This window comes from Stenotrophomonas sp. AN71 (assembly GCF_050435725.1).
Lineage (GTDB): Bacteria > Pseudomonadota > Gammaproteobacteria > Xanthomonadales > Xanthomonadaceae > Stenotrophomonas.
Genome location: NZ_JBNDKU010000001.1, coordinates 284706 through 341753, shown reverse-complemented (window position 1 = coordinate 341753; position 57048 = coordinate 284706). Strand labels below are relative to the sequence as shown.

Here is a 57048-nt window from a genome sequence, read left to right as displayed (position 1 = left end):
AACCGGTGCTGGGCATGGGGAGGCTGGCATGAAGCGGCTTCACCCTGCACTGATGACGCTGGCCCTGTTGCTGCCCGCAAGCGGCACCGTCGCCGCTGCCGATGACCTGCCCTCATCCGGGATCGTGCGTTTGGCCGTGCAAGGTCATCCACAGCTTCTGGCGGCGCGTGCCGAGCATGAGGCCAGCGGTCATGGCGCCGAGGCCGTGCAGCGTGGACCGTATGAGTTCCAGGCCAGCGTCACGCCGCAGCAGAGGCGCACCGAAGCCGATGGAAACTTCAACGAATGGGAGGCCCAGCTTGGCCGCAGCGTGCGGCTGCCGGGCAAGGCCCGTCTGGACCAGCAGATCGCCACGCAGATGCGCGACGTCGCCGACCGCACGCAGCGTGGCGTGCAGCTGGCCGTGGGGGAATCACTGCTGGACAGCTGGATGCGATGGTTGGACGCGGAACAAGTGCTGCGATTGACCGAGGCCCAGCAGCAGCTGCTGGCGCGCGAGCGCGATGCAGCGCGGCAGATGCATGACAAGGGTGCATTGTCCACGCTGGATCTGGACCTGATTGACGCCGATCTGGCCTCGGCCGCCGCGCGCCTGATCGGCGCGCAGGCGGATGCGGCACAGGCGCGCCAACGGCTGCGCCGTCAGTTTCCGCAGCTGCCGCTGCCCGAGCGTGCGCCGCAGGTGGCGGAGCCACAACCACTGCCGGCCGACCACACGGCACTGTCCGCGCATCTGATCGACACCAGCGCAGCGCTGGCGGTGGCCCGTGGCAAGGCCACCGAACAGTCGCTGCTGGCGGACCGGGCACGCGCCGAACGCCGCCCCGATCCGACCGTGGGCGTGCGTTGGCTGCGTGAAGGCCGCGACCCCGAGAACGCCTTGGGCCTGGTGATCAGCGTGCCGTTCAGTGGTGGCTACCGGCGCGCCCAGGCCCAGCAGGCAGCAGCGCAGGAAGCGGCCTCGCACGCACACGCTCAGGGCATCGAGCGCGAGGTACAGCTGGAGGTGTGGAATGCGCTGCACCAGGGGCAGGCGTTACAGGACCGCTGGCGCGCTGAGCGCAATGCGTTGACGGCGCACCGCTCCGCGGCCGAACGCAGCCGCCGTGCCTGGGAGCTGGGCGAGCTGGGCATGAGCCAGTACCTGCTGGCCGAACGGGCGTTGCTCGATCGCCAGCTGGCCGAGCAGCAGGCACGCACGCAGGCCGCCACGGCCGTGCGGATGCTGCAGCTGCGGGCCGGCCAGCTCTGGAGCGACGCGCTGCTGCCATGACCGGCAAGCCAGTCCCGGCGATAATGGGCAGGCCTGTTGCTCCCAAGGAGTTGTTGATGCCCCCGTTTCCCTTCGATGCCGTGCTGTTCGACTGCGACGGCGTACTGGTTGATTCCGAGCCGCTGGTGGCCCGCGTGCTCTCGGAAATGCTGACCGAGCGCGGCTGGCCGCTGACACCGGCGCAGGCCGGCGAGGTTTTCCTCGGCCAGTCGGTAGCCCATCTGGCCGGATTGATCGAGGAACGCACCGGGAAGCCGTTCACCGAAGCGTGGCTGGAGGCGTTCCGCCAGCAGCGCAACATCGCACTGGAGCGCGACCTGGAGGCAATCCAGGGCGCGCCGGAGGCGGTGCGTGCGATCGCGGTGGCCACCGGCGGCCGTATCGCCTGTGCGTCCGGTGCCGACCTGCACAAGGTCCAGCTGCAGCTGGGCAAGGTCGGCATTCTCGATGCCTTCAGCGGGCACGTGTACAGCGGCCAGGATCAGCCGAACACCAAGCCACATCCGGATGTATACCTGGCCGCGGCCGCGGCGCTGGGCGTTGATCCGAAGCGCTGCGCCGTGATTGAAGACACCGTGACCGGTGCCACAGCCGGTGTGGCTGCCGGTGCCACGGTATTTGGTTTCAGCGAGGGCGGCCCGCACCACAGCACCCCGGAGGCACTGCGCGCTGCCGGTGCCCACGTCATTTTCCAACGCATGGAGCAGCTGCCTGAGCTGCTGGCCGCCTATGCGGCCGACGCTGTGGCGTGATGCGGCATCGTCCCGCAGCGCGCTGGGGGACGCCCCGCCTTTGCTCAGGAGCGCGCCTGGATCATCTTCCAGCCATTGCCGGACGGGTCACGGAATCCCGCATCCACCGCGCCATACCGCTCGACCGGCTCCTGGGTGAACTCCACACCCTGGGCCTGCCATTGCACGTAACAGGCCTGGCAGTCATCCACCGCCAGCACCAGCGGCGGCATCGCGCCCTTGGCCACCAGTTGCTGCAGCGCCTGTGCCGTCGCGGCGTCGTGGCTTGGGGGGCCGGGTACGAACAGGCCCAGCTGGATGCCGTCCGGGCCGGGGCTGCGCACCGTCAACCAGCGATAGCTGCCATTGCGAACGTCGGTGTGCACTTCAAAGCCCAGCGTGCCAACGTAGAAGTCGAGTGCTTCGTCCTGGTCGCGTACATACAGGCCGACCGTAGTCACGGTATTCGTCATGGGACCTCCCTCAGGTGGAGCCCACGTTAGCGCCTGCCTGACGCCGCCGCTTCTCCAAAACTGCGATGTTCAGATCGGGGCGCTGCGCAGCGCGGGCGTGGCATTCGGGTACGGGGCCGGCGCTTGCCGGGCCGGCCCGCTCCCGCAGTCGCACGTTGCCCGGGGTGTCACCGGTGATGTCACGGAAGATCCGCCCGAAGGTACCCAGGCTGGCCCAGCCTGTCTGCGCGGCAATCTCGGTAACTGGCAGGTCGGTCTCGCGCAGCAGCGCCACCGCCCGCTCGATGCGACGGCTGAGCAGGTATCGATGTGGCGGAAGGCCGAACGCCTGCTTGAACGAGCGCGCGAAATGCGCAGGTGACACCGCGCTGACCTCGGCCAGACGAGTGACCGGCCAGTCTTCATGGCTGGCGCGGTCCATCCGGTCCTTGGCACGCAGCAGGCGCCGCAGCAGTTCAGGGCTCTGGTTCATCGCATGTGCGGTGCTGGCAGGTTCGGGGCCCCAGCCTGGACGCGGGGCTGCTGCCGCGTCAAGCCGCTACGGCTCATCGCTGCGCGGGCAGCTCCAACCGGTGCTTGCGGCACAGCCGGTACACCGTCACCCGCGAGATCTGCATCTGCCGTGCGCACTCGGATACGTTGTAGCCGGTCTGGCGCAGGGTCTGCAACAGCACATCGCGCTCGGCCTGGCCGCGCGCATCGTGCAGCATCGCGCTGGGCAGCGTATGCACCGGCTCGCCCAGCTCCAGATCGCGTTCGTTGATCAGTTCGCCCTCAGCCATGATCGCGGCACGCTGCACCCGGTTGAGCAGCTCACGCACATTGCCGGGCCAGCTGAAACGTCGCATCGCCTGTAGTGCGGCCGGCGCGAAACCGCGCGCGCGCACTGTATGGCGCAAGCGGAAACAGCGCAGGAAGTGCTCGGCCAACAACTGCACATCGGCACCGCGCTCGCGCAGTGGCGGCATCGGCAGCCGCAGCACGTTGAGGCGATAGTACAGGTCGCTGCGGAACCGCCCCTGTGCCACGGCGTGTTCCAGTTCCACGTGGGTCGCCGCCAACACCCGCACATCGGCACGCAGCGCCTGGCTGCTGCCGACGCGTTCGAAGGTGCCTTCCTGCAGCACGCGCAGCAGGCTGGTCTGCGCCTCCGCCGGCAGGTCGCCCACTTCATCGAGGAAGACGGTGCCGCCATGGGCGGACTCGAACACACCGATCTGGCGCCTGTCAGCGCCGGTGAACGAGCCGCGCTCGTGCCCGAACAACTCCGATTGCACCAGGTTGGCCGGAATCGCACCACAGTTCACCGCGATGAACGGCTTGCCCGCCCGTCCGGAAAGTGCATGCAGTGCATGCGCGGCCAGCTCCTTGCCGGTCCCGGTCTCACCGGTGACCAGCACCGGCAACTCCACTGGCGCGAACTTGTGCAGCACGGTACGTACAGCGTGCAACGCCGGGCTTTCGCCAATCAACGCACGTGGTCCCTGCCCCGCACAGCTGTCGTTGGCAGGGGCCTCCTCCGGATCGAACTGCTGACGCATGGCGCTGACCAGATCCTGCAGACCGAACGGCAATGTGAATCGCCCAAGGCAGCGCTGAAGCAATGGCAGCCATGCCACCGGCGTACCTGCCGCGCCCGGTGGCAGCACGGCCAGCCATGGCAGATGCTGGTGCTGCTCCACCCACGGGGCGAGCAGCTGCAACGCTGCCGCATCCAGGTGACGAAGATCGAGCACGGCCAGCAGTCGATCGCGCCCGCGCAGGCCGATGGCCATGGCGGGATCGGGATGGATGCTGCGCACGTACCAACCTGCGGCCGCAAGCGCACTGCGCTCGCCCGCCGACGGCTGGCCAAACCAGAGTACGCAACGCGACGTAGAAGCTTCCGGGACCGCTGCCATGCTTCCCCCAGCATCCGGACACCGTCGGCGGACTGTCAGGCAATCACCGGCGTGCCGCCCCCCGCCGGGACCTCTACGGCCACCCGAGCGGCCTTTGTTGGGCGGATCCTAGCGCTTCGCTAAACGGCGACGCAATGAGCGCCGCGTCAAGGAAATTCCCGACTGAAGCGGCACCGTTGCAGTTCTCGTCTCCCCCTGTAACAGCCGTGCGACAGTCCCCCGGCTGCCTTGCCCTGCGCTGCCTGCGGCTGCGCAATCCCAACATTTCCGCGATGCGGCTGTAACATCCCGGCGCCATCCCGTCCCGGGCGGCATCGGCAAGGCGTTGGCCAGCGGGCGGTTTCCGGTTGGCACGGTTGATGCGTGGTTCCGCCGCACCCATCGCGGGAGTTCGGCATGGACAGCACCACCCTGTATCGCGGACTGGCCCCAGCACTGGCCCTGGCCCTGCTGTCGACGTCCCTGCCCGCGGCCGCATCCGGCGCCCGCCAGGGCGTGAAGGCACAACCGGGCGAGATCGTCCTGTTGCGGGATGTCTCCGCGCGGCCGGCCTATCGCATGGCACCGCCGGGAATGGCGCTGATCGCCGACCCGAAGCCGCAGCGCGAGGTGGCTGCCGCACTGGGTAGTGGAGGTGGGCCGTCCGGCATGGACGAGCTCAGCGAAGAAGACTACGCCGGCATGGGCGCCGGTCGGGCGGGCGCTATCACTGCACCGGGTGGCACCACGGTTGAACGCGTGACCCAGCAGGCACTGGGCGGCACGCTGGGCCGCGATGGCAATGGATCGATGGGCAGCAGCCTGGGAACGACCCTGGGCGGCCCGCTCGGCGCAGTCGGCAACACCACCCGTGGCATCGGCGATACCGTGCGCGGCGCGCTGGCCCAGTTCCCCCTGCAGGGCCCGGCCCCGGCAGGTGGCAAGTGAGGCGCCTGTGCTGGCTGTTGCTGTTGCCTGGCATGGCGCCGATGGCGGTAATGGCCGATGACTACAGCGGCATGCTCGCCTACCTGGACGTGACCCGCATCGAGGGGCGCGCACTGGCGGGTGCCAACGGCGCCATCGCGGTGAACCAGGCCGCCGGTGATCTCAATCTGCAGGGCAATCTGCGCGGCATCGCGCATGGCGAGCACGCAGATGTGTCGATCAATGCCCAGCAGCTGCAGCGTGGCAATCGGGTGCTGTCGGCTCCCCTGCAGGCATCGGCACTCATCGGCGGCGACGCGCTGGCCGGTGCCAGCGGCATCGCTTCCATCAACCAGGCCAGCGGTATCGCCAACACGACGCTCAACGTCGTCAGCGCGACGCTGGCCCGACAGGGCATACGCGAAACCGACGACTCGGCCTTGGCCGCCGAAGGTTCCGCGTTGGCAGGGGGGCGGGACGACGCCAGTCGCGGCGTTGCGACGGGTACCCGCAGCGCCGGTGTAGCCAGCACCGCACTGCGGGGATTCGACGGGGTCCTGCAACTCAATCAGATCGCGGGCAGCGGCAACGACACGGCCAATGTGCTGGGCCTGGCCGTGCAGGACCGCCCGTGACAACCACCCAACCGATGCACCACCTGATGAGAGAGAGGGCACCATGAAAGCGACCGTCAAACGGACCATGCTCGCCATGGCGATTGCCACTGCCTCGACCGCCGCTGCGGCCAATGGCTGGGACAACCAGAACGCCAACGCGAACATCAACCACAACCATACCGTCAGCGAAACCCGCAACGACACCCACAACCACACCGACAACGACGTACGCAACCGCACCGTCAACGTCAATGTGCAGAAGCACAGCACCATCCAGGCCGACGAGCGCAAGGAAAAGAACAACCACGGCGTCGACGTGAACCTTGAAAAGGATCTGCGGCTGAGCACCGACGTCAACTTTTCGGGTGATCCCAGCATCAGCGGCGACATCAACCTGGATTCGGCCGCCATTGCAGTGATCGACAACCGCCAGTCGATCAGCAACAACGCCACCAGCAACAGCCTGGTCACCAACAGCGCTTCCATCGGCGACAACGTCGGTGCCGGCGCTTCGGGCAACCTCGGCTTCAACGTGGTCTCCGGTGACAACAACGCGCAGGACAACGCCGCCTCGCTGTCCGCGGCCGACGCCTCCTTCAGCTTCGGCATGGCCGACGCGGAGGTGTTCGTCAACCAGGCCGGATTCGGCAATGCCACCATGAATTCCGGCGTCACCAACGCCGCTGGCCTTGGCGGCAACGCGTTCGGCGGCGCGTCGGGCAACATCGGCGTGAACATCGCCTCGGGCAACAACAACGAGCAGAAGAACGCGCTCGCCGCCTCGGTTGCGACCACGGCAGTGGCACAGTCGAGCATCAGCTCCAACCAGGTCTCCACCGGCAACACGGTCAGCAACGCCGGCTTCGTACAGTCCTACACCGACACCGTGCAGGTGGGCATGCACGGCGGCGTCAGCGGCCTGACCCTGGGCTATGGTGCCGGCACCTATCGCGGCACCGGCAACGCCTACCAGATGGCGAACTACTACCTGGATACCTGGAACGGCGCACTGCCGCATCCGGGTGGCAACAGCACCGGCCACATCGATCTGGACAACGAGATCCAGAACGCAACGATGAATCCCAACCGGCCGGGGGTAGGCGGCCTGGGCTTCGACACGCGTGAGAGTGGCACCAGCCAGTTCGTCGAACTGGGTGTGGCCGACCTGTACGCCAGCCTCAGCGGCACCGTCAGCACCACGCGCTGGGTGAACGTCAACGCCACCAACACCGCAGCGTTGTCCGGCAGTGCCTTCTCCGGCGCCTCCGGCAACATCGGCGTGAACGTGGCGGCCGGCACCGGCAACCTGCAGGCCAACAGCCTGGCCCTGGCCGTCGCGCAGCCACGTACCGGCGGTGGTGGCAGCGGCGAGTAAGCGCAACACCCCGGCCGTCCGCCAACGGCCGGGTCCCCGGGAGCTCCTGTTCCTCCTCCCCCTTGGAACAGGGGCTCCCCCCTGCTGTGGGAGACCGTGATGAGCCGCTGCCCCCTTTGGATGCGCCTGATGCCCTGCCTATGGTTGGCGGGCCTGGCACCGGCATGGGCCGGTGATGTGCGCTTCAGCGGCGTGCTGCCCAACGGCGCCCTGCTGCAGCAGAAGGTGGAGAGCATGCAGGAGCGGCGCTATCGCAACGTGGTACGCCAGCACACCGACTACAGCTGCGGTGCCGCCGCGCTGGCGACCATCCTGCGCCACGCCTACCACCTGGATACCGACGAGACCACGGTGATCGCGGGAATGATGGGGGTCTCCGATCCGGCACTGGTGGCCGAGCGCGGCTTCTCGCTGCTGGACATCAAGCGCTATGTGGAATCGCTGGGCATGCGCGGCCGTGGCTATCGTATCGACGAGACCCGCCTGCGCACGCTGCGGGTGCCCGGGCTAGTGCTGATGGACGTGCGCGGCTTTCGCCACTTCGTGGTGCTCAAACAGGTCCGCGACGGCTTCGTCGAGGTGGCCGACCCGATTCTCGGCAACCGCAGCCTGGCGTTGCCCGAGTTCCTCGCGGCCTGGCCATCACGCGCGGTATTCGTGGTGATCGGCAGTGATTTCGATCGCAATACGGTCCTGCTGCAACCCAGCGAACGGCCCAGTGCACGCGCGCTCTACGCGCGGCAGGGGCCGATCACCGATGCGGAACTGGTCGACTTCGGCTTCAGCCACGCCGATCTGTTCTGAAGGAGGTACTGACATGCTTCGCCAACGATGGTGGATGCTCCTGCTGCTGGTCACCCCTGCCCTGCCTCTGCTGGCGGCGGAGGCGGCGCCGGGTCGCGGCCTGAAGGAGATCCCGGACCCGGAACTGAGCCTGATGCGCGGCCGCTACACCGTGGGCGGCAACAACGTCGCCTGGTTCGGAGTGACGATGCTCTCGCAGTGGCAGGCCGGCAATGGCGCCACCCTGCAGGGTGCGCTGAGTCTGGGCATGGACTTTCGCAGCGGTGGCGCGCCGAAATTGACTTTCCAGCCGAGCGTGCACGTCACCCCCGCCGATGCACCGCTGCCCGATACCAGCGGACGCCGCATCGACAGCTCGGGCCTGGCCAATGCCAGCGGGCTGGTGCAGAGCGTGCAGATTGCCGGTGATGGCAATGCCGCCCGCAATGCCACCACCCTGACCGTACGCAATGGTGATGTGCCTGCGTTGACCGCAGACGGCGCGCACTCCGCTACGGCACAGCAATCGGGGGCCAGCGCAAGCGCTGTGCTCGATGGCAACCAGGCACGACTGACGCTGCAGGTGGATGGGCAGGGCCTGGTACAGCAATGGATCCGCAATGGCAGCGTCGGCCAGGGCATCGCCTTGGCCGGTGACGGCCAGATCGCCAGCAACCAGCTGCGGCTGGAGCTGGTACGCAGCGCCATGGGCGGCAACCTGCCATTGAGCCAGAACGTGGCACAGGCGATTGCGCTGAACCGCGGCATGGGGCCGGGCCAGTAGCACGGCACGGCATTGGGGGACGCGCTCCACAACGCAGGACACGACCATGCACACCCTTCTGAGGATCACCCCGCTGGCGCTGGCGGCGCTGGCGGGCACCGCACTTGCCGCCCCGCCGGCAGACGATGGCGCCGACGTACAGGCGCTGGCCAGCCAGCTGGAACAACTGAAGTCGAACTACGCGCAGGAGGTGCGGCGGCTGCGCGAACTGGACATGCAGGTGCAGGCGATGCAGGCGCGATTGAGTGGCCGCATCGGCACAGTGGCATCATCCGCCGCCGTCGAGCAGGGTTTGACATCACAGACGCCGGCTGGATCCGCCCCACCGACCGGCGACGGCTATGCCAGCAGTGCCGCCGAAGCACAGCAGGCCAAGCAGGAATCACGTCGCAGCGTGGATGACGTGAAGCAACAGCAGTCGGCACTGTTCTCGCGCCGCTTCACTGTCGAGAGCAGCCTGACGTACGCACGCTATGACCGCAAGCAGCTCACCCTCAACGGGTTCCTCGCACTGGATGCGATCTTCCTCGGCAATATCGCCATCGAAAACGTCGAGTCCGATTCGCTGACCTACAACCTGGCCGCCCGCTGGGGGGTGAGCCCCAACTTGACCCTGAACCTGGATGTGCCCTACCTGGCCCGGCGCACGGTGTACCAGAAGGGCGGCGCAGGCGGCGCGGCCGCCGCCATCGCGCAGGAACAGACCAACGGCAATGGCCTGGGCGATATCGGCCTGAGTGCGAACTACCGCATCTTCAGCGAACGGGGCTGGCGACCGGAGACCGTACTCACGGCAGGCGTGACCGCACCCACCGGGCGTGCGCCCTACGGTCTGGACTGGAAGGTGATCGAGCGCGACAACGATGACTACATCCGCTTCGCCGTGCCCAGCGAGCAGCCCACCGGCAACGGCGTGTGGCAGGCCAACCTGGGTGTGTCGGTGGTGAAGACCGCCGACCCGGCCATCCTGTTCGCCAACCTCGGCTACGTGCACTCGTTCCCGCGCAGCTTCGGCGACATCGGCAGCAACCCGGACACGGTCAACCCGGGCGAGGTGAAACTCGGCGGTTCGGTCTACTTCGGTGCGGGCGTGGCGTTCGCCTTCAACGAGCGCACCAGCCTGAGCCTGTCCTTCAGCGACCGCATCAGCGCCCGCGCCTCCACCCGCTTCCAGGGTGGACAGTGGATGAAGGTGATCGGCAGCGACGCCAACGCAGCGTCACTGAATCTGGGCGTGACCTATGCCCTGAACCAGCACACCACCCTTGTGACCCTGCTGGGCATCGGGCTGACCCCGGATGCGCCGGACTTCACCCTGGCGTTCAAGATTCCGTACATGCTCTAGCGCCGCTGGCACGGCGACGGCGCGGCCGCGGCCCGTCGTCGTCGATTCCGCCGCATCGGCGCAGATCCGCGCGATCACACCGCATTGCGCGTCGATTTGGCCGATTCCCGCAGTCTCCCCGTTTCTAGCATGCCCCTGAGCCGGCCATTCCCGGTCGTGCACTCATGCAGGGGCTTTCGCATGGCAATCATCACAGACGACAAGCGGCTTGGCTGGATCGTCAGCACGCGCCCGAAGGTTCAGGGCATCGACATCGGCAAGGGCGGTGAAGCGCTCACCGACAATACGTATGGCATCGAAGTCGAGTTCTGCACGCATGACAGCGTCATTTTTGCATTCACCCATGTGGTCGCTGGCGGCTTCGACATCATCGGCACCGATCCGTGGAAGCTCGAATCCGATTCCGGGAACGTCTTCGAACTTGTCACGCCGCCGCTGCGTTTCGGGGCAATCGACGAAGCCTACGCGTTCAAGGACCAGCTTGTGGCGATGCTGCGCGCGTCAATACAGTCTGCGCAGACGCAGGGCGTCAACGCCATCACGCTCGACGACTGGACAAAGCAGTTCGCACCCAAGCTGGTCGAGCTGCTCAACGCCCACATCAACATGGGTCAACTGAAGCTTGAGCCGGTGGCACTCAAGGCCGTCGACTACTCCAGCTGGAAGGAGGTCGGCGAGGCGTTGAATGTTGGCAATGTTGACGATGGAATCAACATTCCCGCAGCGCTGCTGCGCCACAAGCTGTGCAGGACCGACTGGGACAGCTATACGCCGGGAATCATCCTCGCCCGCTGCAGCAAGTTCTGGTCAGAGGGATACGCCTCGCAGATGAATCTTCCGATGACGCTCAGCGGCTACTTCCTGTACATGATGTACAAGACCCATGACAAGACCTACTCACAGCATGTCCGCGAGCAGAATGAGCTGCACGGCGAGAAGGACGGACAGAAGATCACGGCCTGGTACTGGCGGCATGTACTGCTGCAAGCGTGGTGCCGGTACCAGCGTGCGCTGAAGCAGGAGCCGCCTGCGAGGAAGCTGTTCTCGCCTGACACCGTCGCCCGGTCCGCCCTGCTCTACCTGGTCGTCGGAAAACTGCTGACCGGCGCGCTGGCAGAGCTGGGAGAAGCGCCGCAACTGGCGCTGCAGCAGATGGCCTGGGACGCCGGCTCCACCCGCGCGATCGACGCCGACGAGCCGGAGGTGATCCACGGTGACTGGGCGTCCTACCACAGCGCGCTGAAGGACCTCACCGGCATCTGGCTGAAGGCCTCGCTGCTGGATGTGATGCGCACCCAGAACCTGCAGACCTACACCTGGGCCGTAACCGAACTGCCAGGCGTGCTGGGCAGGCCCGAAGTGTGGGAAGACGCGCTGCTGAACTGGAAAGGGATGGATCGCATCAAGGCGATGGGATCAACCCTCGAGTGGACCGACCTCGAAGACTTCGCCGAGCCCGCACGCAGGCGGGTGCTCTGCGAAAAGATCACCCAGGTTGCTGGCAGCCTGGCCGCGCGCCTGGAGCAGCTGGATCCGGACAAGCCGGGGCCACCGGATCTGCCTGACGAGAAAGAACGGCCGTTCCTCGACCGCCGCAACACACCGCCCTGGGAAGCCCGCTACGACACCCTGCTCCCTCCAATTCCGCCACGAGAGAACACGCGGAATGAGTTCACCTATCTGATCGAGCATCGCAATCACTGATCCGTCGCCTCGACCGTCCTGCGGCCGTCGCATCCGCCGCAGAAGGGACGACGCTGTTCCCAACAGGAGAAACGAAATGACCCAGGTCTACGCAACCCTTCGTTCGGACGATCAGTATCTGATCGCACGCAAGCAACTCACCAATGCCTGGTGGGGCGGCTATGCTGCGCCGGTGCTGGTGGCCGAAGCGGCATCCGCCCTGACTACGGTGGCAAACGTTGCGGCTGGCAGCGCCGTCAGCGCTGCGGCTGTCGCCGCCATCAACGCTTCGCTGGTCAACGCCTCGCTTGCAGCGACGTCTGCGTGGCCAGCGGCGGCTCCAGCAGATGGGGCCGCCACGCGGGCAGCCATTGACCTGGCGGTGGCTGCGGTCAACAACGCCGGCGTAGTCCTGGCACAGCTGCAGGGAGCGTTGCCGTCGGTGCTGGCCGCTGTGGACCGGGCCGCACGCATGGGTGCCAACCAGTGGGTCGCCGCTGGCGGAGTGATGACGCCCTGGGTCGCGCTTGCAGACGTGAACATCGCTGCCTGGCCGGACCCGGACCTGCAAGCGCTCGTGAACGCGGCACGGGACCGCATCGTGGGCTGGGCAGGCTCGCAGAATTCCCGCCTGGTCAACCAGGCCGGACAATGGGCATTGCCCGGGGGCCGCATGTCGGACTTGGAAACCGCTGAGAACGCGGCCCGGAGGGAGTTCCTGGAAGAAACCGGCGTCGCACTGGGGGCGGGCTACGTGATGGCGTTCCACACGCTCTTTCTGACCGCGCCGGGAGGTCTCGATTTCTACCTGGTCTGCTTTGACATGCCCGCCGGGCAGGACATCGCAGACCTGGTAGCAGGCATCAACGCCAATCTGATGGCCCGACCCGCCTGGCTCAATCGGCCGACTGCCGGCTCAGTTGTCGACTGGGAGCTGGACGCGGTCTGCACCGTGGCGCAGAACGAGCTGAGCAGCTACCTGGGCGCTTACCAGCCGGTCCGGATTCCAGACAATTTCCTTCCGGTCCCCGTGCCACCGCCGGTGACACAGGCGGCGATTGGGGCCTGGGAGCGCAGGCAGCGACGCTTTGCCGATTCCCAATCCATCGACTGGTACCTGCGGATGGCCCGCTATATCGAAGAACTGTAAGCGCGGGCGGTGCGATGCGGAAAAATCGATGGTCCGACAACGGCATCAGCCGCTTCGCAGCATCCTTCTTCACACCAGTTTCCCCGCATTCTCCGTCGATTCCACCAATCCGCCAACGGCGCTTCTTTCTACTCTGCATCCACGGTGAAGCACACGCAGTTCGGCACCACGCACCGTGACACTGGATACCACGCACTTCCACCTTTTCGCAGGAGCAGGACATGGCATTTCCAACCGCGGTAAACGACCAGATCACCGATTCAGTCACCCAGGCCAACACCAAGGTGCTCGGTGATGCCCCCGCAGTGGCCGTGGGCAACCTCTACCAGGCCACCGCGCAGGCGCTGGCCAATGCCGCCCACAACGCCACCAACGCCCAGCAGCAGTCCTACGTGACCGCGCAGTCGGCCACCACCATGGGCGTGGCCACGCTGTACTCGATCGATACCGCGACCACCGCCGTGGCGAGCAAGGAAATCCTCAGCACCCGCGTGCGCGGGCTGGGTTCCTGATCCGTCGTTCCGTAGTTGACCCGCCAACCCCAAGGAGCACCACATGGCATTTCCGACCGCTGTAAACGACCAGATCACCGATTCGGTCACCCAGGCCAACACCAAAGTGCTGGGCGACGCCCCGGCCGTGGCGATGGGCAACCTCTACCAGGCAACCGCGCAGGCGCTGGCCAATGCCGCCCACAACGCCACCAACGCCCAACAGCAGTCCTATGTGACGGCGCAGGCGGCCACCACGATGGGCGTGGCCACCCTGTACGCAATCGATACCGCCACCACCGGCGTGGCCACCAAGCAGATCCTCGGCGCGTGATGCGCCGGCAGGCAAGGAGCTGAGCCATGGCATTTCCAACGGCCGTCAACGACCAGATCACCGATTCGGTCACCCAGGCCAACCTGCAGGTGCTGGGCGTGGCGCCGGCCACGGCGATGGGCACGCTGTACCAGGCCACCGCGCAGGCGCTGGCCAATGCCGCCCACAACGCGACGCTCGCCCAGCAGCAGATGTATGTCACCGCCCAGGCGGCAACCACCATGGGCGTCGCCCTGCTCTATGCCGTCGATACCGGCGCCACCGGCGCCGCCACCCGGAAGATTCTCGGCTGAACCCACTAAGTGCCGGCAATCTCCGTTCCTGTAGTGCTGTCCATCCAAGGAGCATCCACCATGGCATTTCCCACCGCCGTCAACAGTCAGATCACCGACTCGGTTTCGCAGGTCAACACCAAGGTCCTCGGTGATGCGCCGGCGATCGCAATGGGCAACCTGTTCGTGGCCACCAGCCAGGCGCTGTCCAACGCCGCGCACAACGCCACCAACAACCAGCAGCAGTCCTACGTGACCATGCAGGCGTCGACCACCCAGGGGGTGTCCACGCTGTATGCGATCGACACCGCCTCCAATGGCGTGGCCACCCGCGAAATCCTGGGCCTGCGCTGACGTGTCGGCCCGGCGTGACGTCCACAACCGCGCCCCCGCTTATTGTGGCGTCACGTCGGGCCCCTGATCGATGCCCGCCTCGCCCGCCATCGGCTACCTGCTTGAGGCCGCCAGCGCCGGGTCGGGACTGGCGATCGCCCTTGCACCATCGTTCGCGATGTCGGCCACCTATCTGGCAATGGCCGACAGCCTCGGCCTGGCCATGCAGAACGCGGTCGCCAACCAGCAACGTGGCCAGGTCACCGCCGGCGCAAGCCTGGCCCAGGTCCTGGCCTTGATCATCCAGAAGGGAGCCGTTCCGTCATGAGCAGTGATAACACCGTCAACAGCCAGATCGTCGACAGCGTCAGCGCCGCCTCCACCCTGTTGGTAGGCCAGGCGCCCGCGCAGGCCTTCGGCATGCTGGACATGGTGATGCTGGAGACCCTGGGCACGGCCATGCACAACGCGGTCGCCCGCCAACAGGGCGCCGGCATGGTCAGCAACGCAGCAGTCACAGCGGCCTGCGCGAAGATGATCAACGCGCCGTGGCCGGTACCGCCGCCTGCTCCGGAACCCCCTCCGCCGCCACCGCCGCAGGTCATACCCCTGCCTGGCCCGGTGCCGGCGCCCCCTTCGCCGGCGGCGGTGATCGCCGCGGCCACCGCAGAAGGAAAGACCGCCATCAGCGTCCTGCAGGCACAGACCCATGGTGCCACTGCCGATGCTGCGGCCGCCAACGCCAGCCTGCACACGCTCGAGCAGCTTGCAGGCAATGGCGCGGCGCCCGCGCCCGGTCCTGCGCCCGACTCCACGCCCGGTCCGGAACCGGCAGCGGGTCCCGTCCAGGATCCCGCGCCAGACTCCCCTTCCCCCCCGACCGCCGGTACTGACGCCACGGCGTGACACCGCGTCGGCCACATCCGGCCGCACCCGCCCATCAAGGAGCCCGTATGGACCCGAGCAACGTCAACGCCCAGGTCATCGATGTGATCAACCAGGTGCAGACAGCCACCATGGCCACGACCGTGGTGAAGACCAGCGGGGCCGGCAAGGCCTACCAGTCGGTGGCGCAGTCTGCGGCGATCGCCGTGCAGGACGCCGCCGACGCGCTGCGCAACGTCTCCACCATCGCCACCACGGCCGCCGGTGTGGCCATGGCCCAATACCTGGCGACCGGGGACGAAAAGTATGCGAGGGTACTGACCCAGGCGCAGACCATGATGCAGGGGGCCACCGACGACTTCACCCGCGTCGGCAGTGCGGCTGCGACCGTCCTCAAGGATTTTCCGGCCACGTGAGGCCACCAGGAGAACCACGCATGAGCGTTTTCATCAACGGTCGTTCCATCCCCCACCGGGATCAGCTCAGTTCACAGTGCAGGCGTGCCCTTCAGTTCATCGACGGCGGCCGTGATTGGCTGCACTGGGCCTTTGATTCGCATGAGCACCTCTACGCCTTCAGCGACGAAGGCGCGATGCTGGATGGGGTGCAGCAGGGCCTGCACGGTTCACGCATGACCTGGTTGCCACGCATCGGGCTGCAGATCGGCCCGGTCAAGCTGCTCAGCCTCAGCAACAACGACCTCGATGCCCTGCACCAGGTGGAACTTGGAGAGGGCGGCCACCTGGCGAGCAGCGAAGCGCACGGCGTGCTGGCCAAGCACCGGCTGCTGACCAATGCCGAACTGGGTGCATTCCGCCCGTTCCTGGCCTCGGTCGGTGCGGCTGACGCTCCGCTGCTGCAGCAACTGGACTTCCGCGAATCGCTGGCGCTCCACCAGTTGGCCGTTGAGCAGGGAGCGTCTGCCGCAGACAGCGGCGAGCGGGCCGAGGCTGCCAGCTTCGCACTGCTGCACGCCCGCAGGCCCATCGAATTTGCTGATTACTTCCGTTTCTACCAGCGAATGAGTACGGCCGGTGGCAGCAGCGAACAACGCCTGAAGCGCGCAACCGGCGTCCTGCAGACGCTGCTGCCGAAACTGTTCGGCTTCCTGGACGGTCCGCAGCTGCCACAGCTGCCGTCGCCGGCACAGGTGCGCGAGGCGATTGCCGCAAGCCTGGCCGCAAACCGGCAGGTCGGCTACGCCCGGATCTCGCTGGCCGCCCAGCAGGTCGCGCTGTGCTTCGACAACGAATCCGGCCTGCCACTGGAAGATGACCGGCTGCGCGAGGCCGTGCGGCGGCAACTGCGCGGCGCACAGGCATTCCTCAACGACCATCCGGTCTCCCGTGGCGAGCTGGGCCAGGATGGCGCCAGTATTCTGTTCGCCATTGACGGTTCCCGGGAACAGGCCCGGATACAGGTGGAGGACAACGTCATCACGCTGCAGGACTACCGTCGCGTCCGCCGCTACCTGGACGATGAAGCGCAGGTGGGCTACCCGGCGGATGCGGTGTGAGCCCGCCCGCGGTGCCTGCCGGCGATGGCGTACTGGCCGCGACGGAGGCCCTTGCTTCGGCGGCCGGCGCAGCCGTGGCCGCCGGGCGCCTGGCAGCACGGCAACAGGCGCAGACGATCCTGGCCGATGCCCAGGCGGCATTGCGCCACATCCTGGACGGGCGCAGCCAGCGCCCCCCATCCCCAGCCCCAGAAGGAGTTCCTGAAATGACCTTCCCGACCCCGCTCCCCACGCCCGGCCGACCCGGCGGCAAGACCCCGATGGAAATCGCCCAGGAGCTGGCCGAAGCCGCGATGGCCGCCAGCGAAGAAGGCATCCGTGCGGCGATGGCGGTTTCGCAACAGGCGATGGAAGCCGCCAATGAAGCCGCTAGACGGGCCGAGCTGGCCGCCGAAGAGGCGGTGCGCCAGGCAGCCGAAGCGAACGCCAGATAGCGCCCGCCGCGGCGATGACACCCCCGGCCAGGCGTGTGCCTGCGCCGGGGTTTTTTATTGCTCCGGTACGCGGCGATAGCTACGCGGGCTGACCCCGACCACGCGGCGGAAACTCTTCTCGAAGTGGCTCAGGTCACCGAAGCCGACCTGCAGCGCAACATCGGTGATGCGCAGGCGCTGCCCGCCGCGCAGCAGCTGCTTGGCATGCTCGATGCGCAGCTGCTGCAGCAACAGTTTGAAGGTGGTGCCCAGCTCGCTGCGGAACAGGAAACCCAGGTGCGACTGGCTGACATGCGCCTGGCGGGCCAGGTCGCCCAACGTCACCGGTTCGGCGGCATGGTCCTTCAGGTAGGCCAGTGCGCGCTTGAGTCCATCGTGCAGGCCCTCATGTGCGACCACCGGTGCCATTACGACCGTTTCACCGTCGTTTGCTGGCGGCGCGTCGGCAACAGCGTCGCGGCCTGCATCGACACCTGCCTCCGCATCGGCGGGAGCACCGACGATCATCAGTCCCGGCGCATGTCGCAGCACATCCTCACGACGGATGCTGTGGCCGCCGGTCATCACCGCCAGCCGCACCACCACGCGCTCCATTTCCAGCAGGTTGCCCGGCCAGTCATGGCTGCGCAGCGCCTCCAGCACATCCTCGCTGATCACCTGGGGATTGAAGCCGTGCATCTGCAGCGAGCGCGCCACCAGTGCGCCGATGTCCTCGGTGCGCTCGCGCAGGGGTGGGATATCCACGGTCAGAAATTCGAGACCGGCCAGCAGCGCCCGCGAGAACAAGCGGTCACGTACCCGTTGCTCCAGGTCGGCGCTGGTGGAGGCCACGACCCGGATGGCCTGTGCCCCGCCCGTCTCGAGCGGGGCGGCCTGCAGGCCGCGGATGCAATGCGAGAGCTGTCCCTGCAGCGCCACCGGCAGCTCATCGACTTCATGGAAGTACAGGGTGCCGCCACGGGCACGGTGGAACCAGGCGGAAGGTTCTTCCTGCGGATGGGCACAGTTCACCTCGATGAAGGGGCCCCGCCGCAACGGGCCGCAGCTGTGCAGCGCGGCGGCCAGTTCCATCTTCTCGGTACCGAATTCACCACGCAACAGCACCGGCAGCGAACTGGCGGCAGCGCGCTCGACGAACTCTTCCAGGCGCTTCAGTGCATCGCAGGCGCCGACCAGCAGCAGTGGTCGGCTCAGCGCCTGCTCAGCCCAGGCCTGCGCCTCGTAGCGCTTGATCAGGTGCGCGCAACGGTGCGCGAACACCTCACCCAGAGCCAGCGCGCTGCTGTCCAGCCGCCCGGCCTGGCCTTCCAGCTGCAGCTCGCCCAGCACTTCGCCGCCATAGCGGATCGGCAGGCGCTGGCGTGTGCCTGCCCGTTGCTCTGATGCCGCCAGGGGCTGCTCCGGCTGGCCAGCTCCGGGCCCGCGCAGCTCGACGCGCCCCCCGCGCAATGCGTGGTGTTGCGAGAACTCCTTCACGAACGCGCCCAGCAGGTCGGGCAAGGACTGGTGGGGCAGATAGGCGCGCTGCAACATCTCACTGACTTGCCTGTGCATTGAAACTCCCCTTTCGAATGGCAACCCGGTGCCGTTGCACCAGGCGATCGCGCAATGGGTACCGTGCGGCTTCATTGCGTGATGCTGCGACGCCCTCGCCGCGCTTCGCGCCAGCCGCAGGACACGCAGATGAACGTGCACGCTGTCCGCCCCCATGCCCCCAGGGGGTTGCCGTCGGTAGGTCGACGATGCGGACGTCGGACGGATCCTGGGCCGTCGAATGCAGACACGCTCGTTCGGCCCGGGATTATCGAAAGTGAGTTTCATGAAAATCGTGATGATAATCACGTGAATATCGTGGATTATCTTTGCCGGTGGCGTAATCCAGGGCGGCGCCGGCGCGCACGCCCTGCCCGCCCCTTGCCGGCCGCCGATCTACGGCATGATGGCTGCCTTGCCACGATCGGGAGCCTGACATGCGCTTGGGATTCATCGGCCTGGGCGTGATGGGAACGCCGATGGCCGGCCATCTGGCGCAGGCCGGACACAGCGTGCTGGGCTGGTCCCGCTCCGGTCGCAATCATGCCGCAGCACGAACCTCCGGGGTGCAGACCTGCGCGCAACTGCAGGACGTATTCGCTGCGTGCGAAACGGTGGTCCTGATGTTGGCCAATGACGAGGCGATCGACAGCGTACTGGAACGCAACACCACAGCCTTCGCCGACCGTGTCCGTAGCCACCTGGTGATCAACATGGGCACCAGCTCGGCCGGGTATTCGCAGGCCCTCGGCGAGCAGATCCGCGCGGCCGGCGGGCGTTATGTGGAGGCGCCGGTCTCCGGCTCGCGGGTCCAGGCAGAATCCGCGCAACTGGTCATCCTGCTGGCCGGCGACGATGCCGATGTCGCACAGGCGTCACGCCTGCTTGCACCACTGGGCCGGCAGTGCGTGGCGTGCGGCCAGGTGCCATCGGCGCTGCGCATGAAACTGGCGGTGAACCTGTACCTGATCACACTGGTGACCGCACTGGGCGAAGCGGTGCACTTCGCCGAGAGCCACGGCATTGCTCTGGAGCGCTTCGCCGAAGTACTCAATGCCGGACCGATGGCCAGCGAGGTGTCACGGATCAAGCTGGACAAGATGATCCGGCAGGACTTCGCCGTGCAGGCATCGATCACCGATGTACTGAAGAACAGCGGGCTGGTGGCCGCTGCCGCGCGGGGTGCAGGCATGCCGGCACCCATGATCGACGCCAGCGACACACTGTTCGCGCAGGCACAGCAGATGGGGCTGGGCGGGCTGGACATGGCAGCCGTGCTGCTGGCGATCCGCGCCGGGCCGGCGGCTACCGGCGACGTCTGATCCGGATTCATCTTCCGGCACCACAGCGGTCCCCGCCCACTGCTATATTCAGTCCCGCTTGGCAGGCATGGTGCCTGCCCTCGAATCACAGGGAGTTGGTCATGGGTCTGGTACAGGCGGTGAAGGGTGCGGTGGGCGGTGTGCTGGCCGACCAGTGGAAGGACTTCTACACCGTGCCAACGGGTCTGCCGTCAACCGCTGCCCTGTTCGCGGCAGTGCCGCGCGGCACCAATGCCGGCCGCGGGTCCAACACCAGCGGCTCGTCCAACATCATCACCAACGGCTCGAAGATCGTGGTGCCGGAAGGCTACGGCCTGCTGCTGTTCCAGGACGGCGCGATCACCGCGTTCGTCGCTGAAGCCGGCGGCTACGAGTGGCGTTCGGATGATCTGAACTCGCAGTCGATCTTCGCCGGCGACGGTCTGGTCAGCACCTTCATCAAGCAGAGCTGGGAACGCTTCAAGTTCGGCGGCCAGCCGGGCTCGCAGCAGGCGGCCTACTTCGTGTCGCTGAAGGAACTGCCGGACAACCGCTTCGGTACCCAGTCGGAAATCTACTGGGACGACGGCTTCCTCAATACCCAGGTGGGCGCGGTCACCCGCGGTTCCTACACGCTGAAGATCGTCGACCCGATCCTGTTCGTGAAGAACTTCGTTCCGGCCAGCTACCTGCAGCCGGGCCAGGTGTTCGACTTCACCGATCTGGACAACGCAGCCGCCAGCCAGCTGTTCAATGAAGTGGTCGGCTCGCTGGCCCCGGCCTTCAGCCTGTATACGAACGACCCAGGCAAGGGCAACCGCATCACCAAGCTGCAGCAGGATTCGATCGGCTTCGCGCAGAGCCTGTCGGCCGCGGTCGAGCAGGCCTACCAGTGGCAGAGCGACCGCGGCCTGGCCATCGTCAAGACCGCCATCGTCTCCATCGAGTACGACGCCAACACCCGCGAACTGCTGAAGACGGTGCAGCGCGCTGACGCACTGTCCGGTGCGCGCGGCAATTCCAATCTGCAGGCCAGCGTCGCCCAGGGCATCCAGTCGGCTGGCGAGAATGGCGGCGCGGCGGGCCTGGTTGGCGTCGGTATGGCTTCGGGCATGTTCGGCGTGGGTGGCATGCAGCAGCCGGTTGCCCCGGCCGCGGACGATCCGGTGGCCAAGTTGAAGAAGGCCAAGGAGATGCTGGACCTGGGCCTGATCACCCAGGGCGACTATGACGCCCTGAAAGCCAAGGCACTGGGCCTGTAACAGCAGGACGCACAACCCATGTCCGATCCCCGAAACGGCCCACCGCCGCTGCCCGGATCCGCGCCCGCGACGCCGCCGCCCTTGCCGGCGGCGTCGTTGAATGGGCCGGGTTCGCCGCAGGACGTTCCTCCCCTGCCCGGCAGCTTCCCGCTGGACACCTCCACGCTGCCACAGGCCATCCGCGATGAAGTGGAAGCCCCCGATCCTGTGGCCATCGACACCTCGGCCAGCGAGCTGAAGGACGGCCTCAACCGCTGCCCGAAATGCGGCGCCACCGACATCCGCCCCAAGGCGGGCACCGATATCCTGGTCTGCCTGTACTGCCGGCACGAATGGCACGGCGCGCGGGTCGAGGAAGAGTTCGGGCTGGGCGAGGCCATCGACCAGCTGCGCGGCACCTTCATTGCCTCCGGTGCACGTGACATCGATGCCGACACCTCGGCGCTGATGACCTTCAAGTGCACCGGCTGCGGCGCCGAAGTCACGGTGAACACCGAAAGCACGATGACCGCACGCTGCCACTGGTGCCGCCACGTCTTCGGCGTCAACGAGCAGATCGCCAACGGCGCGGTGCCCGATGCCGTGCTGCCTTTCCATATAAGGAAAGATGATGCGGTCGCGCGTATCCGCCAATTCGTCGACAAGCGCCGCATGTTCGCGCTGAAGGCGTTCAAGGACCAGTTCACGCCGGAGAATGTCGTCGGCGTGTTCCTGCCCTACATGATCGTCGACAGCAATGTCAGCGCGGCAGTGGCCGGCAAGGGCGAGATCCAGACCCGGCAGTACACGGTGGGCAGCGAGAAGAACAAGCGCACCCTGTACGACGCCGACGTGTACCAGATCGAACGCCAGGTGGACTTTACCGTCGACGACCTGCCGCTGGAATCCTCGGCCGAACGTGGCAACCTGGATACCCGCGCCAACACCAACAACATCATCAACACCATTCTGCCGTTCGATACCAAGAACGCGGTGAAGTGGAACGCCTCCTACCTGGCCGGCTTCACTTCGGAGAAGCGCAACCTGGACGTGGAAAAGCTGCGGCCGCGGCTGGAAGACCAGCTGCTGTCGATCGCGCGCTCGCAGGTGGAAGGTTCGGTGAAGCGCTACAACCGCGGCGTGCGTTGGGAGCAGGAGCAGCTGGAGGTGCATGGCACCCGCTGGGTGTCGATGTATCTGCCGGTGTGGCTGTACTCGTACCACCAGCCCGGAAAGAATGGCGGCATGCTGCACTACATCGCCGTGAACGGCCGTACCGGCGAAACCATGGGCAGCGTGCCCGTACAGCAATGGAAGATGCTGCTGGCGGCACTGGCCACCGGCACCGTCATTGAAGCCCTCGCAATTGCATTCCTGGTGGCATCGACATGAGCGACGACAGTGGCCTCTGGCTGTTGGCGGCAGGTCCGGCCGGCGCAACCGCGCTGTACTGGGCGCTGTACCGCTATTACCGCAACACCGACAAATCGCACTCGTTCGAGTACGAGACCGACATCGAGGCCAAGCCGGTCACCGGCTCGGACCAGCAGGTGGGCAGGGTCACCGGCACCGAGGACAAGCGCATCCGCGGTGACAACGTGTACGAGTACAGAAAGCGGGTGGTACGGGTGAGGCCCGAAGGGGACTGAAGCCAGGCGAAGCGCGCTCCTTTCCGCTCAGCGGATGCCCCGGCAGAGTTAGGATGCCGGGGTCCTGCCGTTGCTATCCGGCAAGCAGCCCTGCGCGCAGCTGGAGGCGGGAACGGTATTTCTCGACCTGGCCATCGTCGGTGAGAAACACCAGGGTGTCCGCACAGTCGATGATGAGGTGGTTCCATTGTTCAACCCGCGCTTGGCTGACGGTGGATGGCGGAAAACTACGCTGCTTCTGGGCGCTACCGGCAATGGACATTGCAAGGTCCGGCGAAAGTGGCATGAAGCCGACCAGATCCTCGATTCGGCGGAGCGGCCAATTAACCAACGCCGCCGGCCTGTCCGAGCTCAGTAGTTCGTGGCCGCCGCTGTTGTGCAAGCGGATAGTGACACCTCCGGACATCAGGGTCGAGGCCATCGCCTCAGCGTGCGCGACCGGCAACAGCTTGAAGAAGTCCTCGGCCTGCCGTGCATCCAGCCCGTGGCCCGCGGCATGTCCCTGAAACTTCCCCAGCACCGCGCTACGCATGGCAGGCGTGCGCATGATCTGCATGCAGAAAAGCTTGGCCAGAGACCCCTGTGCCCCCATGTCCAGACCTGACCGGTCGCCGCTTGCCAGCTGTGCGAGCACAGGCCCGATCTCGGATTCCCATATATTGAACCGCGCCTCGATGAAGGTCTGGTTGCGTTGCTCCGGCTGTGCCGAAGCAGCGGCCTTCAACGCACTCACGAAATACGCGTAGATGGCATCCTCACCCGGCCGATCCCGGTTGCCGGAAAGAGCGTACTCCAACGCCTCGATCACTACAGGATCGGGCAGGAATGTATTGAAATGGTTCTCGCCGCCGGTGTTGATGGCCTTCGAAGGTCGAACGGATCGCCTGCGCAGGTCATATACGCGCAGCATGCCATCACGCTCCCAGCCACGCAGATAGGAGTCGTGCACAAAGTGGTGGTATGTAGGGGGTTTCATTGCTTTGATACAAGACACACTTCGGCCCATGATGCACGCGATTCAAACGCAGCACTAGACCGGCGCGGCTCCGAATGCGAAGCGATTGCCGGCGAGGAACATCATGCGGCCGCATTCCTTCGTGACGGGCAGAGCGAACGCTCGCCGGTGACGACGGTGACGACGGTGACGACGGTGAACAGCTTCAGCCGGGCAAATGTGTACGCGCCTGCGACTGTGGTCTGCTTCGCAGATCAGCCCTGCCTGCCATGCCTATACTACCGCCGCTTCCATCCCGGCCATCGCTGCACCTGCCGGTGGAAGCGGCGGGGCTGGATGTCCCCGTCGGGCCGGCCGCCACGCTGCCGCCGGCCTTGCCAGTGATTTGTAACCCGATGCGGTTCAACCAATCACCAGGGGGAAGGCTATGCGTTACACACGTCGTGATTTTCTTGCCACCACCGCCAGTGCTTCATTGGCATCACTGGTCGCTTCCGGCGCCTGGGCCAGCGGCACGGCACCGGCCGAAAAGGCCGCGCAGGCACGCTACCACCGCTACAACGTCACCAGTCCCGAAGGCCAGCGCATGCTGGCCAGCTACGCCCGTGGCATCAAGGCCATGCTGGCACTGCCCGCGAACGATCCCCGCAACTGGTTCCGCAATGCCTTCGTGCATCTGATGGATTGTCCGCATGGCAACTGGTGGTTCTATGTCTGGCACCGTGGCTATGTCGGGTACTTCGAGCAGACCATCCGCACGCTCAGTGGCGATCCGCAGTTCGCCATGCCCTACTGGGACTGGACCGAGCTGCCACGGATTCCCCCGGCGATGTTCGACGGCGTGCTGGCGCCCACTGACAGCGCCTATGCGCCGTATACGCGCAACCTGGCGGTCTTCACCCAGTTCATGCGACCGGCACTGCAGCGCTACTGGGACACGCTGGATGCAGGCCAACGCGATCAGCTCAAGTTTCGCAGCTATCTCACCGCGGATGACGTGTGGAACGATGTCACCGGCTACAGCGTCGCGGAGAAGACCGGCATCTCGGGCAATGCGGCCTATGCGATCACCTGCGGCGCCCGCTATCTCTGGCGCGAGAATCCCGGCTTCGATGCCAAGACCGCTTCGGCGGTGTCTCCCGACACCATCCATGCGGGGTTGTCGCCGGTCGAGTTCTACAATGCCGATGTGAGCCGCAGCTTCACCAGCTCGCGCACGGCCTCGCACGTGGTGCAACCCGACGGCGCCACGAAATTCTCGGTGCTCGAAGGCTTCCCGCACAACAAGGTGCACAACTGCATCGGCGGTGTCGGCGCGGTCGATCCCGGCCCCTACGGCAACATGACCAACTTCCTGTCGCCGCTCGATCCGATCTTCTACCTGCACCACGCCAACATGGACCGCCTGTGGGACGTGTGGAACCAGCTGCAGCAATCCCGCGGCAAGCCGATCATGCCCATCGACGTCAACCAGCGGCGTCAGTTCATGAACGAGCCGTTCCGCTTCTTCGTCGATGCACAGGGAAAACCTGTTGGCGAGCGCCCGGCAAGCGCATTCTTCTCCACCACGGCCTTCGACTACGACTACGTCTATGGCGGCCGCAACGACCTGCTGAAGGCGGCTGCGCTGCCGGCGGCTGCAGGTGCGGTGCAGCTGGTGCGCGGTACACGTTCCGATGGCGCCGTCCGCGTGGCTGTCCCGAACGAAGCGGTGCGTGCGCACCTGGCCTCGTCCGGCCCGCGCCAGCTGATTGCTGAAGTCACCCTGGAACGACCGCGGGGGTTGAACAATACGCGCGAGTTCGACGTGCTGGTCAACGCACCGGCCGGCACCTCGGCCGTCGCGGCCGACAGCCCGTACTACGCGGGCACGGTGTCATTCTTCGGGCCGACCATGGCCGGGATGGATCACAGCCATCCCACCACGTTTGCGGTGCCGCTGCCGCAGAAGCTGGGGGCCCTGCAGGCACTCAATGCCGCCGATGGTGGAACGACCACGCTGGAGATCCGCCTCGTCGCATCGTCCGGCCAGGCGCCGCAGTCGTTCCCGGTGCTGGATGCCTCCATCCTGGTGGCACCGCTGCAGCCCTGAGGGAGCAAGGCAGGTGCCGGCGATGTCCGGCACCTGCCTTCGCCGCGACGGAGGTCAGCCGGCCTGCCCCAAGCGCGCCTTCAGCTGCTGGATCTCCTGCTCGCTCACCCCGATCGATTTCAGGTAGCCTTCGGCGCCGCCATACTGGCTGTGCAACGCGGCCAGGAACTGTTCCATGTTGTCCGGCGCGGTGCCGGCCATGCCGGCCATCTTGCGGCCGATCTCCGGGTTCTGCTTGACCAGCGCCATGATCTGCGCGTTCATCGCGCTGTCCTTGGGCTGCCCTTCCAGGTAATGCGCGGAGATTGCGTAGTTGTGCACGATCTCGGCCTTCGGCACGCCCGCCAGGTCCAGCAGCAGACCGGCGATGATGCCGGTGCGGTCCTTGCCGGCCGTGCAATGGAACAGCACCGCACCGTCCTGTTGCGCGGCGATGCGCTGGAACACCTGCTTGAACTGCGGTTGGCTGTGGCCCAGCCATTGCACATAGGCCTCGCCGAGCGAATCGGGGAAGCTGGCCATCATCTTCTGCAGGTCCATCTTCTCGGTGCCCATCAGCGAAATGCGCTGGTAGTCGAAACGATCATCGCTGGCCAGCAGGTCCGGCGACTGCGCTTCCTCGTCGGCGGTACGCAGGTCGATATCCAGCTTCACGCCCACCGCCGCCAGTGCGTCGCGGTCAGCATCGGTCAGGCGGCCAAGATCGGCCGTGCGCACGAACGCACCGGCCGGAATCGGGCCCTGGCGGCCCTGCAGGCCGGCAAAGGTGCGGACGTTCCAGGCGCCCTGCAACGGAATCACCCGCTGCGCATCGGCCGCGGCCGGCTTCACGTTGGCGGAGGCCGTCGGCTTCGTGGCGATCGCCGGTGCTGCGTCGGCGGCAATGGCCAGTGCGGCCAGCGGCAGGCTGATGGCCAGTGCCAGGGCAAATCCAGTGTGGCGGGTTTTCATGGTGGTCTCCAGGAGCATCAGAAGTTGACGGCCACATCCAGGCCGAAGGTGCGCGGATCGTTGAAGATGCCGGTCTGGCCCAGTGCTGGGCTGTTGAGCTTGTAGAACAGGTGCTGCTCATCGAGCAGATTGCGTGCCCACAGCGAGAACGACATCGTGGTGCCAGTGCTGTTCACCGGAACATCGACCAGCGCCACGCGGGCATTGACCACGAACGAGCTGTCGGTGCGCACCTGGTCGTACTCGCTGGTGTAGTAACCATCGGACCAGTTGCCGTCCACATGGAATTTGAGCGCCGAGAAGTTGGCGAACGGCACCAGGTAGTCGACCGACAGGCTGCCTGCGTTCTTCGGTGCCAGCAGCGGCTGCACGGTCACCTGCACGCCAGCGCCGAACGGATCCGTCGCGGTCTGCGCGTCGATCTTCGTATAGGCGTAATTGAGACCAAGGGTCAGGTTGTCCACCGGCACCACGTTGAATTCCAGCTCGGCACCGCGCGATGTTCCATCGCTCAGCGCATTGGTGGTGACCATGGTGGTACGGGTCTCGCCACTGTTCGGATCGAACGGCAGCGAGAAATCCATCTGCTTGTGCGCGATGGTGGAATCGAACAGCGCCAAGTTCAGGCGTGCGCGGTTGTCCCAGAACTGCGATTTGAAGCCAAGCTCGTAGGCGGTTACCTGCTCCGGCCCGAACGCGCTGTAGTTGGTCGAACGCGAGTTGGCACCACCGGCCTTGAAGCCGGTGCTGTACTTGGCATAGACCATCGCGTGCTCGCCCAGGTCGTAGGCGATGTTGACCATCGGATCGAAGCGGCTCCAGCGGTCCTTGAATGCAAGGTTCGTCGCCGCGCCATTGACGATGTACAGGCTGCCCTTCTTGTCATCGCGGGTGTAGCGGCCGCCGGCGGTCAGGTGCAGGCCCGGCATCGCCTCCGGGGTCCACGTGGCCTGGCCGAACACGCCCAGGCTGTCGGTCCACGCCTTGCTGGCGCGGTCGATGCGTACCCGCGAAAGGTCCAGCGGATTCGTGGCCGGATTCAACGTGTAGCTATTCCCGCCCGGCCCCCAGACCAGCATGTTCGGGGTCTGCGCATTGTCCCCGGCCGTCTCGTGGTAGTAGAACGCACCACCGAGGAACTGCACCTGCGCGGTGTTGCCGATCAGCTGGAACTCCTGGCTGTACTGGTGCTGGTAGACCTGGGCCAGGCTGTAGCGGCCGAACGGCGTCCCTGCACCACCGTAGGCCGAGATCGCATCGACCAGGCCCATGTCGAACTGGCCCTGGGTCAGCTCACGGTAGGAACTGATCGACTTCAGCTCAAGGGCGTCATTCAGCACCCACGACACGTTCAACAGATGGCCGCTGGTACGGCCGATGTTGTCTTCCTGCGGGCCGCCCAGGATCGCGCTGTCGCGACGGTCGAGGCTGGCGCCGGCCTTCTGCAGCGGGCTGAGATAGGCGCCCGGCACCAGCACCTGGGTGTGGTACGGCGTGGTCGCATCATAGGAACGGTCGAACGCGTACAGCAGTGAGACATCATCGCGGGGCTGCCACAACGCGCTCAGGCGTGCGCCACGCTTGTCGTAGCTGTTGAAGTCACGCTCGCCGCGCATCGGGTTGTCGGTGGTGCCGCCACGCTTGGCCTGCACCGCGTCGATCTTGAAGCTGACATCGCCCACTTTGGGCAGGTCCAGGTGCAGCGCGCTGTTGTAGCCACTGAAGTTGGATACACCAGCACTCACGCTGCCGCCAAACTCGCCGGTCGGTGCCTTGGTCACGATGCTCACCGCGCCGCCCTCGGTATTGCGGCCGAACAGCGTCCCCTGCGGGCCTTTCAATACCTCGATGCGTTCCACGTCGTACAGCATGCTGCCCAGGCCCTGCGCGCGGCCCATGAATACACCGTCTACGTAGATGCCAACGCCGGCATCGCGCGCCAGTTGGTTGGCATCACCGGACGCACCGATGCCGCGGATGCCGATGTTCAGGGCTGAACTTCGGGTGGCGAACGGTGTCACCCGCAGCGAGGGAATGGAGCCATCGGACAGGCTCCCCAGCGAGATCGCGCTGCGATCCTTCAGCGCCTCGGCATCGACGACCGATACCGAGATCGGTGTTTCCTGCAGGTTGGTGGCACGTTTCTGTGCAGTCACCACCACCTGGTCCAGAGCGACCACGGCACGTGCAGCATCGGCGGACGCGGCGGCGTCGGTGGAGGGACCATCTTCGGCATGGGCCAGCACCGGCAGAGCGGCGGCGATGGCGAGGGTGAGCAGCGGGCGGTGCAGCGAGGCGTGGCGCATCGGACTCATTCGCGGAAGGAGAAGGCCGGCGCAGTCTGGGAGACGGCAATTACAAATGAATGACCGTTCATTCACACCTTTTGTGACGTACTATCCCGCCCCTGGACGCCCCAACCTCACGCAATGACACCGAAATCTGCCGTAGCCGGTCCCGCCGAAGATCCTGCCGCTGCCCACGCCGAGGCCCAGCGCCGGCGCATTCTCGATGCGGCCCAGACCTGCTTCATCACCCATGGCTTCCACGCCGGTTCGATCGGCGATATCGCCACCGAAGCAGGCATCAGCCAGGGGCTGATGTACCGCTACTTCGCCAACAAGCGCGCCCTGATCCTGGCCTTGATCGAGCGCCAGTTGCGCCACGACCAGGCCTCGATCGGCGACATGCCGGCGGCCTCGGATCTGGTGGACGGCCTGCTGGCGTGCTACCAGCAGTGGGCACGCGGCGAAGTGTTGCCGATCCATGGCAACGCCATCGCCAGCGTGGCGCTCTACGCGGAGATCAACGCCGAGGCGCATCGCGACCCGGTCCTGGCCGAAGTGCTGCGCACCCACGACCAGCAGACCAGCGCGGCGATCCACACCTGGTTGCGCCAGCGTGATACAGGGCTGGGCCGGCACGTGGACGAGGAGCAGATCGCCATGCGCACCCTGCTGCTGCGACTGCTGGTGGAAGGCCTGGCCATGCGCGCGGTACGCGACCCGGACCTGCCGCCCGCACGGGTACGCGCGTTGCTCGCCGATGCCATCGGGCGGGTGATGGCGGACTGATCCCGGCTGGGCGTCACTCCGGCAGGGTGACCCTCGGCTTCACCTGCTTGAACGGCGCACACCTGATCCAGTCCTGCTGGTGTCTGCGTATACCGCTCCATGTCGACGTCATGAGTTCCTTCGCCTCCGCCGCCGAGTAGAGGTAGCTCTCCGCAGGATACCCCGCCGCTTGCATGCACAGCAGGACGTCCCGCATGTTGGACTCGATCCACTGATCGGCCCTTGATCCCTCGATCCCGCCCCAGTGAAGCATCGCCCCCATCAGCACCCGGGCACGCAACGTCCCGGTGTGATAGAGATTCTGCACCCTGGGGAAGGCCGAGAAGGCCAGTGTGGTCCCCACCAGGAAGTCAAAGGCGATCGAGAGCTTCTGCGCCTCGTCCATCGGGCGGCCGTCCGGCTGGGATCTCAGCAGCCAGGTCGCCAAAAACCGTCCCGCCATTTCATCCGCGTCCGACTCGATGTAAAGACGCATCTGGGTATCGACTGCTGCCGGTTGCAGTGGGCGTTCGTCCATGTAGAGACTGCCGCGGGTGGCCATTTCATAGCCAAGATGGCCTCTCACCACGTGCGCGAACTCATGCATGAAAACTGCAAGAAATCCACAATGCGCGTAACGGACGCCTCGATCCCTTCTCTGCTGGCTACCCGGAATGAGGAAGGTTTCAAGCCGCGGCCACTCCATCGTCGCCTCCAGCGTACCCTCCATGGGAAGCGCTGCATCCAGCCCGGGAACACTCAGAACCCGATAGGCCGCGACAACGGTCTCCAGAAGGCTACCTGCCGTGACTGACAGGCCGTAAACGGGCTCACCCGGGTGTATGCACCAAGCCATGCCATTGGCGTACGGGGAGTCCGTCACGAATCCGCACAATCTTCCGGGCCGAAAGGAATGGATCGCCCCCCCGAAACCCCGACGCACGGCGGCGAATGCGGCCTTGACGATCTCCATCCCATCCTGTGCCTTTCCCTCCACCAAGAATACAGGGGGAAGCGTGCTCGTTGCGCTCAGTGGCGCGCAGTCATGCTTTCTGAGCGTCGCGATGGCAGCGACACGGTCACGTTGCTGCAGCTGGCCAAACTCGTATGGATTCAACGCAGATCCACAGCCTTTGAAAAGGCCAAGCCAGCGCGCATGGGGATTGACTCGAATGTGCAACAGCCGACTCCTGCATGGACAGTCTGATGTCAGGAAAAACCTGACATGAACCCGCCGCATGCGAACGCATAATAGGAACCTGCACCCAGCCTGGGGAGGGCAGGTGCAACCCGACTTTCGACGAAACGGCCGCATGCAGGCTTGGAGAATGTAGATCATGAAGATCACCCCGACAACACTCACGCTCCAGCAGTTCTTCTCGGTGGGAAACGAGCAGTTCCTAATACCGGCCTACCAGCGCAGGTACGCTTGGGGACAGCGTCAGCAGCGCGAACTTTTCGACGACATCCGCCTGCTGCCAGCCGGTGACGCGCACCTGCTGGGCACGGTACTGCTGCTGTCGGACACACACACGCCCGGCGTGAATCATCTTGAGCTGGTTGACGGCCAGCAACGCGTCACCACCCTCACCATCCTGATGCGCGTGCTCGCGCGCAGATACGAAAAGGATGGCGACAAGGAGGCCGCGCAGGAACTTGAGAAGCTGCTCCAGTGCCGTGGCATCGATCGCAAGACCCAGCCGAAGCTCCATCTTGGCGACCTGGATCATTCCGATTACGCGTCCATCATGGACTCGCTGGATGTCTCCGAAGTCGAGAACGAGCGACTGAAGGGCGCCCACGTCAACTTCACCACCTGGGTCCAGCAGCTGAAGACTGATGAGCTCAACGAGTTCTTCCACAAGCTGCTCAACAACGCGTCAATCATCCGCCTGGACGTGGGCGCGGCAAAGGATGCCTACAAGCTCTTCGAGACCATCAACAACCGCGGGCTGCGCCTGAAGCCCACCGACATCATCAAGAATTTCCTGCTCGGCCATGCTTCTTCGCTTTCGCAGGCCATGCTGGACAAAGTGAAGGACGATTGGCGGAAGCTGATTGTGGCCCTTGACGGGCTCGACAGTGACGCCTTCTTCCGCCAGTGGTTGGCCGGAAAGCTCCATCGCAAGGTATCAAAGACCAAACTGGTGGGCGACTTCAAGTGGTACTACCTGCGTAGCGTGGTGGAGGCCGAAACCATGACCGAATTCCTCTCTTCGGTCATCAAGGACGAAGAGGACGACGAGGATACGGAGGATGCAATTGTTGCCGTGTCAGACGAGGACGATGCCGTGGTTTCCGGCTCCAGGGTTGGCAAGGTCAGGAAGGTCAAGCTGATCGCATTCGCAAAAGCCCTTCGCCAGTCAGCCGAACTCTATTCGAAGCTGCTCTGGTGCGAGACTGGCTCTGACAAGCTGGACCGGCATATCAGCAATCTCGAGGATATCAAGGCGTTCCAGGCCTTCACGTGGCTGCTGGACATGTTCGGCAGGGACAGCCTCGACGAGAAGGCCAGGATCCGGCTGCTCAGGACGCTGGAGTCCTTCATGATGCGCAGGCATATCTGCGAGAAGCGCTCCAACGAACTTGAAACGATCTTCGCAATGCTGACAGGCCTGGATGACGTCGATTACGAGAAGACCGCCATACGTACCCTGCGCGAGCACACGCCCGACGACGATGAGTTCAGCGCCGCGTTCGCGGCATTCCCCTTCGTGCCCGCCGTGATCAATCGTGCCAGATATGCGCTGCAGGTGCTCGAGTACGATGCGATTGGCCACAAGAACGAGTACTACCTCGCCGATCCGGATGAGCTCGAACTCGAACACATCATTCCGAAGGCTGCAGACAAGGCCAGCACCAAAAAGGAGCTTGGTGATTGGCCAAGCTATCTTGGCGACGGATGGAAATCCAAGCATTCACGGATGCTGCATCGGATCGGCAACATGACCCTGATCGCCGACGAGCTGAATGTAGTGGCATCGAACAATCCCTTCCAGTCCAAGAAGAAGGAATACGTCAATTCGAACATCCGGTTGACCCGGGACATCGCCGGGCTGCCGCATTTCAGGTTCAAGCAGGTCGAGGAGCGGTCCCAGTATTTCGCGAGTCGCGCCGTTGTGCTGTGGAAGGTCTGACGCCAGGCCGAAGGTGGTTCAGCGACGACTGCCGGGAATGGCGTTAGCCCCGGCAGTCGACAGGTCTGACATTCGGTCCGGAACCGTTCTGCACCCGCACCGGCGGAGCCGCCCGCAGCAGGCTCCTGGCCCTACGTTCAGGGGAGCAAGGCCACACCCGCACGCCGCGCGCTGACCTGGGGTGCCTCCAGACCATCACGCGGTCTCCCGCCCCGCCGGCTCGATACTCGCCCGGTCCGCCCTTCCGAGACTCCTTCGATGGCTGCTGTGCTTGCTCGTACCTGCCTGACCACGCTGTGCTGCCCGGCCCGCCCTGGCCCAGGACGCCTCGTTCGGCTTCGGCGAACAGACCACCCGCAAAACGATCAGACCACACAATCCGGCAGCACCCAGAGCGGGAGGGGCAAGATCTCTGACTTCCACGTGTCGGGAGATGGATGTTGAACGGGCACCGTGAATCGGATGGAGCACGCTTGTATCTCAATGCCAAGGGGCGCTGAAGTGCCCTATCCACGCAGCCCCCGTGATATCGGCCGCTGCCTGCTGTTGTCTGCGCTGCTGCCCGCAGCGATGGTCAGCGCAGCGACGGCTGCAACGCCGCCGCTTGCACCTGTCGAGGCGCGCGTACCGTTCGCACCAGCGCCGTTCACCGGCAGTGACGGCACACGCCATCTCGCCTATGAGCTGCACATCAGCAACTTCTATGGCGACACCGGCAGCTTGTTCCCCCAGGGGCTGCAAGTGTTCGGTGATACCTCCGCGCAGCCGCTGCTGTCCCTGGATGCCAAGGCGCTGGCAGACTGGACGCGCCCGGCGCCGGCCGATGGCGCGCCGGTTGCCATTGCCGCCGGCAAGCGTGCCGTGGTGTATGTCTGGCTCACCCTGCCGACGGCGGGCCACGTGCCGAAGACGCTCCGCCACCACATCGATTTCCGCACCGAGCGGCAGGAGCTTGTTCGCCTGGACGGCGCCACCGTCGCCCCGGTGCAGGCGCCGGCGCCGGTACTCGGGCCGCCCCTGCGCGGCGGCCGATGGCTGGCCCATGAGGGGCCGGGCGCTGCGGGATCACATCATTGGGGCAGCCTGGTGGCTGTCAATGGCGCACTGACCATTCCCCAGCGCTACGCGCTGGATCTGGTCGGCGTTGATGCCCGCGGGCACGCCCTGCGCAGCTCTGCCACGGACCTGCAGAAGACGCGGCACAGCGACTGGGTCGGCTACGGCGCGCAGGTCATCGCGGTGGCCGACGGCACGGTGCGCGATGCCCGTGATGGCGAGCACGAGCACACGCCGCTGACCCCGCAGCCCGAGCCGGCCACTCTGACCACCCACGACCTGTTCGGCAACTACGTGGTGCTGGAGATCGCGCCCGGCGTGTTCGCCGGCTATGCCCATCTGCGCACCGGCAGTGTGGCGGTCAGGCCCGGCCAGACCGTCCGCCGCGGCCAGGTGCTGGGCGAGCTCGGGCAGTCCGGCAACTCAGCCGCGCCACACTTGCATTTCCAGCTCGCCAACGGTGCCACCTTCGAAGGTTCGGAAGGTCTTCCCTACGTCTTTGATCAGTTCCAGTACTACGGGCCCGAATCCGAAGCCCAGCTGTTCGGGCAGGGTCCGGCCTGGAAGGCCAACCACCCGGCAGCGCGGCAGCAGCAGCTGCCACTGAACGACGAAGTGATCGGCTTCTGAGCGGGGGTGGGCCCGGCGCCGCCGGGCCGCCACATCACGCGGGCATCACCCATGTCTGGCACTAGATAACGGCTGCAGCACCAGCATTGCTGCACTCCCCACTGCCGACGCCCCCACCCTGCCCCGCGCCATGGACGAAGCCGACAGACTGCTTGAAATAGACCGACTGCGCCTGCTCGACACCCCGCCGGAGCCGGTGTTCGATGCCATCGTCGCGGCCGCGCGCTCTGCAACCGGCATGACCATGGGCCTGATCTCCGTGGTGGCCGATGAGCGCCAGTGGTTCAAGGCCAACATCGGCCTGGAGGGCGTCAGCGAGACCTCACGGGAGATTTCCTTCTGCACCCATGCGATCCGCCAGGACGAACTCTTCGAGATCCCGGATGCACGCCAGGACCCGCGATTCTCCACCAATCCGCTCGTAACCGGCGGCCCGCGCATCCGACACTATGCTGGCATCGCTCTGGGTTCGGCCTATGGCGCGCGCATCGGCACCCTGTGCCTGCTCGACCCGATGCCCGGCGTGCTCTCGCCGTCGCAGCGCGAGCTGATGGTGCACCTGGCCCGGGTCACCACCCAGGTTCTGGAGCAACGCAGCACATTGCTGGCCCAGGTCGGCCAGGCCAAGGCCCTGCACCGTGAACTGAAGCGCAGCGAAGACTTCCTTGAGCGCACCAACCGTGCTGCGCGCGTGGGCGGCTGGGAACTTGACCTGGTCAGCAACGAAGTGCGCTGGACCCGTGAAACCAAGCAGATCCATGGTGTGCGCGGCAATTACCAACCCACACTGGAGACCGCGCTGTCGTTCTATCGCGAAGACAGCCGCAGCATCATCCGCACCGCCGTGCAGCGCTGCATCGACGAAGGCGCATCGTGGGAAGTCCAGCTGCCGATGATCACCGCCGACGGACGCAGCATCTGGACCCGTGTGGTCGGCGGACGGCAGCAGGTTGACGGGCATCCACGGCTGGTCGGTGCGATCCAGGACATCACCGAGGAACGCGCCGTACTCGACGCGCTGGAGGCCAGCGAGACGCGCTACCGGCGCCTGTTCCATTACAGCCTCGGCCTGATCTGCACGCACACCCTGGATGGCACGCTGACCTCGGTGAATCCCGCTGCCGTGCAGTCGCTGGGCTTTGACGAAAGCCAGATGGTCGGTCGCAGCCTCGGCGAGCTGATGCCGGCCGATCGCCGCGATGGATTTTCCACCTACCTGGAGCGCATCCGGGCCAACCACACCGATTCAGGCGTGATCGAGTTGATCGGCGCCGATGGCCTGCGCCGCTACTGGGCCTACCACAACGTCCTCGACGAAGAGGCCGATCCGCCCTACGTGCTGGGCCACGCGCAAGATGTGACCGCGTTGCGGCAGCAGGAGCGCATCATGCGGGAGCTGTCGCAGCGAGATCCGCTGACCCATTGCCACAACCGCCGCTACCTGCATCGCCTCGACGCGCTGGTCGGTGCATCCTGGGCGTGCCTGCTGTTCGACCTGAACCATTTCAAGCAGATCAACGATCTGCAGGGCCATCGCCGCGGCGATGCCGTGCTGGTGGAATTCGCCGCCTTCCTGCGCCGGCCGCTGGCTGAGCGCGAGGCCGTGGTACGGCTCGGCGGCGACGAATTCCTCGTTGTCATCGAAGCGCCGGCGGCGCGACTGGCGGCACTGGAACGCTGGTACCGGCAACACGCGGCAACCGCGCCGGCCTCCTTCTCCATGGGCTGCTCGGAGCATCAACCCGGTGAAGCGGTGGCCGAGACCATTCACCGTGCCGACAGCGAGCTGTATCGCACGCGAGCACGGGTACGGCGCGACGTGCGCCCCGATCCCGATCCGCATTCGATTGACCGTTGACGTTACTCCGACGCCAACGCCTGGATCGGGTCCAGCTGTGCTGCGCTGCGTGCCGGGAAGTAGCCGAAGCCCAGGCCGATGGCTGACGAACACGCCAATGCAACCAGCACCGGTGCTGGCGAGAACAGCAGCGGCACGCCCAGCGACAGCACGCTGGACAGCACGCCCACACTGAACGCCAACGCCACCCCCAGCACGCCACCGGACAGGCAGATCAATACCGCCTCGATCAGGAACTGGCGCAGGATGTCGCGTTGCCGTGCACCGACCGCCAGGCGCACGCCGATCTCACGCACACGCTCCTTCACCGACACCAGCATGATGTTCATCACCCCCACCCCGCCCACCACCAGCGCCACCGCAGCGATGGCCGATACCAGCGCGGCCATGGTCCGGCTGGAGTTCATCACCGCCTTGCGGATCTGGTCGGCGTTGTAGATGAAGAAGTCACGACCACCGTGGCGACGCTGCAGCTCCGCCGCCAGCGACGCTTCGGCCGCCGTGGTCGGCACGTCATCGCGCACGCGTACGGTGATGCTCTCCAGGCGTTGGCTGCCAAGCAACCGCGAAGCCGCCGAGGTGTACGGCACATAGACCGTCGGTGTCGCTCCGCTGGTCAAGGCACTGGCGGCAACCACGCCGATCACTTCAACCGGCATGCCGCCCAGCAGCACCGTGCTGCCGATCGGGTTGCCGCTGAACAATGCCGTGGCCGCCTTCTGGTCGACCACGCCCACGGCGCGATGCGCGTCCACTTCGGCATCGGTGAAGAAGCGCCCAGCCTTCAGTCGCAATCCGCGCACGCGTGGCAGGTCGGCGCCAACGCCCAGCACCTGGGTATTGGCACGTCGGTTGCCCTGCTGTGCGGCCACCGACCCACCGAGGTTCGGACTGACGCTGTCCACGTAGCTCAATGCGGCCAGATGATCCGCATCGCCGACCACCAGTGTCTCGATTTCCGCAGAACGTGGATCACCAAAGTCGGCACCCGGGAAGATTTCCAGGGTACTGGCGCCGAGTTCGTTGATCTGTGACTCCACCTGCGCCTGCGCGCCCTTGCCCAATGCGACCACGGTGACCACCGCAGCCACGCCGATGATGATGCCCAGCATGGTCAGCAGCGTACGCAGCCGATGCGCCAGCATCGAGCGCAGCGCCATGCGCGCCGCCTCGCGCAGCCCATCCAGGCGCGCCCCGCGCTCCGCCGGCTGCGTCGGGATGCGGCTCGCATGCGCCACCCCGGTATCGGGTGCGGCGCACTGATCCCCACGGTCGGCGACCACGCGGCCATCGGCAATTTCGATCACCCGGCCGGCATGGGCCGCAATCGAAGCATCGTGGGTCACCACGATCACGGTATGACCCTGCTCATGCAGCCGTTTCAGTTCAGCCATCACCTGCTGGCCGCTGGCATGATCGAGCGCACCGGTCGGTTCATCGGCCAGCACGATGGCGCCGCCGTTCATCAGTGAACGGGCGATGGACACGCGCTGCTGCTGGCCGCCGGACAGCTGGCTGGGCCGGTTTGTGCTGCGCTCACCCAGCCCCAACGTCTCCAGCAATGCCTGCGCGCGCAGCGTACGGCGCGCTTCATCCACGCCGGCATAGACCGCCGGCAGCGCCACGTTCTCGGTGGCGCTGAGGTTCTCCATCAGGTTGTAGCGCTGGAAGATGAAGCCGAAGTGTTCACGGCGCAGGCGTGCCAGCTCATCAGGCAGCATCTGTTCGGTGGCCACGCCGTTCACCCGATAGCTGCCTGCAGTCGGCCGGTCCAGGCAGCCGAGAATGTTCATCAGTGTTGATTTGCCCGATCCCGACGGACCGATGATGGCGATGAACTCACCCGCGTCGATGCGCAGTGACACATCCTTCAGCACCACCACCTCGCCGGCGGCCGAACGATAGGCGCGCGAGACGCCGTGGAGTTCAAGCAGAGCGCTGGCCATGCTCAGATTCCCAACAGGCTGGTGGGTTCGGTGCCCACGCCAGCGGGCGCCTGCGCCACCACCACGTTCTCGCCTTCGCGCAGGCCGGAAAGGATCTGCACGGCTGTGGCGTTGCGCAGGCCGGTCGTGACCGTGCGCGCACGGACACGCCCCTTGCCGTCCACCACCTGCACGATTGCGCGTCCCCCCTCCGCGGTCCCGGACCCGGCCAGCGCCGTCAACGGCACCTGCAGCGCGTTGCGTGCACGCGCCAGCTGGATCGTCACCTTCACCGTCATCGACGGCTTCAGTTTCAGGCCCGGATTGGCCACATCGAACACGCCTGCGTAGTACACCGCCTTCGGCGCCTGCGCCGATCCCCCTGCCGTGGCGGCGGCCACTTCGGCAATCGAGGCCGGCGCGGGTTCCAGCTGTTGCAGATGGGCATCATAGCGGCGGCCGCCCGGGCCCAGCGTCGAGAACCACAGCGGTTGCCCCGGCACGATCAGTTCCACGTCGGCCTCGGCAATCTCGGCGCGCACGGTCATCGTATCCAGCTGCGCCAGCATCACGATGGTCGGCGTGGTCTGCATCGAGTTGAGCGTCTGCCCGGCCTTGGTGACGATGGCCACGATGTAGCCGTCGGAGGGCGAAACGATGCGGGTATAGCCCAGATTGATCTGCGCTGTCTCCACCTGGGTCAGCGCCTGGTCGATCTGCGCCTGCAGCGCAGCGACCTCCGAACGCGCCGCATCGCGGGCAACCCGCGCGCTCTCGAAGCCCTCCCGGGAAACCAGCCGCGAGGCCAGCAGCTGCGCCTGGCGTTCATACACGCGGCCCGCCTGCGCCGAGCGCGCCTGGCTGGCCGCGTGCTGGGCGCGCAGCGCGTTGGCGGCGGCCTCGGCGCTGCGCAGGGCGATGCGTTGCGGTTGCGAATCGACTTCGGCGATCAGGTCGCCGGCCTGTACCCGCTGTCCCAGCATCACATGCAGACGTTTGACCTGGCCGGACACCTGCGCGCCCACCGCCACCAATTCCTTGGGATTGACCCGGCCGACCGCCTGCACGCTCTTTTCCAGATCAGCCACCCGCGCCGGCGCGGTGATCAGCGCGTTTCCCTCGTCGTCGGCCAGCACCCACGCGGCGGCGGCCCCGACAACGACGGTTGCGGCCAGGGCAAGAGTCCAGGTCCTGCGATTGTTCATCGAATCATCCGGCGGCGTGCGATCACCCAATGCGATCGCTTCGCCGCAGTCTGGGCGGTGCCGATGGATGTTTCTTGGAGCCACTGTGGAGATTGCATGGAGCCGGGGCGTCGTTCAGGCACCACGCCCGCGGCTGAACCTGTGGGCGTGCATCCATGCAATCTCGACACAATCTCGACCGAGTCTCCATCAACCGGGGCTAGCCTCGTCGGCCTTGCCGACTGCCCGCTCATCGTGTCCCGCCCACGCCCGCCCCTACCGCCCATCGATGTGCGTTGCGCCGATCTGGACTGGGCCGCGCATGCCGAAGCGCAGGCGATCGAGCAGCGACGATGATCCCGCCTCCACAGCCTGCCCCTGCACACCTTTCCAGCCCGCACCACGCAATGAAACCTGATATGCGACCACGCCAGCCTCCGCTGATCCTGATCGCCGAAGACGAGGCGGAGATCGCCGACATCCTCGGCGCCTACCTGACCCGCTCCGGCCTGCGCTGCAGCCGCGCAGCCGATGGTGAGGCCGCCCTCGTCCTGCATCGCCAGCTGCGTCCAGACCTGGTGCTGCTTGATGTACAGATGCCGAAGTTTGACGGCTGGCAGGTGCTGAGCGAACTGCGTCGGCGCGGCACCACGCCGGTCATCATGCTCACCGCGCTGGACCAGGACGTGGACAGGTTGACTGGCCTGCGGGTGGGCGCCGACGACTACGTAGCCAAGCCGTTCAACCCGGCCGAGATCGTCGCCCGCGTGCAGGCGGTCCTGCGCCGCAGCGCGAAGGCACCGAGCGACGATGGCACCGGCGTGATCCGCCAGGGACCGTTCGAGATCGACCTGCGCAGTCACGACGTTACCGTGCGCAGTGGCGAGCAGATGCATGCGCTGAACTTCACTCTCACCGAATTCCGGTTGCTCGTGCACCTGGCCCGCGCGCCGCGCCAGGTACACAGCCGCGCGGACCTGCTGCATGCCTGCCTGCCCGAAGGCGATGCCCAGGAGCGTACCGTGGACAGCCACGTCAGCAAACTTCGCCGCAAGCTGGAAGACGCCGGCGTCATTGGCATTCCCGCCACCATCCGTGGTGTGGGCTACCGTTTCCTGGATTGAATCATGACCTCCAAAGGCAAGAGCATCGGCCGCCAGATCACGCTCTCCATCTCGGTCGCCTCGTTGTGCTCGACCGTACTTTCGATCAGCGGCTTCTACCTGTTCTACTACCTGATGGAAGTGTTCTATCCGCGCTGGTACGACGAACCGGAAACCATCATGCCCTCGGGCCTGGAGTGGTTGTGGATCGGCCTTACGGCCACGCTTGTGGTCGCGCTGGCCACACTGATCGCCTCGCGCCTGACCCGGCGGATCATCACGCCACTGAACTCGGTCGCCGAAAGCCTGCGCCGGGTTGCCGGTGGCGATCTGGGTGCACGGGCGCGTGGCGGTGATGCTTCGATGGCGGAGGCTGCCGCGCTGGTCAACGACTTCAACACCATGGCCGAACGCCTGAGCCGGATGTCCGAGAATCGGGTGTTCTGGAACGCGGCGATCGCGCATGAACTGCGTACGCCGATGACCATCCTGCGCGGTCGCCTGCAGGGCATTGCCGAAGGCGTGTTCGCCCCCGGGCCAGAGCAGTTCAACAGCATGCTGACCCAGCTGGAAGGCCTGACCCGCATCATCGAGGACCTGCGTGTAGTCAGCCTGGCCGAGAGCGGTCATCTGGATCTGCGCCTGCAACGCAGCGACGTGACGGTCCAGGTAGCGGCGGTGGTCGAAGCGATGTCCGACGCCCTCACCGAGAGCGGCTTCTCGGTGATGCTTGATGCGCGCCCATCACTGGCCGACTGCGATCCAGCACGCATCCGCCAGGCGGCGCTGGCACTGCTGGAGAATGCACGGCGGCATGCTGTTCCCTGCCCCTTGCAGGTGCGCGTCACGCTGGCCCAGGGCCATTGCACGGTGGCGGTGGAGGATTGCGGCCCCGGCGTGCCGGATGATCTGCAGGACAGCATCTTTGAAGCATTCCAGCGCACCGATGTCTCACGCTCGCGGCAGAGTGGCGGATCCGGGCTCGGCCTGGCGGTGGTCCGCGCCATCGCCGTCGCCCATCACGGAACCGCGCTCTGCCGACCGACCGAGCGGGGTGGCAGTTCGTTCGAGATCCGCTGGCCGGTACACGCCCGTCGCTGAACGCTGGCGGTTTCTCCACGCAATCTCCATCGATCCTCCATGCCTGCTCCAAAGGGCGGCCGATACTGGGCGCGACCCGGGGGATGACAGACATCCATCCCCCGCCCTGTCTCCGAATCGCCCAGGCATCCCATGAAACACCCCCACGATCCGGCGGCCGCCGCCGGCAGCATCGGCCAGCAGAATGCGGCCGCCACCCTGAAGGCCATCCTGCGCACCTACCCCTGGCAACTCACCGGCACGTTCTCGCTGGTGGCGCTGGAGAACGCACTGCTGCTGGCCTATCCGCTGTTCGCTGGCTTCGCAGTGGACGCCATCATTGGCGGCAACATCGGCCATGCCGTCTCCTACGCCGGCGTGGTGCTCCTGTTCTGGCTGGTCGGTGCCGCCCGTCGCGCGGTCGACACACGCACCTTCACCCGCATCTATGCCGATCTGGCAGTGAACGTCGTGCAGGCGCAGCGCCGGCTCGGCCAGGCCACTTCGACCTCGGCAGCGCGTGTGGTGCTGGCCCGCGAGTTCGTGGACTTCTTCGAGAAGCACGTGCCGATCATCGCCACCGCGCTGGCATCGATGTTCGGTGCGGTGGCCATGCTGCTGGCCATCGAGCCGATGGTCGGCGCCGCCGGCCTGGTCACCCTGCTCGGCGCATTGCTGGTGCTGCCCGCGTTCGCACGCCGCAACGAGCAGCTGCATGGACGGCTCAACAACCGTCTGGAACACGAGATCCGGCTGGTCGACCGGGTCAGCTCCTCGGTGCTGCGCCGCCACTACACCACCCTGTCGCGCCTGCGCATCCTGCTGTCGGACCGCGAGGCGGGCGCCTATGTGGTGATTGGCCTCGCCGCTGCGGCATTGTTCGCGCTGACCATCGGCCGCCTCGCCAGCAGCGATGGCGTGACCCCGGGCCACGTCTATGCAGTGATGACCTATTTATGGACTTTCGTCGGCAGCCTGGACGATGCGCCATCGATGGTCGATCAGCTCGCACGATTGAAGGACATTGGCCGCCGTGTCAGCCCCGGCATGGATGATGCGGAAGGCAAGGACGCGGCCTGATCGGTAGATCCCCACCTTGGTGGGCACCGATACACGGCGCCGCCGACCCAGGTTGGCGACTACCCGGTCAGCATCAAGAGCGGCCGAGCGGGGGCTCGGCGCTACAGGAACCCAGCCATGCGCTCCAGCTCATCCTCCAATGCGCCACGAAACACCCGATCGCGCGCCGGCGACTTGCCGGCATAGCCGATGCTCGATTCCAATTCACCGTCGCGCACGCTGAGATTGGCCCAGCCCACCACCTGGTCGTGCCACAGCACCGGTAGTGCGTAGTACCCGTACTGGCGCTTCGGTGCAGGGGTGTAGGCCTCGAACTTATAGACCCAGCCCCACAGCAGCTCGAAGCGGCGACGGTCCCACACCACCGGATCGAAGGGAGCCAGCAGACGCACCTGTTCGTCCGGCGCATGCCGACGCGAGCGCGGGTTCTCATCCGCAGGCCAGTACCAGGTCGTCCCTTCCAACGTGCAGCTGGCCAGCTCTTGCTTGGCCAGCTTCAACGCCTGCCGGGTCTGCTCGACCAGGTGTGGCGCGCCGTAGCCCAGCAGGCGCACCAGATAGGTCAGGCTGGCTGATGGCAGTGGTGCGTACTTGCGGACCACCAGATCGATCAGGGCCGTCGCGCGTTCGATCTGCGCCCGCTCGCTGCCATCCGCCTCGGCGTGGTCAGCCAGCGCATAGATGCGGGTGCCGTTGTCACGCCGCTGCACACGCAGCAGACCGCGGTAGTGCATACCCTCGAGCAGGTGCGTGCTCGCATTGCTGGTGCCGCCCCAGTAGTTGGTCACCCGGCCATGCGCGAAGGCCTGGTCGACCTCGCGCGGGTGCACGTTGCCGCGCTCGCGCACGAAGGCCAGCACGTCCGCGGCGCGGCGATGGGTCTCAGCGTCCCACTCGCGCCGGGACACGCGTGGATGCATCAGCGCCAGATGCTCACGCGGCAGGAAGCCGTAGTTCACCAGGCAATCCTCTTCCACCGGCAGGCGCGCGTAGCGCCGCTCCAGATCGCCGGCGCGGTAGTCCTTCACGCGATGGCGCAGGGTCAGGTCCTGCGCACGTGCCGGCGCACGGATCGGATCGGCCTGCACGAAGCCCAGGCGGCGGATAGCGGTCAGCAGCGTGGTGGGTTTGAACAGGGTGCGCGCCACCGCGTGGCGGCGCAGATCATCGAGGGTGACTGTGGCAGGCATGGCCGCATTGTATTCTCGACATCGCAGGATCCGTCCAGTAGAACCGGGCCGTGCCTGGCTGGCGCGGTGACAAACCACGGAAGGCATCCACGCATGACGTGGATCTACTGCTTCAGCAGCTGCAACGAGCCGATCACCAGAGCGTGCATGCCCTGCTTGAACTCGCAGATCACCTGCCCTTCTTCGTCATCGGCAATTGCATAGATCGTGTCGGCCCCGGCGATGCAATAGAAGGCGATTGTCGCCAGCAGCCAGCGCGCCTTGTCCAGTGGCAGGCCGAATACCTCGGCCACATGCGCCTGATGCGAGGCGATCTTCTCCAGCATCGGCGTACTCGCGACCGCACGCCGCAGCAGGTACGGCGGCAGCCCGGGGTGCGCCTTCACCACCGCGCACAGCGATTCCACGAAGACCATCAGGTAAGCCTGCAGCCCGCCCGGCGCATCGACCGACGCGCGCGGAATCTGCCAGCGCTGGAACACGGCCTCGGCCACCAGCCGCTTCAGTGCCTCCAGATTGGCCACGCGCTTGTACAGCGCGGCCTGGGTCACGGCCAGCTCGGCGGCCACATTGGCCATGGTCAGGTTGGGCAGGCCCAGGCGGATGCCGATGTCGGCCAGCCGTTCCGGAGTGATGGTGGGCGGGCGGCCACGGGGCGGCGCCATTGGATCGGGTTGCATGCTCATACGGGAGTGAGGGTGCCAGCAAAGGGACCCACTTGTCCGCTCCCATTTCTTTAGTTTATTTTACTCAACTAATTCGGAACGCGCCTGGCTCCCTGCCTGTGCGTCTTCCGGAATCGAGCCCGTGGCTCACTTCCCGCCAGGTTCCCCACCCAGCCAACAACCCCGCGCTGCGCCCTTTCCCCGTGCTTGCCGATAGCAGCGCGCCAGGCGCGTCCGCGCCTGCGATTCACAGGAACCTGGTATGACCGTGCATGACCTCCCCGCTTCGCCCATCCGCGCCACCATTGGGCCGGCCCGCCTGTTGCTGCATCCGCCGGGCATGGCCCGACGCTACCGACTGTCGGTACTCGCGCTTGGGTTGCTCCCGGCATTCGCCGCGCTCGCCGAATCGGCGCCGTCCACCCTGCCTTCGGTGCAGGTGCAGGAACAACGCCGGATCACTGCGGACTATACGGGTGGCCAGGTCGCCGCCGGCAGCCGCGTCGGCCTGCTCGGCGACAGGGACTTCATGGACACACCGTTCAGTACGGTCAGCTACACCGAGTCGTTCATCCGCGACCGCCAGGCCAAGGACCTCACCGACGTCATCGCCGCCACCGACCCTACGGTGTTCAGCAACGGCGTCACCGGCGCATGGAGCGAGAACTATGCCATCCGTGGCTTCGCTTCCAGCACCAGTGACACCACCTTCAACGGCCTCAGCGGCATGGCACCGTATTACCGCACCTCGCCGGAGATGTTCGAGCGCATCGAGGTACTGAAGGGCCCGTCGGCACTGCTCAACGGGATGCCGCCGGGCGGCTCGGTCGGCGGCGCGGTGAACCTTGTGCCCAAGCGCGCCGGCGAACAGCCGCTGCTGCGGGTCAGTGCCAACTTCGCTTCCGATGCGCAGTTCGGTACGCATGTGGACGTGGGCCGCCGGATGGGCGCCGACCAGCAGTTCGGCATCCGCTTCAACGGCGCCTGGCGCGATGGCGACGGCGCGGTCGGCAAGCAGCGCAAGAAGGTGCAACTGGGTTCGCTGGCGCTGGACTGGCGCGGTGAGCGTGGCCGCCTGTCCGCCGATCTGTACAGCGCCGACGACCGCGTGGACGGCCCGGCGCGTGGCGTCGGCCTGGCGCCGGGCGTGGCGATTCCACGCCCACCGCGCGGCGACACCCTGATCAACCCGGACTGGGCCTACGTGGACAGCCAGGACAAGGGTGCGATGCTGCGCGGCGAACTGGATATCAATGACAACCTGATGGCCTACCTGGCCTATGGCACCAGCAGGACCGACTACCGCTACAACGGCTCGATCAGCGCGCAGATCCTCAACCCGGCCGGCGACTTCAGCACGGTGATCGGCCAGTTGGCCTTTGACATCAGGAAGCAGTCGGGCGATGCGGGCCTGCGCGGCACCTTCCACACCGGCAGCGTTGGCCACCAATGGGCCGCCAACGTGACCCACTACCAGCACACCCAGAACGACTACGGTCGCCGCAGCGTGCCAGGGTGGGACTGGACCACCAACCTGTACTCGCCGGTCTGGGGCCCTGCCGCACCGTTCGTCGCGCCGCATATCTCGCACACCGAACTACGCCTGGACAGCCTCGGCTTCGCCGATACCCTCTCCTTCGCGGATGACCGCGTACAGCTGACGCTGGGCGTGCGCCGCCAGCAGGTGGTCAGCGAGACCTTCAACGTCGCCAGCGGTGCGCGCACCTCGCGCTACGACGAGAGTGCCATCACCCCGGCCGCCGCGCTGCTGGTGAAGGCTACCGACACGCTCTCGGTCTACACCAACTACATCGAGGGGCTCAGCCAGGGCGCCACCGCGCCGATGACCGCCGCCAACGCCGGCGATGTGTTCGCACCGTTCCGCACCCAGCAGAAGGAGCTGGGCCTGAAGCTGGATCTGGGCGGTTTCGCGCACACCTTCAGCCTGTATGAGATCAAGCGTCCGAGCAGTTACACCGACCCGGTCACGAACATCTTCTCGTTCGGTGGCGAGCAGCGGAACCGCGGCGTGGAATGGGGCTTCTTCGGTTCGCCGCTGGATGGCGTGCGCCTGTTGGGCGGCGCCGCCTATGTGCAGCCGAAACTGACCCGCACCGCAGGGGGCGTGAATGAAGGCCGCATCGCCACCGCCGTTGCGCAGCGCCAGGCCAAGCTGGGCGTGGAGTGGGATCTGCCCGCGCTGCAAGGCCTGACCCTGACCGGCAATGCCACGGCGATGTCCAGGCAGTACATCAGCGCCGACAACAGTCTGTCGGTGCCCGGGCGTACGTTGTTCGATGTGGGAGCCCGCTACAGCACGACCGTGGCGGGCCGACCGCTTGCACTGCGGGCAACCGTGAACAACGTGACCAACAAGGCCTACTGGGGCATGCCGTTGCTGTCGAGCCTGGCGCTGGGCGCGCCGAGGACGGTGTTGTTGTCGGCGACGATGGATTTCTAGAAGGCATCCACGCATGGCGTGGATCTACTGTAGAACCACGCCGTGCCTGGCTGTCGCCCTGATGATCCGTCAAATGCATCCACGCAGGGCGTGGATCTGCTCAGCCTCCGCACAAGGTACGACCACACCTGCATTGATCACGAAATCATGCGACCCACCACCGCCAGCACGAGAAGATGGCCCACGTAGTACCCATAGAACGCCCAGCGCCAGCGCGGCAGCCGCCAGGGCATGCGCATCGCCAACAGCACGACTGGAACGGCCAGCAGCGCCCATCCGTTGTGGTTGGCCAAGCACACCGCACCGAGCCCGACCAACAACAGCCACCCTGCGCGGTGGCGGAATGCGATCCAGCCCAGCAACACCGATCCGACACCGGCCCACTGGTAGTCCACCAGCACTGGCAACACACCTGCGGCCAGTAACAGCAACACGGGGCGGTTGTTGGCCAACGCCTGCACGGCAATCGCCGCCAACGCGAAACTCAGCAGGATGTTCAATGGCAGCCAGAAACCGAAGGCCAGTGCATGCACTGGCTGGGCGATGACACCCCATAGTGCAAGCCTACGCACGGATTTCCGCAGATCGGCTCCCGGTTGGGCCAGGTTGCAGGCCATCACCAGTGCGAACAGCGGGAAGGCAATGCGCCCCAGCTCGCTGACCACCGGTACGTAGCCGCCGAGCACGACCTTGGCAACGTGGTCGCCGGTCATCGTCAGCAATGCGATCCACTTCAGCAGCTCGCGGGCGCCACTGCTGAGGCTGAAATCGAACGTGCTCTTGTCTGTCATGGTCGCCTGCATCGCCGAAGCTTATGCGCATCGGCCAGCGCATATCCAGCACCCGGCAGGCCGAGGTCGCTGCACACCTGTGCACGGAGGACTATGCTGGCAGCCCACGCCAGTGAGACACCCGCCATGCGCACCCTGTACCCGCCCATCGAGCCCTACCGCGAATTCACCCTGCCGGTGAGCGATCTGCACACGCTGCATATCGAAGAATGCGGCACGCCGGACGGGATCCCGGTGGTGTACCTGCATGGCGGTCCGGGCGCAGGCATCTCGCCCACCCATCGCCGCTTCTTCGACCCGGCGCGCTACCGCATCGTGCTGATCGACCAGCGTGGCAGCGGCCGCTCTACCCCGTTCGGCGAGCTGCGCGACAACACGACGCAGGATCTGGTAGCCGATATCGAGAAGGTGCGTGAGCACCTTGGCATCGAGCGCTGGCTGGTCTATGGCGGCTCATGGGGTTCAACGCTTTCGTTGGCCTATGCCCAGGCGCACCCCAGGCGTGCCACCGGCCTGATCGTGCGCGGCGTTTTCCTCGGCCGCGACATCGAGAACCGCTGGTTCGCCGAGGCCGACGGCGGTGCGCGCTGGATCTTCCCGGAGCGCTGGGACCGCTACGAGGCCCACATTCCCGAGGCCGAGCGCAGCGACATGATCGCGGCGTACTGGAAGCGCATGGACAGCCCCGATGAGGCCACCCGAATCGCCGCGGCAATGGCCTGGCTGGGTTGGGAAGACAATGCCGCCACCCTGCAGCATGACGTGGATGCCGAATCCAGCGATGACCCGTTGGACGTACTGGCCAAGGCCCGCATCGAAGCACACTACTTCCGCAACGGCATCTTCCTTGAACCCGGCCAGCTGCTGCGCGACATCGATCGTATCCGTCACCTGCCGGCCGTGATCGTGCAGGGCCGCTACGACATCATCTGCCCGCCGCGCAGTGCCTGGGACCTGGCCAAGGCGTGGCCGGAAGCACGGCTGGAGATGGTGACCTCCGGCCACAGCGCGAGTGAGACGGCCACCGTCGACGCGCTGGTACGGGCCACGGATGCATTCGCGGACGGTTTCTGAAACCGGCTGGTTGGAATCAACCAGGTAGAGTCGACTGTTAGTCGACTGCTCTTACCGGGAGGCGGAGAACCCCGCGCTACGCGCTAGAGTCGACCAGCAGTCGACTCTACCTACCTCCGATGGAGCACCGCGCGGGGTTCCGTGCGGCCCGGCGTCAGCCGACGGTGAACCCCACCGTGGTCTGCCCTTCGCGACTGGCCACGAACACATCACCGCCATGCAGCATGGCAATGGCCTTGACGATGGACAGCCCGAGGCCGTGATGGCGTTCGCCGCGGTACTCGCGGGCTTCATCAGCCCGGTAGAAGCGTTCAAACAGCAGCGGCAGATGCTCAGCCGCGATGCCGTTGCCTTCATTGATCACCGCGATCCGCGCACCCTCGCCTTCGGCCTGCAGCTGCACACGCACCACGCTGCCGGGCCGTGCATGCTGCACGGCGTTGTGCAGCAGGTTGGTCAACGCGCGACGGAACAACGAGGGATCGATGCGCGCGGTCGCCTCGCCTTCGATGCGCAGCGTCAACCCTGCTTCCTCGAACAGGAACTCAAGGAACTCGCCCGCCGCGGCGACCTCCTCGGCCAGCACAACCTGCCGGGTTTCCATCGCGATATCGCCCTGCCCGGCCCGCGACAGGAACAGCATGTCGTTGACGATGGCGCGCAACCGCTCCAGCTCCTCCAGGTTGGACTGCATCACTTCCTGCAGGTCGGCCGTGTCGCGCGGCCGCGACAGCGCCACCTGGGTCTGGCCCATCAGGTTGGCCAGTGGGGTGCGCAGTTCATGGGCCACATCGGCGTTGAAGGCATCCAGGCGGGTGTAGGCGGCTTCCAGTCGATCAAGCGCGCCGTTGAACGCGCCGGTCAGGTGACCCAGTTCGGCAGGCAGGCCCTGCGTGCCCAGCCGTTGTGACAACCGCTGCGGGCTGAGCGAGCGCGCTTCATCGGAAAGTGCGCGCAACGGCGCCAGCCCCAGCCGCGCGATCCAGTAGCCCAGCGCCGCCACCAGCAGCACGCCAAGGACACCGGCCACCCACAGCGCCACAGCAAAGCGTTGTAGTGCATGCGTATAGGGCTCGGAGTCGATGCCGATCCACAGATCCACCGCCGGCCGGACACCCTTGCCCGGCACCCGCTCGTACAGCGTCCGCAGCGGATGCTCACCCTCACGCTGCAACGTCCCCATGCCACTGTCGTGGTTGCCAGGGGGCTGCACCTGCGGCTGGGTGTTGCCGATGCGGAAGGTCGGGTCGTCACTCCAGGCCCAGACCAGCGTGTCACGGTCACCGGAGATCAGGTTGCCGACCTTCTCGCGCACCTTGGTCCAGCGCTCACGGGTATCGCACATCGCCACGCTGCCACTCACCGCGTGCAGCTTGGTCTGCAGCTCCGCATGCTGGTAACGCACCACCTGACGCTCCAGCACGCCGTACACACCGATGCCCAGCAACGTGAACACCAGCAATGCGGCCAACGCGAACATCGCCGACAGGCGCTGGGCAATCGAAAACCTCATTGGCCGCCCTCGTCGTCATCGCGCACTTCCAGCACGTAGCCCATGCCGCGCACGGTATGCAGCAGCTTGCTGGGGTACGGGCCATCAAGCTTGCCGCGCAACCGCTTGATCGCCACTTCCACCACGTTGGTATTGCTGTCGAAATTGATGTCCCAGACCTGGGCGGCAATCACCGTCTTGGACAGGATCTGCCCGCGCCGTTGCGCCAGCAGCGCCAGAAGCGCGAATTCCTTGCCGGTCAGGTCCAATCGTGCACCGTCACGATAGGCGCGGCGGGCCAGCAGGTTCACCTGCAGGTCACCCACCTGCAGCTCGGTCGGCTCCTGCTGGCGGCCGCGCCGCACCAGCGCCTGCAGCCGCGCCAGCAATTCGATGAACGAGAACGGCTTGACCAGATAGTCATCCGCGCCCTGCCCCAGCCCATGCACACGGTCATCCACGCGGTCGCGTGCGGTCAGCATGATCACCGGGGTCTGCTTGCTGCGGCGCAGCTCGCGCAGCACGGCGAAGCCATCCATGCCCGGCAGCATCACATCCAGCACGATCACGTCGTAGTCGAACTCACGGGCCAGGTGCAGCCCGGTCACGCCGTCGGCGGCCAGGTCCACCGCCCAGCCCTGCTCGCCCAGGCCGGTACGCAGGTAGTGGGCGGTCTTGCTCTCATCCTCGACAATCAGCAGTTTCATCCGGGCTCCGTCAGCGCAGCACCGACCGCTGCCCTGCGCTCGCGTCGGCGCTGCAGGAACAATCGGTCCAGAGCCAGGTAGATCACCGGGGTACTGTACAGGGTCAGCACCTGGCTGATCAGCAGGCCACCGACCACCGCTACGCCCAGCGGCTGGCGCAGCTCCGAGCCGGTACCGAAACCGATCATCAACGGGATGGCACCCAGCAGCGCAGCCAGCGTGGTCATCATGATCGGCCGGAAACGGGTCAGGCAGGCCTCATGGATCGCCTGCAACGGGGTCAACCCGCGGTTGCGCTGCGCGTCGAGCGCGAAGTCGACCATCAGGATGCCATTCTTCTTCACGATGCCGATCAGCAGCACGATGCCGATCAGCGCCATGATCGAGAACTCCAGGCCCCACAGCCATAACATCAATACCGCACCAATGCCGGCCGATGGCAGCGTGGACAGGATGGTCAGCGGATGCACGAAGCTTTCGTACAGCACGCCCAGGATGATGTAGACCGCCAGCAGCGCCGCCAGGATCAGCCACGGCTGGCTGGCCAGCGACTCCTGGAAAGCCTGCGCGGTGCCCTGGAAGCGCCCGCCGATGCTGGCCGGCATGCCCATCTGCAGCTGCACGCTCTCGACCAGTTCGACCGCCTCGCCCAGCGACACACCCGGCGCCAGGTTGAACGAGAGATTCACCGCCGGCAGCATGCCGTTGTGGCTGATCGACAGCGGCCCATTGCCCGGCGGCTGTACCTGCGCCACCGCCGACAGTGGCACCATCTGCCCGGTCAGTGGCGAACGCAGGTGGAAGTAGGACAGCGCGTCGACCTCACCCAGCAGGCCCGGTGCAATCTCCAGGATCACCCGGTACTGGTTGGTCTCGGTCTGGAACTCGTTGATCTGGCGCTGGCCGAACGCATCGTAGAGCACCTGGTCGATATCGTTGGCCGTCAGTCCGAAACGCGCCGCCGCCGTGCGGTCGATCTGCAGCCGGGTGACACTGGCGCCGACCTGCTGGTCATTGGACACATCGCGCAGCTGCGGCAGGCTGCGCAGGCGCCCGGTCAGCTCCTCGGCCCAGCGTGACAGCTCGCGACTGTCCTGCCCCCGCAGCGCATACTGGTACTGCGTCCGTGCCGGACCTGCGCCAAGGTTGATGTCCTGCGCAGCGCGCATGTACACAGTGACACCCGGAACACTGGCCATCTTCGCGCGCAGGCGGTCGATGAACGCATGTACGTCCACGTCGCGGTCGCCGCGATCCTTCAGCACGAACCAGAAACGGCCATTGGACAGGGTCTGGCTGCCGCCGGTGGCGCCGACTGCGTGGTTGTAGGCCTGCAACGCGGGATCCTCGGCGGCGATGCGGGCCAGCTGCTGGTGCTTGGCCGCCATCTCCTCGAAGCCGATGTCCTGCGCAGCCTCGGTGGTGGCGATCACGAACGCCGTGTCCTGCAGGGGGAAAAAGCCCTTGGGAATCATCACATAGGACGCCACCGCCACGGCCACCGTGGCGCCGAAGCCCAGCAGCACCGTGCGCTGATGGCCCAGTGCCCACTGCAGGCTGCGGTCATAGCCGGCCAGCAGCCGCCCGGCCAGCGTGTCCTGGCCGTCGCGGTGGGCAGGCATGCGCTTCATCAGGTGCGCAGCCATCATCGGTGCCAGCGTCAACGAAGCGACTATGGAGATCAGGATCGCAACCGTGATCGTCAGCGCGAACTCGGCGAACAGGCGTCCGACCACGCCCCCCATGAACAGCAGCGGGATGAATGCTGCGATCAGTGACAGGCTGATCGACACGACAGTGAAGCCGATTTCGCCCGCTCCTTTCAATGCCGCTTCCATCGGCCCCAGCCCGGCCTCGCGATGACGGTGGATGTTCTCCACCACCACGATCGCATCATCCACCACGAAGCCGACGGCGACCACCAGCGCCACCAGGGTGAGGTTGTTGAGGCTGAAGCCGGCCACGTACATCGCCGCGAACGTCGCCACCAGCGCCACTACCAGCACCGCGCCAACAATCAACGTGGCCGAGAGCTGGCGCAGGAACAGTCCCATCACCAGCACCACCAGTACGATGGTCAGCACCAGGGTCATTTCCACTTCGTGCAGTGAGGCACGGATGGTGCGCGTGCGGTCGTTGAGCACCTCCACGTCAACGCTGGCCGGCAGATTGGCGCGCAGCGCCGGCAATGCAGCCAGTACGGCGTCGGTGGTGCGCACGATGTTGGCACCCGGTTGCCGGCTGATGATCAGGCCCACGCCCGGCTGACCGTTCGGCCAGGCTTGCACGTAGGCGTTCTCGGCGCCGTCGACGACCTGCGCCACGTCACCCAGGGTCACCGGCGAACCCTCGCGGTAGGCCACCACCAGCTGGCGATAGTCCTGCGCCTCGAACAACTGGTCGTTGGCCTCGAAGGTGGAGGTGCGCTGGCCGCCCATCAACGCGCCCTTGGCCTGGTTGAGGCTGGCGTTCTGGGCCACGCCACGCAGGTCGGACAGGGTCAGGCCCATCGCCGCCAGCCGTTCCGGCTGCGCCTGGATGCGGATGGCGGGCCGCTGCTGGCCGACGATGTTGACCTCCGATACGCCGCTGATCTGGCTGATCGACCTCGCCAGCCGGCTCTCGGCCAGATCGCTCAGCTCGGTCATCGACATCTGCGCCGAGACCACGCTGAGCACCAGGATCGGGCTGTCGGCCGGATTGACCTTGCGCCAGGTCGGCAGGCTCGGCAGATCGCTCGGCAGTCGCCCGGCGGCGGCATTGATCGCCGCCTGCACTTCCTGCGCGGCGGTGTCGATGTTCTTTTCCAGATCGAACTGCAGCGTGATCGAGGTGCTGCCCAGCGCGCTGGTGGAGGTCATCTCGATGATGCCCGGCACGCCGGTCAATTGAGTCTCCAGCGGGGTGGCCACCGCCGACGCCATGGTCTCGGCGCTGGCGCCGGGCAGGCTGGCGTTGACCCGGATGGTCGGAAACTCCGCTTCCGGTAGAGGCGCCACCGGCAATCGCGGCAAGGCGGCCACGCCGAGCAGGATCACGGCCAGCGTCAGCAGCGTCGTGGCCACCGGGTGCTTCACAAACCAGCTGGACAGCGAGACACGCGAACTCATGGTGCGGCCCCGGTCTTGGCAGCCGGCGCGCCGGCCTCAGCGACCACCACGCCCGGACGCAACCGCGACTGGCCATCGCGTACGATCACATCGCCCACGCGCAGTTCGCCCTGCACCGCCACCTTCCCGTCCTCGGCCTCGCCCACCGTGATCGGCAGCACCTCAACGCTGCCGTCGGCGACCACGCGATAGACGAAGCTGCCTTCGACGCCGCGCTGGATCGCGGCGGCGTCCACCACCAGGGCGCCCGTGGTCTGCCCGGTGCGCACCCGCACGCTGACCAGCTGGCCCGGCCACAGGCGGTCGCCGGCATTGCCGAAGCGCGCACGCAAGCGCACGGTGCCGGAGGTCTCCTCCACCTGGTTGTCGATCACCTGCAGCGTTCCCTCCGCCAACAGTTGCCCGCCATCGCGGTCCAGCGCCTGCACGGGCACCTCGCCGCTGGCTAACGCCTGGCGCAGCTGCGGGAGGGCATCCTGCGGCAGCGCGAACACCACCGAGATCGGGTCGGTCTGCTGCACGGTGACCAGCCCCTGGGTATCGGTAGCACGCACCAGGTTGCCCGGGTCGACCTGGCGCAGCCCGATGCGCCCATCCATCGGCGCCAGGATGCGGGTATAGGAGAGCTGTACCTGCGAGGCCTGTACGGCGGCCTCGTTACCGCGACCGGTGGCCTGCAGCTGCTGCACGGTCGCCGCCTGCTGTTCCAGCATCTGCCGTGAGACCAGCTGGTCGGTGGACAGGTGCTGCAGGCGTGCCAGGTCCGAGCGCGCGGCATCGAGCGTGGCGCGATCGCGCACCACGGCGGCCTGTGCGCCGCCCAGATCGGCGCGGATCGCGCGATCATCGATACGTGCGAGCAGCTGCCCCTTGCGGACTTTCTGCCCCTCCTCGAACAGCACCTCGGTCAGCACGCCATCCACCTGCGGCCGCAGCACGGCGCTCTGCAGCGACTGCACCGTCCCGACCCCGCTGCGCCAGTGCGCGACGTCACGCTGCTCGACGCGACCGGTGACCACGGGAACCGGCGCCGGTGCGCTGGCCGGCTGCGCATCACCGCGCGACACGCCATGGAACAGCATCACCAGCGACAGCACCACCAGCAACCCTGCGCCCAGCGCAAGGTGGCGACGACGCATGGGGGCGGACAGCAGCGGAATTCGCATGTCGGGGGTCCATGACAGTGCCGACGCGGGGGTGCGCGGGCCTGTTGCCATCCTCCCCGGACGGCGCAGGCGCCTTGCTGTCGCCCGCCTGACAATTTCGTCAGGTGGCATGGCGGGGCCTGGCCCGGCAGCCTGGTGAACAGCGTCCCACTGCAGGCACGTGCAGTGCCGGATTCTTCGCATCTCGCTTACAGACCGGCGCCGATGATCCGGCCATGGGCGCCATGGTGGCGGCCCCATCGTCTACAGGAGCACGTCATGACCGGTTTCCGTTTCCTTCCTGCTGCACTCGTGGTTGCCACCGTCCTGCTGCTGGGCGCCTGCTCCAAGCCGCAGGAAGCCAGCGCACCGGCCGCCGCCGCTGCAGATGTCACCGAAGTGAAGCTGATCCCGCCGTATGAGTCGCTCGACAAGGACAAGGACGGCATCGTCACCCTGGCCGAAGTCGATGCGGTCGCACCGGACTGGGCCAAGCAGCTGAGCGCCTGTGATACCGACCGCGACCAGAAGTTGACCCGCGGTGAATATGACGTGTGCAAGCAGACCACGCCTGCGGCCCATTGATCTGCAGGATCAACGTGGCTCGGCAGCCGTTGGGCCCGCATTGGCCGGCAACCAGCCGGCCGCTTGCAGCCAGCCCCGGATCCGCCGCCGCGCATCGGCGGCGGACACCTCATCGATATCGAAGTCCGACTCCTGGTTGGCCAGGTTGCGGGTGAGCAGATGCCCCAGCTGCGGATAGCGCAGCAGTCGGCATTCGGCGTGCGCCACCGCCCGCGCGGCGCAGAAACGCTCGGCCACGCGCAGCGGGGTGACGGAGTCCTGCTCACCCTGCACGATCAGCATCGGCGGCCCCGCAGTGCCGGCATTGGCCATCGGATCCAGCCAGGTGCTGTCCTGCCCCTTCATCAGCCGCTTGAACCAGCCATCGCGTGCCACGTCCAGGGCCGGCGACCACAGCACCACCCGTTGCGGGCGTGCGCCGTCCTCGCCACAGGCCCCCAACGCCGCGGCCGCTACCAGCTGGCCACCGGCGCTCATGCCGTAACCACCAATGCGTTCCGGATCGATGTGCAACCGACGCGCCTGCGTCCATGCCCACGCGAACGCGGCACAGGCATCACGCTGGGCGTCGGCCGGCGTGGCCGACGCGCCGGACAGACGGTATTCCACGGCGATGGCAACGATGCCCATGGCCTGCAACTGCGCTGCACTGTCTGCCATCCATGCGGGCTCACCGTGTGCCCAGCCACCGCCATGGAACAGCAGCAGGGCAGC

At 66.2% G+C, this 57048-nt stretch carries 53 protein-coding genes (2 of these 53 running past the window's edge); 35 read left to right on the top strand and 18 right to left on the bottom strand.

Features of this window, described 5'->3' with window-relative positions; translation table 11 throughout:
• The 3 genes in view from ABH900_RS01510 to ABH900_RS01500 are tightly spaced (at most 56 nt apart) and all read left to right on the top strand, a layout consistent with a single transcriptional unit that may run on beyond the window.
• Window positions 1-32 carry the final stretch of a DUF3240 family protein gene (locus ABH900_RS01510; protein ID WP_429620622.1) on the top strand. Its footprint begins 274 nt before the window's first position, so the window shows 32 of its 306 coding nt (coding positions 275-306); its start codon lies off the left edge, out of view; its stop codon occupies window positions 30-32.
• Window positions 29-1273, top strand: coding sequence for a TolC family protein (locus tag ABH900_RS01505; protein WP_429620620.1), 1245 nt, complete (start codon window positions 29-31; stop codon window positions 1271-1273). The genes ABH900_RS01510 and ABH900_RS01505 overlap by 4 nt, the downstream gene beginning before the upstream one ends.
• 56 nt (window positions 1274-1329) lie before the next feature.
• Window positions 1330-2025, top strand: coding sequence for an HAD family hydrolase (locus tag ABH900_RS01500; RefSeq protein ID WP_429620618.1), 696 nt, complete (start codon window positions 1330-1332; stop codon window positions 2023-2025).
• Window positions 2026-2069: 44 nt separating this feature from the next.
• On the opposite strand, the gene ABH900_RS01495 is transcribed toward ABH900_RS01500, so the two are convergent.
• The 3 genes from ABH900_RS01495 to ABH900_RS01485 all read right to left on the bottom strand — a co-directional run bounded on the left by ABH900_RS01495 (window position 2070) and on the right by ABH900_RS01485 (window position 4378).
• Complete coding sequence (locus tag ABH900_RS01495) at window positions 2070-2477, bottom strand: VOC family protein (protein ID WP_429620616.1); 408 nt, start codon at window positions 2475-2477, stop codon at window positions 2070-2072.
• 10 nt (window positions 2478-2487) lie between these two features.
• A complete protein-coding gene (locus tag ABH900_RS01490; RefSeq protein WP_429620614.1) occupies window positions 2488-2949 on the bottom strand; it encodes a helix-turn-helix domain-containing protein in 462 nt (153 codons plus the stop codon).
• A 73-nt stretch (window positions 2950-3022) separates the two neighbouring features.
• Entirely contained in the window at window positions 3023-4378 is a 1356-nt protein-coding gene (locus tag ABH900_RS01485) for a sigma-54 interaction domain-containing protein (protein WP_429620612.1), read from the bottom strand.
• A 396-nt stretch (window positions 4379-4774) separates the two neighbouring features.
• On the opposite strand from ABH900_RS01485, the gene ABH900_RS01480 reads away from it, so the two are divergent.
• From ABH900_RS01480 to ABH900_RS01400, 17 genes are all read left to right on the top strand, one after another.
• A complete protein-coding gene (locus ABH900_RS01480; protein WP_429620609.1) occupies window positions 4775-5305 on the top strand; it encodes a hypothetical protein in 531 nt (176 codons plus the stop codon).
• Window positions 5306-5337: 32 nt separating this feature from the next.
• Complete coding sequence (locus ABH900_RS01475) at window positions 5338-5919, top strand: hypothetical protein (protein WP_429621395.1); 582 nt, start codon at window positions 5338-5340, stop codon at window positions 5917-5919.
• Between the two features lie 43 nt (window positions 5920-5962).
• The gene (locus ABH900_RS01470) at window positions 5963-7276 is read left to right on the top strand and encodes an adhesin (protein WP_429620607.1); all 1314 of its coding nucleotides are present in this window, start codon (window positions 5963-5965) and stop codon (window positions 7274-7276) included.
• A gap of 99 nt (window positions 7277-7375) precedes the next feature.
• A complete protein-coding gene (locus ABH900_RS01465) occupies window positions 7376-8080 on the top strand; it encodes a C39 family peptidase (RefSeq protein WP_429620605.1) in 705 nt (234 codons plus the stop codon).
• 13 nt (window positions 8081-8093) lie between these two features.
• Window positions 8094-8843, top strand: coding sequence for a hypothetical protein (locus ABH900_RS01460; RefSeq protein ID WP_429620603.1), 750 nt, complete (start codon window positions 8094-8096; stop codon window positions 8841-8843).
• Window positions 8844-8889: 46 nt separating this feature from the next.
• A complete protein-coding gene (locus tag ABH900_RS01455; protein ID WP_429620601.1) occupies window positions 8890-10188 on the top strand; it encodes a transporter in 1299 nt (432 codons plus the stop codon).
• A 180-nt stretch (window positions 10189-10368) separates the two neighbouring features.
• Complete coding sequence (locus tag ABH900_RS01450; protein ID WP_429620599.1) at window positions 10369-11892, top strand: hypothetical protein; 1524 nt, start codon at window positions 10369-10371, stop codon at window positions 11890-11892.
• A gap of 76 nt (window positions 11893-11968) precedes the next feature.
• Window positions 11969-13021: an NUDIX domain-containing protein gene (locus ABH900_RS01445; protein ID WP_429620597.1), complete on the top strand. Its 1053-nt coding sequence runs from the start codon at window positions 11969-11971 to the stop codon at window positions 13019-13021.
• Window positions 13022-13242: 221 nt separating this feature from the next.
• Window positions 13243-13533: a RebB family R body protein gene (locus ABH900_RS01440; protein WP_005416648.1), complete on the top strand. Its 291-nt coding sequence runs from the start codon at window positions 13243-13245 to the stop codon at window positions 13531-13533.
• A gap of 43 nt (window positions 13534-13576) precedes the next feature.
• Window positions 13577-13846 (top strand): RebB family R body protein, encoded by a 270-nt coding sequence (locus ABH900_RS01435; RefSeq protein ID WP_429620595.1) that lies wholly within the window; start codon window positions 13577-13579, stop codon window positions 13844-13846.
• A gap of 26 nt (window positions 13847-13872) precedes the next feature.
• Window positions 13873-14139 carry a RebB family R body protein gene (locus tag ABH900_RS01430; RefSeq protein WP_429620593.1) on the top strand — a complete coding sequence of 89 codons (267 nt, stop codon included), beginning with the start codon at window positions 13873-13875 and terminating at the stop codon, window positions 14137-14139.
• A 60-nt stretch (window positions 14140-14199) separates the two neighbouring features.
• A complete protein-coding gene (locus ABH900_RS01425) occupies window positions 14200-14472 on the top strand; it encodes a RebB family R body protein (protein WP_005416651.1) in 273 nt (90 codons plus the stop codon).
• Window positions 14473-14542: 70 nt separating this feature from the next.
• Entirely contained in the window at window positions 14543-14779 is a 237-nt protein-coding gene (locus tag ABH900_RS01420) for a RebB family R body protein (protein WP_429620591.1), read from the top strand.
• Window positions 14776-15357, top strand: a complete 582-nt coding sequence (locus tag ABH900_RS01415; RefSeq protein WP_429620590.1) for a RebB family R body protein — start codon at window positions 14776-14778, stop codon at window positions 15355-15357. The genes ABH900_RS01420 and ABH900_RS01415 overlap by 4 nt, the downstream gene beginning before the upstream one ends.
• Window positions 15358-15404: 47 nt before the next feature.
• Window positions 15405-15752, top strand: coding sequence for a hypothetical protein (locus ABH900_RS01410; protein WP_099551024.1), 348 nt, complete (start codon window positions 15405-15407; stop codon window positions 15750-15752).
• 20 nt (window positions 15753-15772) lie between these two features.
• Entirely contained in the window at window positions 15773-16852 is a 1080-nt protein-coding gene (locus ABH900_RS01405; protein WP_429620589.1) for a hypothetical protein, read from the top strand.
• The gene (locus tag ABH900_RS01400; protein WP_429620588.1) at window positions 16849-17286 is read left to right on the top strand and encodes a hypothetical protein; all 438 of its coding nucleotides are present in this window, start codon (window positions 16849-16851) and stop codon (window positions 17284-17286) included. Before ABH900_RS01405 ends, ABH900_RS01400 begins: the two co-directional genes overlap by 4 nt.
• Window positions 17287-17340: 54 nt before the next feature.
• On the opposite strand, the gene ABH900_RS01395 is transcribed toward ABH900_RS01400, so the two are convergent.
• Window positions 17341-18840 (bottom strand): helix-turn-helix domain-containing protein, encoded by a 1500-nt coding sequence (locus ABH900_RS01395; protein ID WP_429620587.1) that lies wholly within the window; start codon window positions 18838-18840, stop codon window positions 17341-17343.
• A 416-nt stretch (window positions 18841-19256) separates the two neighbouring features.
• On the opposite strand from ABH900_RS01395, the gene ABH900_RS01390 reads away from it, so the two are divergent.
• From ABH900_RS01390 to ABH900_RS01375, 4 genes are all read left to right on the top strand, one after another.
• A complete protein-coding gene (locus ABH900_RS01390; RefSeq protein ID WP_429620585.1) occupies window positions 19257-20141 on the top strand; it encodes an NAD(P)-dependent oxidoreductase in 885 nt (294 codons plus the stop codon).
• A gap of 101 nt (window positions 20142-20242) precedes the next feature.
• A complete protein-coding gene (locus ABH900_RS01385) occupies window positions 20243-21382 on the top strand; it encodes an SPFH domain-containing protein (protein ID WP_429620583.1) in 1140 nt (379 codons plus the stop codon).
• A gap of 18 nt (window positions 21383-21400) precedes the next feature.
• Window positions 21401-22753: a TFIIB-type zinc ribbon-containing protein gene (locus ABH900_RS01380; protein WP_429620581.1), complete on the top strand. Its 1353-nt coding sequence runs from the start codon at window positions 21401-21403 to the stop codon at window positions 22751-22753.
• Window positions 22750-23010 carry a hypothetical protein gene (locus ABH900_RS01375; RefSeq protein ID WP_429620578.1) on the top strand — a complete coding sequence of 87 codons (261 nt, stop codon included), beginning with the start codon at window positions 22750-22752 and terminating at the stop codon, window positions 23008-23010. Before ABH900_RS01380 ends, ABH900_RS01375 begins: the two co-directional genes overlap by 4 nt.
• A gap of 73 nt (window positions 23011-23083) precedes the next feature.
• On the opposite strand, the gene ABH900_RS01370 is transcribed toward ABH900_RS01375, so the two are convergent.
• Window positions 23084-23986: a DUF4238 domain-containing protein gene (locus ABH900_RS01370; protein WP_429620575.1), complete on the bottom strand. Its 903-nt coding sequence runs from the start codon at window positions 23984-23986 to the stop codon at window positions 23084-23086.
• Window positions 23987-24392: 406 nt separating this feature from the next.
• Between ABH900_RS01370 and ABH900_RS01365 the strand changes: the two genes are divergently transcribed.
• Window positions 24393-26057: a tyrosinase family protein gene (locus tag ABH900_RS01365; protein WP_429620572.1), complete on the top strand. Its 1665-nt coding sequence runs from the start codon at window positions 24393-24395 to the stop codon at window positions 26055-26057.
• A 54-nt stretch (window positions 26058-26111) separates the two neighbouring features.
• On the opposite strand, the gene ABH900_RS01360 is transcribed toward ABH900_RS01365, so the two are convergent.
• Together ABH900_RS01360 and ABH900_RS01355 are read right to left on the bottom strand one after the other, a co-directional pair.
• Window positions 26112-27008: a tyrosine-protein phosphatase gene (locus tag ABH900_RS01360; protein ID WP_429620570.1), complete on the bottom strand. Its 897-nt coding sequence runs from the start codon at window positions 27006-27008 to the stop codon at window positions 26112-26114.
• A 17-nt stretch (window positions 27009-27025) separates the two neighbouring features.
• Window positions 27026-29314: a TonB-dependent receptor gene (locus tag ABH900_RS01355; protein WP_429620568.1), complete on the bottom strand. Its 2289-nt coding sequence runs from the start codon at window positions 29312-29314 to the stop codon at window positions 27026-27028.
• 123 nt (window positions 29315-29437) lie between these two features.
• Between ABH900_RS01355 and ABH900_RS01350 the strand changes: the two genes are divergently transcribed.
• The gene (locus ABH900_RS01350) at window positions 29438-30082 is read left to right on the top strand and encodes a TetR/AcrR family transcriptional regulator (RefSeq protein ID WP_429620566.1); all 645 of its coding nucleotides are present in this window, start codon (window positions 29438-29440) and stop codon (window positions 30080-30082) included.
• A 13-nt stretch (window positions 30083-30095) separates the two neighbouring features.
• On the opposite strand, the gene ABH900_RS01345 is transcribed toward ABH900_RS01350, so the two are convergent.
• Complete coding sequence (locus ABH900_RS01345) at window positions 30096-31241, bottom strand: hypothetical protein (protein ID WP_429620564.1); 1146 nt, start codon at window positions 31239-31241, stop codon at window positions 30096-30098.
• A gap of 157 nt (window positions 31242-31398) precedes the next feature.
• Between ABH900_RS01345 and ABH900_RS01340 the strand changes: the two genes are divergently transcribed.
• The 3 genes from ABH900_RS01340 (at window position 31399) to ABH900_RS01330 (ending at window position 36742) form a co-directional block, all read left to right on the top strand.
• On the top strand, window positions 31399-33198 hold the full coding sequence (locus ABH900_RS01340; protein WP_429620562.1) for a DUF262 domain-containing protein: 1800 nt from the start codon (window positions 31399-31401) through the stop codon (window positions 33196-33198).
• A 501-nt stretch (window positions 33199-33699) separates the two neighbouring features.
• Window positions 33700-34884, top strand: coding sequence for a M23 family metallopeptidase (locus ABH900_RS01335; RefSeq protein WP_429620560.1), 1185 nt, complete (start codon window positions 33700-33702; stop codon window positions 34882-34884).
• 130 nt (window positions 34885-35014) lie between these two features.
• A complete protein-coding gene (locus ABH900_RS01330) occupies window positions 35015-36742 on the top strand; it encodes a PAS domain S-box protein (RefSeq protein WP_429620558.1) in 1728 nt (575 codons plus the stop codon).
• A 2-nt stretch (window positions 36743-36744) separates the two neighbouring features.
• On the opposite strand, the gene ABH900_RS01325 is transcribed toward ABH900_RS01330, so the two are convergent.
• Together ABH900_RS01325 and ABH900_RS01320 are read right to left on the bottom strand one after the other, a co-directional pair.
• On the bottom strand, window positions 36745-38688 hold the full coding sequence (locus ABH900_RS01325; RefSeq protein ID WP_429620556.1) for a MacB family efflux pump subunit: 1944 nt from the start codon (window positions 38686-38688) through the stop codon (window positions 36745-36747).
• A gap of 2 nt (window positions 38689-38690) precedes the next feature.
• Entirely contained in the window at window positions 38691-39872 is a 1182-nt protein-coding gene (locus ABH900_RS01320; protein ID WP_429620554.1) for an efflux RND transporter periplasmic adaptor subunit, read from the bottom strand.
• Window positions 39873-40258: 386 nt separating this feature from the next.
• Here ABH900_RS01320 and ABH900_RS01315 point away from each other — a divergent pair, with 386 nt between their 5' ends.
• From ABH900_RS01315 to ABH900_RS01305, 3 genes are all read left to right on the top strand, one after another.
• On the top strand, window positions 40259-40975 hold the full coding sequence (locus ABH900_RS01315; RefSeq protein ID WP_429620552.1) for a response regulator: 717 nt from the start codon (window positions 40259-40261) through the stop codon (window positions 40973-40975).
• A 3-nt stretch (window positions 40976-40978) separates the two neighbouring features.
• The gene (locus ABH900_RS01310) at window positions 40979-42055 is read left to right on the top strand and encodes an ATP-binding protein (protein WP_429620550.1); all 1077 of its coding nucleotides are present in this window, start codon (window positions 40979-40981) and stop codon (window positions 42053-42055) included.
• A gap of 132 nt (window positions 42056-42187) precedes the next feature.
• On the top strand, window positions 42188-43114 hold the full coding sequence (locus tag ABH900_RS01305) for an ABC transporter six-transmembrane domain-containing protein (protein ID WP_429620548.1): 927 nt from the start codon (window positions 42188-42190) through the stop codon (window positions 43112-43114).
• 101 nt (window positions 43115-43215) lie between these two features.
• Here the strand turns inward: ABH900_RS01305 and ABH900_RS01300 are convergent, their stop codons facing one another.
• The gene (locus tag ABH900_RS01300; RefSeq protein ID WP_429620546.1) at window positions 43216-44304 is read right to left on the bottom strand and encodes a DNA glycosylase AlkZ-like family protein; all 1089 of its coding nucleotides are present in this window, start codon (window positions 44302-44304) and stop codon (window positions 43216-43218) included.
• A gap of 104 nt (window positions 44305-44408) precedes the next feature.
• A complete protein-coding gene (locus ABH900_RS01295; protein WP_429620544.1) occupies window positions 44409-44990 on the bottom strand; it encodes a TetR/AcrR family transcriptional regulator in 582 nt (193 codons plus the stop codon).
• A gap of 241 nt (window positions 44991-45231) precedes the next feature.
• Between ABH900_RS01295 and ABH900_RS01290 the strand changes: the two genes are divergently transcribed.
• Window positions 45232-47430, top strand: a complete 2199-nt coding sequence (locus ABH900_RS01290; protein ID WP_429620540.1) for a TonB-dependent receptor — start codon at window positions 45232-45234, stop codon at window positions 47428-47430.
• 137 nt (window positions 47431-47567) lie between these two features.
• Here the strand turns inward: ABH900_RS01290 and ABH900_RS01285 are convergent, their stop codons facing one another.
• Window positions 47568-48233 carry a TraX family protein gene (locus tag ABH900_RS01285; RefSeq protein ID WP_429620538.1) on the bottom strand — a complete coding sequence of 222 codons (666 nt, stop codon included), beginning with the start codon at window positions 48231-48233 and terminating at the stop codon, window positions 47568-47570.
• A 114-nt stretch (window positions 48234-48347) separates the two neighbouring features.
• On the opposite strand from ABH900_RS01285, the gene pip reads away from it, so the two are divergent.
• A complete protein-coding gene (pip, locus tag ABH900_RS01280; protein WP_429620536.1) occupies window positions 48348-49295 on the top strand; it encodes a prolyl aminopeptidase in 948 nt (315 codons plus the stop codon).
• 154 nt (window positions 49296-49449) lie between these two features.
• On the opposite strand, the gene ABH900_RS01275 is transcribed toward pip, so the two are convergent.
• Genes ABH900_RS01275 through ABH900_RS01260 form a run of 4 tightly spaced genes read right to left on the bottom strand, consistent with a single transcriptional unit; the run spans window position 49450 to window position 55770 of the window.
• On the bottom strand, window positions 49450-50808 hold the full coding sequence (locus tag ABH900_RS01275) for a heavy metal sensor histidine kinase (protein ID WP_429620534.1): 1359 nt from the start codon (window positions 50806-50808) through the stop codon (window positions 49450-49452).
• Complete coding sequence (locus tag ABH900_RS01270) at window positions 50805-51494, bottom strand: heavy metal response regulator transcription factor (protein ID WP_429620532.1); 690 nt, start codon at window positions 51492-51494, stop codon at window positions 50805-50807. Before ABH900_RS01270 ends, ABH900_RS01275 begins: the two co-directional genes overlap by 4 nt.
• Entirely contained in the window at window positions 51491-54604 is a 3114-nt protein-coding gene (locus ABH900_RS01265) for a multidrug efflux RND transporter permease subunit (RefSeq protein ID WP_429620531.1), read from the bottom strand. Before ABH900_RS01265 ends, ABH900_RS01270 begins: the two co-directional genes overlap by 4 nt.
• Window positions 54601-55770 carry an efflux RND transporter periplasmic adaptor subunit gene (locus tag ABH900_RS01260; RefSeq protein WP_429620529.1) on the bottom strand — a complete coding sequence of 390 codons (1170 nt, stop codon included), beginning with the start codon at window positions 55768-55770 and terminating at the stop codon, window positions 54601-54603. The genes ABH900_RS01265 and ABH900_RS01260 overlap by 4 nt, the downstream gene beginning before the upstream one ends.
• Before the next feature lie 258 nt (window positions 55771-56028).
• Here ABH900_RS01260 and ABH900_RS01255 point away from each other — a divergent pair, with 258 nt between their 5' ends.
• The gene (locus ABH900_RS01255) at window positions 56029-56334 is read left to right on the top strand and encodes a hypothetical protein (RefSeq protein ID WP_429620527.1); all 306 of its coding nucleotides are present in this window, start codon (window positions 56029-56031) and stop codon (window positions 56332-56334) included.
• Between the two features lie 9 nt (window positions 56335-56343).
• On the opposite strand, the gene ABH900_RS01250 is transcribed toward ABH900_RS01255, so the two are convergent.
• Window positions 56344-57048, bottom strand: partial view of an alpha/beta hydrolase gene (locus ABH900_RS01250; protein WP_429620525.1) — the 3' portion only. Its footprint extends 150 nt past the window's final position; the window shows 705 of its 855 coding nt (coding positions 151-855); its start codon lies beyond the right edge, outside the window; the stop codon is at window positions 56344-56346.

Coding starts and splice junctions, on each gene's coding strand:
- ABH900_RS01505 (WP_429620620.1), top strand. CDS start 29: ATGAAGCGGCTTCACCCTGCACTGATGACGCTGGCCCTGTTGCTGCCC.
- ABH900_RS01500 (WP_429620618.1), top strand. CDS start 1,330: ATGCCCCCGTTTCCCTTCGATGCCGTGCTGTTCGACTGCGACGGCGTA.
- ABH900_RS01495 (WP_429620616.1), bottom strand. CDS start 2,477: ATGACGAATACCGTGACTACGGTCGGCCTGTATGTACGCGACCAGGAC.
- ABH900_RS01490 (WP_429620614.1), bottom strand. CDS start 2,949: ATGAACCAGAGCCCTGAACTGCTGCGGCGCCTGCTGCGTGCCAAGGAC.
- ABH900_RS01485 (WP_429620612.1), bottom strand. CDS start 4,378: ATGGCAGCGGTCCCGGAAGCTTCTACGTCGCGTTGCGTACTCTGGTTT.
- ABH900_RS01480 (WP_429620609.1), top strand. CDS start 4,775: ATGGACAGCACCACCCTGTATCGCGGACTGGCCCCAGCACTGGCCCTG.
- ABH900_RS01475 (WP_429621395.1), top strand. CDS start 5,338: ATGGCGCCGATGGCGGTAATGGCCGATGACTACAGCGGCATGCTCGCC.
- ABH900_RS01470 (WP_429620607.1), top strand. CDS start 5,963: ATGAAAGCGACCGTCAAACGGACCATGCTCGCCATGGCGATTGCCACT.
- ABH900_RS01465 (WP_429620605.1), top strand. CDS start 7,376: ATGAGCCGCTGCCCCCTTTGGATGCGCCTGATGCCCTGCCTATGGTTG.
- ABH900_RS01460 (WP_429620603.1), top strand. CDS start 8,094: ATGCTTCGCCAACGATGGTGGATGCTCCTGCTGCTGGTCACCCCTGCC.
- ABH900_RS01455 (WP_429620601.1), top strand. CDS start 8,890: ATGCACACCCTTCTGAGGATCACCCCGCTGGCGCTGGCGGCGCTGGCG.
- ABH900_RS01450 (WP_429620599.1), top strand. CDS start 10,369: ATGGCAATCATCACAGACGACAAGCGGCTTGGCTGGATCGTCAGCACG.
- ABH900_RS01445 (WP_429620597.1), top strand. CDS start 11,969: ATGACCCAGGTCTACGCAACCCTTCGTTCGGACGATCAGTATCTGATC.
- ABH900_RS01440 (WP_005416648.1), top strand. CDS start 13,243: ATGGCATTTCCAACCGCGGTAAACGACCAGATCACCGATTCAGTCACC.
- ABH900_RS01435 (WP_429620595.1), top strand. CDS start 13,577: ATGGCATTTCCGACCGCTGTAAACGACCAGATCACCGATTCGGTCACC.
- ABH900_RS01430 (WP_429620593.1), top strand. CDS start 13,873: ATGGCATTTCCAACGGCCGTCAACGACCAGATCACCGATTCGGTCACC.
- ABH900_RS01425 (WP_005416651.1), top strand. CDS start 14,200: ATGGCATTTCCCACCGCCGTCAACAGTCAGATCACCGACTCGGTTTCG.
- ABH900_RS01420 (WP_429620591.1), top strand. CDS start 14,543: ATGCCCGCCTCGCCCGCCATCGGCTACCTGCTTGAGGCCGCCAGCGCC.
- ABH900_RS01415 (WP_429620590.1), top strand. CDS start 14,776: ATGAGCAGTGATAACACCGTCAACAGCCAGATCGTCGACAGCGTCAGC.
- ABH900_RS01410 (WP_099551024.1), top strand. CDS start 15,405: ATGGACCCGAGCAACGTCAACGCCCAGGTCATCGATGTGATCAACCAG.
- ABH900_RS01405 (WP_429620589.1), top strand. CDS start 15,773: ATGAGCGTTTTCATCAACGGTCGTTCCATCCCCCACCGGGATCAGCTC.
- ABH900_RS01395 (WP_429620587.1), bottom strand. CDS start 18,840: ATGCACAGGCAAGTCAGTGAGATGTTGCAGCGCGCCTATCTGCCCCAC.
- ABH900_RS01390 (WP_429620585.1), top strand. CDS start 19,257: ATGCGCTTGGGATTCATCGGCCTGGGCGTGATGGGAACGCCGATGGCC.
- ABH900_RS01385 (WP_429620583.1), top strand. CDS start 20,243: ATGGGTCTGGTACAGGCGGTGAAGGGTGCGGTGGGCGGTGTGCTGGCC.
- ABH900_RS01380 (WP_429620581.1), top strand. CDS start 21,401: ATGTCCGATCCCCGAAACGGCCCACCGCCGCTGCCCGGATCCGCGCCC.
- ABH900_RS01375 (WP_429620578.1), top strand. CDS start 22,750: ATGAGCGACGACAGTGGCCTCTGGCTGTTGGCGGCAGGTCCGGCCGGC.
- ABH900_RS01370 (WP_429620575.1), bottom strand. CDS start 23,986: ATGAAACCCCCTACATACCACCACTTTGTGCACGACTCCTATCTGCGT.
- ABH900_RS01365 (WP_429620572.1), top strand. CDS start 24,393: ATGCGTTACACACGTCGTGATTTTCTTGCCACCACCGCCAGTGCTTCA.
- ABH900_RS01360 (WP_429620570.1), bottom strand. CDS start 27,008: ATGAAAACCCGCCACACTGGATTTGCCCTGGCACTGGCCATCAGCCTG.
- ABH900_RS01355 (WP_429620568.1), bottom strand. CDS start 29,314: ATGCGCCACGCCTCGCTGCACCGCCCGCTGCTCACCCTCGCCATCGCC.
- ABH900_RS01350 (WP_429620566.1), top strand. CDS start 29,438: ATGACACCGAAATCTGCCGTAGCCGGTCCCGCCGAAGATCCTGCCGCT.
- ABH900_RS01340 (WP_429620562.1), top strand. CDS start 31,399: ATGAAGATCACCCCGACAACACTCACGCTCCAGCAGTTCTTCTCGGTG.
- ABH900_RS01330 (WP_429620558.1), top strand. CDS start 35,015: ATGGACGAAGCCGACAGACTGCTTGAAATAGACCGACTGCGCCTGCTC.
- ABH900_RS01325 (WP_429620556.1), bottom strand. CDS start 38,688: ATGGCCAGCGCTCTGCTTGAACTCCACGGCGTCTCGCGCGCCTATCGT.
- ABH900_RS01320 (WP_429620554.1), bottom strand. CDS start 39,872: ATGAACAATCGCAGGACCTGGACTCTTGCCCTGGCCGCAACCGTCGTT.
- ABH900_RS01315 (WP_429620552.1), top strand. CDS start 40,259: ATGAAACCTGATATGCGACCACGCCAGCCTCCGCTGATCCTGATCGCC.
- ABH900_RS01310 (WP_429620550.1), top strand. CDS start 40,979: ATGACCTCCAAAGGCAAGAGCATCGGCCGCCAGATCACGCTCTCCATC.
- ABH900_RS01305 (WP_429620548.1), top strand. CDS start 42,188: ATGAAACACCCCCACGATCCGGCGGCCGCCGCCGGCAGCATCGGCCAG.
- ABH900_RS01300 (WP_429620546.1), bottom strand. CDS start 44,304: ATGCCTGCCACAGTCACCCTCGATGATCTGCGCCGCCACGCGGTGGCG.
- ABH900_RS01295 (WP_429620544.1), bottom strand. CDS start 44,990: ATGAGCATGCAACCCGATCCAATGGCGCCGCCCCGTGGCCGCCCGCCC.
- ABH900_RS01290 (WP_429620540.1), top strand. CDS start 45,232: ATGACCGTGCATGACCTCCCCGCTTCGCCCATCCGCGCCACCATTGGG.
- ABH900_RS01285 (WP_429620538.1), bottom strand. CDS start 48,233: ATGCAGGCGACCATGACAGACAAGAGCACGTTCGATTTCAGCCTCAGC.
- pip (WP_429620536.1), top strand. CDS start 48,348: ATGCGCACCCTGTACCCGCCCATCGAGCCCTACCGCGAATTCACCCTG.
- ABH900_RS01275 (WP_429620534.1), bottom strand. CDS start 50,808: ATGAGGTTTTCGATTGCCCAGCGCCTGTCGGCGATGTTCGCGTTGGCC.
- ABH900_RS01270 (WP_429620532.1), bottom strand. CDS start 51,494: ATGAAACTGCTGATTGTCGAGGATGAGAGCAAGACCGCCCACTACCTG.
- ABH900_RS01265 (WP_429620531.1), bottom strand. CDS start 54,604: ATGAGTTCGCGTGTCTCGCTGTCCAGCTGGTTTGTGAAGCACCCGGTG.
- ABH900_RS01260 (WP_429620529.1), bottom strand. CDS start 55,770: ATGCGAATTCCGCTGCTGTCCGCCCCCATGCGTCGTCGCCACCTTGCG.
- ABH900_RS01255 (WP_429620527.1), top strand. CDS start 56,029: ATGACCGGTTTCCGTTTCCTTCCTGCTGCACTCGTGGTTGCCACCGTC.